This is a genomic window from Williamsia sp. z34 (genome assembly GCF_059553395.1).
Window position 1 is genome coordinate 1 of record NZ_JCANWW010000013.1, and the last position, 57,671, is coordinate 57,671.

A 57,671-nucleotide genomic window follows, 5' to 3' on the forward strand; every position below is an offset into this window, starting at 1 on the left:
ACCGTCTTGGGCTCAAGGAGTCGTTGCAACACCCTGACGATATGGGGTGATGTCGATGGGTACGCCACCGGTGCCAGTGGTCAAGGTTCGAACGTTTTGGCATTTGAAAGCAGCTGGGTGGTCCACGGCGCGGGCTGCGACACGCGCTGGGTTTTCGGTCCGATACGGCGGGAAGTTGGTGCACAAGCATGGTGGGGTGATCCCCACTGTGGTGCTACCTCAGATTGTCTCCGACTGCGGCTCGGGTCCTGCTGGACGTTATCTGTCATTGGACGAACGAGACTTGATAGCGGGCAAACGCACTGCGGGGTTATCGATTCGGGCGATCTCCCGGGATCTTCGGCGTAGTCCGTCGACGATTTCCCGGGAGATCAACCGCAACACGATGAGCCATAAACGGTATGCCGCCGGCGCAGCTCAACGCCTCGCTGAACAACGATTACCGCGACCGAAACCCCGCAAAGTGGTCACCAACGCTCGGTTGGGGCAGTACGTGTGGGAGAAGTTCAGCTGCCAGCAACGCTGGTCGCCGGAGCAGATCAGTACCCGCCTGGTGCTCGATTTCCCGGATGATGAATCTATGCGGATCAGCCCGGAAACGATCTATCAAAGCCTCTATGTTTTCCCCCGCGGGGAACTTAAAGCTGAGGTCAAACGGTGTTTACGGACCGGCAGGACGATCCGTAAACCCCATCGTCAGGCTGATGGGCGCCGCGACATAGTTCCCAAGGAGCTACTCATTGCCAATCGCCCGCCCGATGTTGAAGACCGGGCACTGCCTGGCGATTGGGAAGGCGACTGCATCGTCGGCAAAGACAATCAGTCCCAGATCGGAACGTTGGTCGACCGGATGACCCGATATGTGATTTTGCTGCACCTTCCTCACACGCGCACCGGCGAGGAGATGCGTGATGCGATGCGCGTTGCGATCGGCGAGTTGCCGACGACGTTGAAGCGGTCGATCACGTGGGATCAGGGTTCGGAAATGCGTGGGGCACATCGTGATATCGCTATTGATCATGATCTGTCGGTCTGGTTCTGCAATCCGCACTCGCCGTGGGAGCGTGGCACCAACGAAAACACCAATGGGTTGCTACGCCAATATTTTCCGAAGGGTACGGATCTGTCTGTTCATTCTGCCGCGTACCTCGATGAGGTTGCTGAGGCTCTCAATAATCGGCCGCGGAAGGCGCTCGATTTCAGGACACCAAACGAGGCGATGGCTGCGCTGCTAGATTCAGCGGATTGATGGTGTTGCGACGATCACTGGAATTTACCCGTTGACCGTGCCAAAGTTGCCGAGCTGTCCGCAGTTTCGGCCCACTCGGTGGTGATTTCGGCACGCTCGGCGGTTGTTTCGGCACGCTCGGCGGTGGGGTCAGGAGGTGAGGGCTCGCCAAACCCGGGGAGGGTTCATCGGCAGCTCGTGGATCCGGACGCCGATCGCATTGCGGATGGCGCTCTCCATCGCCGGCGCCACCGGGTTGTAGGGCGCCTCGCTCATCGACTTCGCACCCAGTGGGCCGATGGAGTCGTAGGTGTCGGCGAAGTACACCTCGGTGCGGGGTACATCGGCCAGCGCCGGGATGTGATAGTTCCGCAGAACCTGGGTGATCACGTGGCCCTCGTCGATGATGATCTCCTCGTACAGCGCTGTGCCGATGGCCTGGGCCGAACCGCCTTCGATCTGTCCGCGACACTGCCCGGGGTTCATCACCACACCGGCGTCGGCGGCCTGCAGGGACTGCAGGATGCGAACCTCACCGGTGGCGGTGTTGACCGCGACACGGAAGGCGTGCACGTTGTACGCCACCGACCGTGGGCTGCCATTGTGCGTCCCTTCGCACTCGAGCGGTCCACCCGTGGCCGCGGCGATACCGGCGAGGTCGATGAAAGCCGCGCCGGCCTGCACGCCCTGGGGTCCCAGAACACAGTCTGATGGATCTGCCCCGAGCTGGATTGCCGCGACCTCGAGGATCTTTCGGCGGAGCTCGTCCGCGGCCACGCTCAGTGCCTTCCCGGCGACGACGATCCCGGCTGAGCCGAATGCGCCGGTGTCATAACCGATGACATCCGTGTCGGACTGACGGACGACGATCTGGGTGGGCGGGCAACCCAGTGCCGACGCGGCGATCTGGGTGAGAACCGTGGTGGTTCCGTTACCGAACTCGGCGGTGCCCACGGCCGCCACGTACAGACCGTCGGTGGTCAGTGACATCCGGGCATCGGCATAGTGGCCACGAGGGGGATTCGTCGAGATCATCGTCGAGGCCATACCCTCGCCGACACGCCAATCCGGTTGGTCGGCAAAAACTTCGCCGTTGCGGAGGGGATCGGTGCGAGCCGACTGCAATGCCTCCTGGGCCAGATCCAGACACTGATCGAGGCCGTAGCTGCCGAACTCGAGGTCGTCGTCTTCGACTTCCCATGTCACGAATGGATCACCCGGGACCGTGGCGTTGATCCGGCGCATCTCGAATGGATCGATGCCGAGTTGCGCGGCCAGTTCGTCGATCGCACCCTCGATGCCGAAGGCGACCTGCCCGAGCCCGTATCCGCGGAACGCGCCCGACGGAATGTTGTTGGTGTACACCGCACGTGCATCGACATGCTTGTTCGGACACCGGTACAGGGCCATCGATTCACTACATGAATGGAACAGCACGGGGATGCTGTGATTGCCGTAGGCGCCCGCGTCGGACAGCACCGAGACCGAGAGTGCGGTGAGCACACCGTCGGCGCCCGCGGCGGCCGTCACGTCGACGCGCATCGGGTGACGGCACGTCGCGATGGTGAACTGATCGGTTCGGGTGAACTCGTACACGGCCGGGCGGCCGGTCTTCATCATCGCCAGCACGACCAGGTCTTCGGTCAACAGTTCCTGCTTGCCGCCGAAGCCGCCACCGACGCGGGAGGTGTGGACCCGGACGTCCTCGGGAGCCAGGCCGAAGATATGGCACAACCCGTCACGGGTCAGGAAGGGTACCTGCGTACTCGAACGTATGACGTAGCGTCCGTTCTCATCCCGCCAGCCGACCGCGCCGTGGGTCTCGAGATGTGTGTGCTGGATCCGGGCGGTTTGCCACCGCCCGGACACCACGGTTCCGCCGGCGGACCGGGCCGCCTCGACACCGGCCTCGACATCCCCGGTGGTGCCACCGAACTCGACAACCAGGTTGCGTTGCGGGTCAGCGATGCGGGCATCGGTGGTTTTGTCGCCGTGGACGAGGGGTGCGCCGGGCTCGGTGGCCAGCGCCGGATCGAAGTTGGCGGGCAGCACCTCGTATTCGACGGCGATCAGCTCGCCGGCCCGGCGGGCGATGGTCATCGAATCGGCGACCACGGCGGCCACGCGCTGTCCGACGAAACGAAGCGTGGTATCGAAAACGTAGGTGTCGTCGGGGTTGTCGAGACGGTTCTCGTGGCGGGCCGTCGAAAACGCGACCCCGGGATCATCCCGATGGGTCAATACCGCACGCACTCCGGGCAATTGCTCCGCCGCCGTGGTGTCGATGGACACGATCCGGGCGTGTGGATGCGGGCTGCCGACAACGGCAATGTGTCCGAGGTCGGAGGGAAGCCGGTCCATCGTGTACGGCTCGGTGCCGGTGACGATGCGCGCGGCAGCCGGTGCCGGAATCGATCGTCCCACCGACGGCCCCGGATCACCGGCGGAGACCTTCTCCACTCCGACAACTCCGTTGATGGCGTCGCAGATGGAGCGATAACCGGTGCAGCGGCACAAGTTTCCCTTCAGGCTCTGTGGGAGATCGTCCCGCTGTGCCTTGTCGAGCGCGCTGACGGTGACCACCATCCCGGCGGTACAGAAACCGCACTGGAACCCGGCCGCGTCAACGAATCGCTGTTGCAGGGGATGCATGTTGTCGGGGGTGCCGAGCCCGGCCGCGGTGGTGATCTCGGCGTCGGACACCCGGAATGCGGGGATCAGGCAGGAGTGATGTGGTTCGCCGTCGATCAGCACCGAGCAGGCGCCACAATCGCCGGCGTCGCAACCCTTTTTGACACTGTCCTCGCCCTGGTCCCGGATGAACGTGCGAAGGCACTGCCCGGGTGCGGGCTGGGCGTCGACAACTTTTCCGTTGATCTTCATATGTCTTGCGCCCTTCAGGAACCGGCGAGCTCGGCAACGACGTCCCGGACGAGAACACCGGTGACGTGACGGCGCCAATCGGCGGCGCCGTGTGGATCGGAATAGTATGCCTGCAGGGGTATCGCCGAATCAACATGGGCCGCAACCTCATCGGGCTCCATGGTTTCCGCGGCGACCACATAGGGGACGCGGGTCGCGGCCGTCACCGAGATCAGCGCGCCGGCCGGCCGGTTGCGTCCGACGACCACCACGCCGGAGCGGCCCAGCGGTGACATGGACATCTTTCGCAGCGCGGTGGGCTGGGTGAGCGCGGCAGCCGGGATCGTGATGGAGCGCAGCACATCTCCCGGTTCGAGAACGGTCTCGTTCTGTGCGGTGACGAACTGGGGCACCGAGTAGAGACGATCACTGCCATCGGCTTTCCACACCAGGAGTCGGGCGTCGAGCGCAGAGGCCATCGAAATCATCGCGCCGGCCGGGAATCCGAGGCAGATGTTGCCGCCGACGCTGGCGTTCTTCCAGATTTTGAACGACGCCAACAGCGCTCGCGCTGCGGCGGGAAACAGTCCGGTGGCAACCCACTGGGCCGGATACTGCGCGGAGATGAGCGTCTCGATGGTGCAGGTGGCGGCGATCTCGAGTCCGTCATCGGTGATGGTGAGATCGGGCCAGCGAAGCCCGCGCAGGTCGATCAGGCGGCGCAGGTGCATCTGCGGTTCACTCATCAACCAGGTGCCACCGGACATCAGGCCGTCGGTGGCGCCCAACCCCGCCAGATCGGCGCGGGTACGGGGTGTTTCGATGCTTTCGATCGTGTGGAGATCCATCATCCTGCCTTGGCGATCAGTGCGGTGTGTGCCGCTGCGACTCTGCGTGCGGTGTCTTCGGCGTCGATGGTGGTCAACTCGCCCCCGCTGACAACGGTCTTTCCGTTGACCCACAGCCGCTCGATGGGCGGCACGTCACCGAGCACCAGGGCTGCCACGGGGTCTTCGATGCCGCTGTGGGCCAGGCCGTCGAGTCGCCACAGCACGAGGTCGGCGAGTTTGCCGGGCTCGATGGATCCCAGCGTGCCCTGGCATCCGAGGACGCGGGCCCCTCCCAGGGTTGCCAATTCGAGGGCATCGCGGGTGGTCAGCGCGGTGGGACCGCCGATCGCGCGGGCCATCAACACTGCCTGGTGGGCTTCTTCGAGCAGGTTGCTCGATTCGTTGGATGCCGCCCCGTCGACGCCCAGACCGACGGGGACGCCGGCCGCGATCAGGTCGCGGGTGCGGGCGATCCCCGCTCCCAGCCGGCCATTGGAGCTGGGGCAGTGGGCAACCCCGCTTCCGGTTGTGGCGAGCGTGGAGATGGCCTTGTCGTCGAAGTGGACGCCGTGGGCGAACCAGACGTCGTCGCCCAGCCAGCCGACGCTCTCCATGTACTCGAGGGGTGTGCAGCCGAAATGTTCGGCGGTGTAGTCGGATTCATCGACGGTTTCGGCGAGATGGGTGTGCAGTCGCACGTTCTTCTCGCGAGCCAGCTGGGCGGAGGCACGCAACAGGTCAGCGGTCACCGAGAACGGGGAGCAGGGGGCCAGGGCGATCTTGACCATCGCATCGGGCGAGGGGTCATGCCAGCGGTCGATCGCGGCAGAGCTCGCGTTGAGGATCTGATCGATGGTCTCGACCACGCTGTCGGGTGGCAGCCCACCGTCCTTCTCACTCAGATCCATCGAGCCGCGGGTGGGATGAAAGCGCAGGCCCACCGATTGGGCGGCGAGTATCTCGGCGGCGAGCAGGTCACCGCCTTCCTTGGGGAAGACGTAGTGATGATCGGTGCTGGTGGTACAACCGGTCAGTGCGAGCCGGCCCAGGGCACCCAGGGCGGCGACGTGCACACTCTCTTCGTCGATACCCGCCCACACCGGGTACAGGGTGGTGAGCCACTGGAAAAGGGTGTGATCAGCGGCGAGACCGCGCGTGATCCACTGATACAGATGGTGGTGGGTGTTGATCAGGCCCGGTGTCAGGACGCAGCCGGTGCCGTCGATCACCTCGGATGCGGCTGCGACCTGTGGGTCGACGCGTCCGTCGACGACCGCGGTGATCGTGGTGCCGTCGAAGACCACTGAACCGGTGCGTAACTCCCGACGCCCGGCATCCATGGTGACAATGTAGGCATTCTCGATCACAGTGCTCATGCCGTCACCGTACGACGGGCTGGTTACAAAGAAATGACAACGACCTGTCTGGGCCCAGGTGAGGAATATCATCATTTCCGTCGGATACAACGGTTGCGGCCGGTTGGCGGCGCCTCTATCGGAGGGTCTGAAATGACGGAAACCACTATTGATCCCGCTTCCAAATCCGAACCGGAACTGAAGCGGGTGATGGGTCCGGGCCTGTTGCTGCTGTTCATCGTCGGTGACATCCTCGGGGCGGGGGTCTACGCGGTCACCGGCCAGATGATCGACAACGTCGGCGGGATGGCGTGGCTACCTTTCATCCTGGCGTTCGCGGTTGCCACGTTGACCGCATTTTCGTATCTGGAATTGGTGACCAAATACCCGCGATGTGCGGGCGCGGCGTTGTATACGCAGAAAGCATTCGGCATTCATTTTCTCACCTTTCTGGTGGCCTTCGCAGTGGTGTGCTCAGGCATCACGAGTGCATCCACGTCGTCCAACGTGGTCGCAGGCAACCTGCTCGAGGGACTGCACGAGTCATTCAGCAGCGCCGACGGATTGGGCTGGTTCGACGTCCCCACCGGGGAGGGCGCGCAGTTGGCGGTCGCTCTGGGTTTCATGCTCCTGCTGGCCGTGATCAACCTGCGTGGCGTCGGTGAATCCGTGCGGTTCAACGTGATCCTGACCGCGGTGGAGATCCTCGCCCTCGCGATCGTGATCATCATCGGTTTCGTGGCGGCCGGACGGGGGACCGGTGAGGGCGACATCGGAAATCTCGTGGTGTTCGAGGACGCCAACGACAAGGGCTGGTTCTTGGCGGTGACCATCGCGACGACGATCGCGTTCTTCGCGATGGTGGGCTTCGAGGACTCGGTGAACATGGTCGAGGAGACCAAGGAACCCCAGAAGATCTTCCCCAAGATGATGTTGTCGGGGTTGGGGCTCGCCTGCCTGATCTATGTCCTGGTGGTGGTCGCGGTGATCGCGGTCCTGCCACTCGACTACGACTCGGGAGACGAGGGCATCCTGCTGCACGTGGTCGAGATCGGGGCACCGTCCATCCCGATCGACGAGATCTTCCCGTATCTGACGGTGTTCGCCGTGGCCAACACCGCGCTGATCAACATGCTCATGGCCAGCCGGCTGATCTACGGCATGTCGAAGCAGCGGGTACTCCCGCGCAGCCTGAGCGGGGTCTTGCGGAACCGGCGGTCGCCGTGGAGCGCGATCATCTTCACCACGCTGCTGGCATTCGTGCTCATCATCGTCGTGAACCAGTTGTCGGGCAATGATGTCGTCGCGGCCCTGTCGGGCACCACGGGACTGTTGTTGCTCTGCGTGTTCGCGGTGGTCAATGTGTGCTGTCTCGTCCTCAAGCGCCGTAACGACAAGACCTTCTTCCGGGCGCCGCTCTGGACGCCGGTGGTCGGGGCGGTCCTGTGCCTCTTCCTGGCCGGACCATGGGCGCGCACCGACGCCCAGATGATCCAGTACAAGATCGCGGGCGTGATGTTGCTGCTCGGAGTGGTGCTCTGGGGCGTGACATACGTGGCGAACCGGATGGAAAACGGTCCCGGAGACGACGATGACATCGAGGCGCTCCTCGACGATCACGACGTGAAGACCTAGTCGCCCGACGACCTGTGACGGCCCGCCTCTCCCGGCCCGGGCCGCGGCATATCACCTGGTGGGATGAGCGCGGACATCTATCGTGTCCTTTCATATTTTGTGTCGAGTCCGACATTGGACGGCCGCACATGGCATTGAGCAGGGCAGATCTGAGGGGTTACTCGGCCCGCGCCCCGAACACACCGGTTACAAAGACCGCACAGTCACCGCCTGATCATTCGTGAGGACGCCGGCGGGTCGTAGGGTTTCTTGTGCAGGGTTCTGTGCGGTTCCCGCGGTGGGTGCAGTGATCGGCGCGAATGAAATTGGAGGCGGGTTGATGTTTCGTAAGGTGCTGGTGGCCAATCGTGGAGAGATCGCGATTCGTGCGTTCCGTGCGGCGTATGAGTTGGGTGCCGGCACGGTGGCGGTGTACCCGTATGAGGATCGCAACTCGATTCATCGATTGAAGGCCGATGAGGCCTACCAGATCGGTGAACCCGGTCATCCGGTGCGCGCATATCTGTCGGTGGACGAGATCATCGCCGCGGCCCGTCGTGCCGGGGCGGACGCCATTTATCCCGGCTACGGATTCTTGTCGGAGAACCCGGACCTGGCAGCGGCGTGTGAGGCTGCCGGGATCACGTTCATCGGGCCCAGTGCCTCGGTGCTGGAACTGACCGGGAACAAGGCTCGGGCAATCGCCGCCGCCCGCGAAGCAGGGTTGCCGGTGCTGGCGTCCTCGGAGGCATCCGATGATGTCGAAGAGTTGATGGTCTCGGCCGAATCGATGACGTTCCCGGTGTTCGTCAAGGCGATCGCCGGTGGTGGCGGACGTGGTATGCGCCGGGTCGAGACGATCGACGAATTGCCTGAGGCGATCGAAGCCGCTGGGCGTGAGGCGAAGTCGGCATTCGGCGATGCGTCGGTGTTCCTGGAGCAGGCGGTGATCGAACCCCGCCATATCGAGGTTCAGATCCTGGCCGACGGTGCCGGAAACGTGATGCACCTGTTCGAACGCGACTGCTCGGTGCAGAGGCGCCATCAGAAGGTCATCGAATTGGCGCCGGCGCCGCATCTGCCGCAGGAGTTGCGCGAAAAGATGTGCGCGGACGCGGTGGCGTTCGCCAAGAAGATCGGTTACTCGTGTGCGGGTACGGTCGAGTTCTTGCTCGACCGCAACGGCAATCATGTGTTCATCGAGATGAATCCGCGGATCCAGGTCGAACACACGGTCACCGAAGAGATCACCGACGTGGATCTGGTGCAGTCGCAGATGCGGATCGCCTCGGGGCAGACGTTGTCTGATCTGGGGTTGTCGCAGGATGCGGTCCAGATTCGAGGCGCGGCGTTGCAGTGCCGGATCACCACCGAGGACCCGACCAACGGCTTCCGTCCGGACACCGGCCGGATCACCGCCTACCGGACACCCGGCGGTGCGGGCATCCGGCTCGATGGTGGCGCGACCCTGGGCGCCGAGGTCAGCGCGCATTTTGATTCGATGCTGGTGAAGCTGACGTGTCGCGGACGCGATTTCGAGACGGCAGTGGCCCGCGCCCGGCGAGCGGTGGCAGAGTTCCGGATCCGTGGCGTGGCCACGAACATCCCGTTCCTGCAGGCAGTTCTGGACGATCCCGATTTCCGGGCCGGGAATGTCACCACCTCGTTCATCGAGCAGCGCCCGCAATTGATGACCTCGCGGGTCTCGGCCGACCGCGGTACCCGGATCCTGAACTACCTGGCGGACGTCACCGTCAACAAACCTCATGGTGAGCGGCCGGCCACGGTCTATCCCCGCGACAAGCTTCCCGACATCGACATCAGCTCGCCGGCCGATGGTTCGCGGCAACGGTTGCTCAAACTCGGACCGGAGGGTTTTGCCGCCGATCTGCGGGCATCAAAAGCGTTGGGGGTCACCGACACGACCTTCCGCGATGCCCATCAGTCGTTGCTCGCGACCCGGGTGCGCACGTCCGGCCTGCTGATGGTTGCCCCCTATGTGGCGGCGGCGACACCGCAGTTGCTGTCGGTCGAGTGCTGGGGTGGCGCGACGTACGATGTGGCGCTGCGGTTCCTGAAGGAAGATCCGTGGGATCGCCTGGCCCAGTTGCGCGAAGCGATTCCGAACATCAACCTCCAGATGCTGCTGCGTGGCCGCAACACCGTCGGCTACACGCCGTATCCCGAGACGGTCACCAAAGCGTTTGTGGCCGAGGCCGCCTCGACCGGTATCGACATCTTCCGGATCTTCGACGCGCTGAACAACATCGACCAGATGCGGCCGGCGATCGACGCGGTCCGCGAGACCGGCAGCACGATCGCCGAGGTCGCGATGTCGTACACCGGAGACCTGTCCGATCCGAACGAGAAGCTGTACACGCTCGACTACTACCTGAAGCTGGCCGAGCAGATCGTCGAGGCGGGTGCGCACATCCTGGCGATCAAGGACATGGCCGGGTTGTTGCGCCCGCAAGCGGCCACCGCGCTGGTCACCGCGCTGCGCAGCAACTTCGACCTGCCGGTCCATGTGCACACCCATGACACCCCGGGTGGCCAGTTGGCGACGTTGTACGCGGCCTGGCAGGCCGGTGCGGACGCGGTCGACGGTGCCTCGGCATCGATGGCCGGGACCACCAGTCAGCCGGCGCTGTCGGCGATCGTGGCCGCCACAGCCAACACCGAGTACGACACCGGTCTGGATCTGGCTGCCGTCTGCGACATCGAGCCGTACTGGGAGGCTCTTCGAAAGGTGTACGCGCCCTTCGAATCCGGGCTGCCGTCACCGACCGGCCGCGTCTACACCCACGAGATCCCGGGCGGGCAGCTGTCCAATCTGCGCCAGCAGGCCGTCGCACTGGGCCTCGGCGATCAGTTCGAGCAGATCGAAGGCGCCTACGCGGACGCCGACCGGATGCTGGGACGCCTGATCAAGGTCACCCCGTCATCGAAGGTGGTCGGGGACCTGGCGTTGACCCTGGTCGGTCAGGGAATCAGCGCCAAGGAATTCGCCGACGACCCCACCTCCTACGACATCCCGGACTCGGTGATCGGATTTTTGCGCGGTGAGCTGGGGGAGCCGGCCGGCGGTTGGCCCGAACCCCTGCGCACCCGGGCGCTGGCCGGGCGGGCCGAGCCCAAACCCGAAGTCGCGCTGTCGGACCAGGACACGGCAGACCTGCACGCCGCTGAGGCCTCGGTGCGTCGAAGGACGCTGAACCGCCTGCTGTTCCCGGGCCCGACCAGGGACTACGAAGAGCACCAGGTGGCCTACGGCGACACCTCGACGTTGTCGGCGAACCAGTTCTTCTACGGCCTGCGCTATGGCGACGAGCACCGCGTGGAACTCGAGCCCGGTGTCGAACTGCTCATCGGTCTGGAAGCGATCAGCGAACCGGACAAGCGGGGGATGCGCACGGTCATGTGCATCCTCAACGGGCAGTTGCGCCCGGTACAGGTCCGCGACCGCAGCCTCGATGTCACCGAGTCGGTGGCCGAAAAGGCGCAGGTCGGGAATCCGAAACACATCGCCGCACCGTTCGGTGGTGTGGTCACGATCGTGGTGAACCCGGGTGACAAGCTCTCTGCCGGTGGTGCGATCGGTTCGATCGAGGCGATGAAGATGGAGGCGGCGATCACCGCACCGGCCGGCGGCATCGTCAAACGTGTTGCCATCACATCGGTCTCGCAGGTCGAGGGAAGTGACTTGCTGGTCGAGCTGGAATAGCAATTGTGCAGTGACAAGTCCGCCGGCACCCTGATGGGCGCCGGCGGACTTGTTTGTCTATCGCCGTGCGGGCTCTGTCACGTACTCCGTCAGATCGGCGCGGCGGGTCATCGTCCAGTAGTCGATGATTCGCCAGGGCAGTACCGCCACCACCCGGCCGTCGGCGTTGCGGTACCAGTTGCTCATGCCGGGGTGGGTCCACACCATCGACGCATGTGCGTCGTCGACGGCCTTGTTGTAGGTGTCGTGGACGTCCTGGCGGGGTTCGATGGCACCGAGATCGTCATCGACCATCTGGGTCAGCGCATCCATGATGTACCGGATCTGGCATTCGAGCATGGTGATGAAACTGCCGCCGTGGCCCAGGGCCGTGTTCGGTCCGGTCATGATGAACAGGTTGGGGAAGTCGGGAACGGTGACGCCGAGGTATGCGCGGGCGTCGTGCTCGCCCCACACCTCGCGGGTGGTGGCACCGGACCGGCCCACCACATCCATCGGGTAGAGCAGGCGGTCGGTGTGGAATCCGGTGGCCATGATGATCACGTCGAACTCATGGTGCGTGCCCGAGGCGTCCTCGAGCCCGGTCTCGGTGATCTCCGCGACGCCCTCGGTGATGAGTTGTACCCCTGGGCGTTTGAGCATCCGATACCAGCCGTTGTCGAGCAGCATCCGCTTCCCGAAGGGCGGGTAGTCCGGCAGGCACTTCTCGACGAGGTCGGGGCGACCTTCGAGTTCGTCGGTGAGATAACGCGTGTAGAACGCGCGGTGTCCGTGGTTGGTCTTGTTGATCGAGAGCTTGGACTCTGTCCACTCCGGGTCGACGGTCAGGGTCGGATGGACCTTGTCGTTGAAGATCCACGACAACCTCACGCGGTACCACTCGTGGTAGTACGGCACATGATCCATCAGCCAATGAACGTCGTCGCCGACCTGCGAGAAATAGACGTCATTGGGTGCGATCCACTGCGGTGAACGCTGGAAGATCGTCAGTGAGGCAACCGAACCGGCGATGGCGGGCCCGATCTGCATGGCACTGGCACCGGCCCCGACAATGGCAACGCGCTTGTCCCGCAAGTCGATTCCCGACGGCCACTGTGCTGAGTGGAAGAGTTCCCCGGCAAAGGAGTCGAGTCCGGGCAGCGGTGGGATCTTCGGGCGGTTGAGCAGGCCGACCGCGCTGACGACGGCGTTGGACGAGAACGTCACCACGTTCTGGTGATCGTCCCGGGCGGTGATGTCCCACCGCTGCGCGACCTCGTCGTAGACCACGCTGCTGACCTCGGTGCCGAACCGGATGTTGGTCCGCAGGTCATAGGTATCGGCGAAGTCTTCGAGGTACTGCTGGACCTCATCGCGCTTACCGAAGTGCGTCGACCACGGGTGACGGAAGAACGAGTACGAGTACAGGTAACTGGGTGTGTCCACCCCGGCGCCGGGATAGGTGTTCTCCCACCATGACCCGCCGACGTTGTCGTTCTTCTCGAGCACCACGTGGTTGATACCGGCCTTGCTCAGCCGGACCGAGGCAAGCATTCCGGCGATACCGGAGCCGATCACGACAACGGAGAAGTCTGTGGGAACCGCGCGGGTCGGATGCGGTTCGGGTGTGTCGTCGAATCCCAGCACCTCGGCCATCATCGGGCCGAACTCGTGGGGTACCGGCTCACCCATGGTGAACTCCATGACCTCCATGAGTTCACGGGTGTCGAGGACGGGCAGTGCCGGCTCTCGGCCACCTGCCCACGCGGTCACCGCCTCGACTGCCGCGTCCCGGATCTCGGCTTGGACGCTGTCGGGCAATCCGCCGGTGGCGTTGTCGTCCATGCCGCGGCTTCGGGTCGGCCGGTAGGGCGCGGAAAGCCGGCGCCGGTCGCCGGTCAGTTGGTAGAGGACCGCGAGGAGGGTGGGGATGTTCGCCGACTGGACTGCTTGACCCAGCCGGGCGAGGTCGATCCCGCTCGCGGGTGCGGTTGGCTGAAGGTTCACGACACAAGACTAACCATGGGTAGTCCAGGAAATGCAAGAGCGCCGGTCATATCTGCGACTTTGGGGTCGAACGGGTAACAAGACTTGACAGAAGGGCGGTTCGCTGGCGATGCTGTGACTGCAATCACGCTAACAGCGGTAAGTAGTAGCTGGTCAGCAATCCGGGTGGCCGCCAGGCCGCATGCCGGGGCTGATCCCGTAACAAGGAGATCTTGATGGAACTTTCCGAGGCGATGCGCACCACCGGAACCTGTCGGCATTACTCGGACGCGCCGGTTCCGGACAAGGTCCTCTACGACGCATTCGAGGTTGCCCGCTTTGGTCCCCAGGGTGGCAATCGGCAGCCGGTCCGTTGGATCGTGGTGCGCGATGACGCGAAGAAGAAGGCACTGGCCGACCTGTACCTCCCGTACTGGGAGGCCTATTACAGCGCGATCAGCGACGGTTCCCGGGACGTCGGTGCGGTACCCAAGACGATCCGCAGTGCCAACGAGTTCGCGCACAACCTCGCGACGGTGCCTGCGCTCATCGTGGTCTGCGCCGAGATCGACGGACTCCATCCCACCGACGCCGAGTTGGATCGCATCAGCGTGGTCGGCGGAGCGTCCATCTATCCGACAGTGCAGAACCTGTGCCTGGCGTTGCGCGACCAGGGCGTCGGCAGTGCGGTGACCACCTTGCTGTGTCACGAGGAACCCGCAGTCCGTGAACTGCTGTCGATCCCGGACGGCTTCATCACCGCTGCCCACATCGCCGTCGGCTATCCCAGCGGCAAGTTCCCGACCAAGCTCACCCGCAGCCGCGTCGAGGACATCGTCTCGATCGACTCCTTCGACACGCCGCTGTTCGTGTAGTCGACCCGGTTTACTTCCCCCGCACTGCTGTGCCCATCGCGCTGCTGTGGCGCATCGGCTTCGCCAGATCATGGAGTACTGAAAAGCAATGTCTTTGAACACGATTGCCTCGAGTCCGCTCGGTCGGGCCACCCTTGGTGACCAGCTACGCCGCCATGCCCGGACCCAGGGCGGCAAGCCGGCATTCATCAGCTACGACGTCGCCGGTGATCGTCAGGTCTGCACCTATGCCGAACTCAACGAACGAGCGAACCGCTGTGCCGACATGTTGCGCGGCATGGGCGTCGGCCGGGGCGATCGCATTGCCGTGATCGCACGCAACCACGTCGACACCGTGGTCGCGTATTACGGCGCACTCAAGATCGGGGCCTCGTATTCCGGTATCAACGTGATGTTCGGTACGGCTGAAGTCTCGCAGCAGCTTTCACACCTCGAGCCGTCGGTGGTCCTGGCCGGTGCCGAGTTCACACCCGTTGTCGATGAGGTGAGGGGCACTGCACCGGTCGGTCACCGCGTCGTGTTCGGCGAAACCGCGGTGGCGGGATGGAAGTCGTTCGACGAGTTGCTGATGGCGGCCTCGTCGGATGAACCCGACTGCGAGGTCGATGAACACGACCTGGCGATGATCGTCTACACCAGTGGCACCGAGGCCGCGCCCAAGGGCGTCATGATCACGCACCGCAACTACCTGATCTCGACCGGTCCGGCCTGGAGCTGGGGGCTGCGGACCCAACCGGACGACATCTGGCTGTATGTCATGCCATTTCACACGATCGCCGGCATCGGATCGATGACCACATTGACGATGATGGGCGCCACCCTGGTTCTGCCCGCGACCACCGAGGCGGGCGCATCGCTGTCGATGATCCGGGACGAGAAGATCACTGTTCTGGCACAGACACCCACGTTCTACATCGGCCTGTCCGGGCATGCCGATTTCGGGCCGGACTCCGTGCGTACGGTACAGCGCTGCATGACTTATGGAGGTCAGGTGTCGCCGCATGCCATCGCGTCGTGGGCGGATGCCGCGCCGGGCATCACCTGGGGCACGTATTGGGGGCAGTCCGAGCTCTCCCAACTGGGCAGCGTGGGGTGGTTCCACACACTCGATGACATCCCGGACGGCGACCCCACGTGGATCGGAAAGCCGGTTGCGCATCTGGAGGTCGAAGTCATCGACGCCGAGGGGAACCCGGCGGAATCCGGTGAACTGATCTGTCGTTCGCCGTCGGTGATGTCGGGATACTTCAAGGACCCCGAAAGGACCGCGCAGGTCATCCGGGACGGATGGGTACACACCGGTGACATCGTTCGACGCGATGGCGACGGCAACCTGTTCTTTCTCGATCGCAGCAAGGACATGATAAAAACCGGTGGCATGAACGTTTCTTCCCAAGAAGTCGAGCGAGCCCTGCAGAGCCACCCCGACATCGTTCGCGCCGCGGTGGTCGGCCTGCCCGACGACTACTGGTCGGAGGTCGTCACCGGCTTCGTGATCCTGCGCGAATCGGCCACATTCGACGCGGATTCGCTCATGACGCACTGCAAGCAATCGATCGCAAGCTACAAGACGCCCAAGAAGATTCATGCTCTGACCGAGCTGCCGGTGGACCCGCAGGGCAAGGTGCTCAAGCGTGAGCTCCGCCGTCTCTACGCCGAGGCGAGCTCACGATGACGGCAGAGCAGGCTCCCTCCACGAACCAGCGAGGTGCGGCGCGCCGCACCGAGATTGTCTCGGCCGCAGCAGATTTCTTTGCCAGGCAGGGCTATCACACCGTCGGTATGCGGGAAATCGCCGAAGCGGTGGGTATCCGGGGTGCGAGCCTGTACAACCACTTCTCGAGCAAAGAGGAGATCATGTACGCGATCGCGCTCCGCATGACCCGTGATCTCCAGGAGCTGCACATGCCACTTCTGGACGCCGCCGGAACTCCGAAGGAGCGGCTGTCGAACCTGATGCACGCGCACATCCGGAGTCTGGCCGAGCATCAGACCGAGCATCTGGTGAGTCTGCGTGAGCAGACAGCATTGACACCCGAACACCTCGCGGAGATCACCGATATCCGGAAGTACTACCAGCGGCGGGTACGCGACGTGATCGCCGCCGGTGTCGCTGCCGGCGAGTTCCATACTGCCAATCCCCATCAGGCGGCGGTGGCGATCCTGGACATGATGAACGGCATCAGCTGGTGGTTGCACGAGGGTCAGGACGTCGCCGCACTGGCCGATACGTACACCTCGTATGCGGTCGACGGAGTGCTGCAGACCGGCGCCGCCGGACGGAGTGACCGATGACGGGCCCGTTGACGGGTATCCGCGTGGTCGAGATGGCCGGCATCGGTCCGGTGCCTCACGCGGCGATGATCCTGGCCGACCTGGGCGCCGACGTGGTTCGCGTCGATCGGCAAACCAAGGCAGCGGCGGCAGACGGTGTTGCCGATGCGGATCGCGCAATGTGGCGCGGCCGTGCGCTGGTCACCGCCGACCTCAAGGATGAGACCGATCGGGAACACGTACTGGATCTGATCACGTCTGCGGACGTGTTGCTCGAGGGATTCCGGCCCGGGGTCATGGAACGGCTGGGCCTGGGCCCCGACATCTGTCACCAGCGCAATCCGCAGCTGGTGTACGGCCGGATGACGGGTTGGGGCCAGAGCGGGCCGCTGTCCCAGCGGGCGGGCCACGACATCAACTATCTGGCGCTGACGGGCGTCCTGGGTGCGATGGGGCCTGCCGACGGACCGCCGGTGCCGCCGTTGAGCATGGTCGCCGACTTCGGCGGTGGATCGATGCTGCTGGTTCTCGGAGTCCTCAGTGCGCTGTGGAGTCGCGACAGTGACCGGGCAGCGGTGGGTGGACGAGGGCAGGTCGTCGACGCATCGATGGCAGACGGCGCGAACCTGTTGTCGCAGTTGCTCTGGTCATGGCGGGCCGCCGGCCGGTGGTCCGACGATCGTGGCACCAACCTGCTGGACGGGTCGGCGCCGTTCTATCGGACCTACGAGTGCGCGGACGGTCGGCACGTGGCGGTCGGATCGATTGAGCCGCCGTTCTATTCGCAGCTGGTCAACGGACTCGGACTCGTCGAATCCGATCTGCCGGATCGATGGGACAAGGAACAGTGGCCGACGCTGACCAAGGTGTTCGCCGACGTGTTCGCCACGCGTCCCCGCGATGGCTGGGCAGCGGTCTTTGTCGACACAGATGCTTGCGTGACACCTGTTCTCGCGTTCGGTGAGGTCGCTTCGCACCCGCAGATGGCTGATCGGGGGGCCATCGTCGAGATCGACGGTGTGGCCCAACCTGCCCCGGCGCCACGCTTTTCGCACACTCCCGTTCCGGTTCCGGTGGCTCCCACCGAACTGTCACTGGAGGAGTCGGTCCGGAACTGGGCTCCACGCTGAGGTGGCGAGTCTTGACGAACACTCAAGCCGGCGGGAAGTCACCCGCCCGGCTGAGCTGTCCGGGTACGTCCTTCGAGAGCTGTTCGCCGAGCCATACGGCTGTCTCGGCCAGTGATTCGAGCTTGACGCCGGTCGCGACACCCGATCGGTCGAGGGCATAGATGAGGTCTTCCGATGCGATGTTGCCCGTCGCGGCCGGTGCGAACGGGCAACCACCGAAGCCGCCGATGCTGGCGTCGAGCGCTACCGCACCGAGATCGAGTGCGGTCAATGCGTTTGCGTAGCCGGTGTTTCGGGTGTTGTGAAAGTGCCAGCGCAGCGGCACATCCGGTGCGGTGCGGGCAGCTCCGGCGGCCAGTGCGCGGACCTGAGCGGGCACCCCGACACCGATCGTGTCGGCCAGGGCGATCTCATCCGGTCCGGCCTCTGCGACTCGGGCGATCAGCTCGGTGATCCAGGCAGGGTCCACGTTGCCGGAGAAGGGGCAACCGAACGCGGTCGCGATGGTCACAGTCGTACGCACGCCCGCCGCCTTTGCCTCCGCCGCAATCTCACTCCAGGCCGAAATGCCCTCTGCAACAGTGCAACCCTGATTCCTGGTGCTGAATTCGTCGGTCGCGACCACCACCACGTTGACCTCGTCGACGCCGGTGGTGAGCGCGCGATCGAGACCCCGGCGGTTGAGCACCAATCCGATGTACGACACCCCGTCGACACGTGGGACCTGGGCCATCACTTCTTCGGCGCCGGCCATCTGCGGGACCCGTGCGGGGTTGACGAAGCTGACGGCCTCGACGCGTTTGACTCCGGCCGCGATGCTCCGTGTGATCAGTTCGACTTTTGTGTCAACCGACAACACAGTCTTCTCGTTTTGGAGACCATCGCGGGGACTGACCTCGACCAACTGCACCGTTTCCATCCACCCATAGTGCACGGAACTGCCTTTGTATGCACCCGGCTGATGCGCAACAGCGTCGCCGGGGGCAGGAGGGGAGACAAACGGTCGTAGTCCGCCTAGATTGTGAACAACAATTGAGGGAGGGCTCACGTGACCCGAGCGGTCGACAAGGTGTACGCGCATATCCGGGAAGGCATCTTCGACGGAAGGTATCGTCCTGGTGCGCGGTTGGGCGAGGTCGAGATCGCGGATGTGACCGGGGCCAGCCGGACGCCGGTCAGGGAGGCGCTGCGGCAACTCGAGATGGAGGGCCTGGTCGAGGTTCTGCCGCATCGCGGCGCCCGGGTCTATGACTGGACTGTCGACGATGTCGAGGAGATCTACGACCTGCGGATGGTGCTGGAGGCAATGGCCGCATCCCGGGCCGCCGAGAGAATCGGGACCGAGGACTTGGCGCGGCTGGCCGAGTTGTGCAATCTGATGGACACCGCGCTGGCCGACAAACACGTCGAGTTGGTCGCTCAATACAACGACGAGTTCCATGAGATCGTCCGGATTGCCGCCGCGAGCTCCCGGTTGACCACGATGTTGGGCAACGTCATCCAGGTCGCGCTGGTGATGCGCACGTTCCAGCGTTACGATCCGGACGAATTGAGCCGCAGCTTTGCTCATCACCGCGACCTCGTCGCCGCCCTGCGCGCTCACGATTCGCTGTGGGCCGAATCGGTGATGCGAGCCCACGTTCGAGCAGCCAAAGCTGTTCTGGTGCGAGAACTGTCGGCCGAAGACGGGTAGCTGCGTCACGCGCCAGAATCGCCTGTCGTACCTGTTAAGTCTCAGGACATCGGTGACAGTTCTGTCTCAGGACATCGGTAACACTTCTGGTGGTGTTGGTGGTGACACTTGCCCCCCGAGTAACCGAGGTCTGGTGCCGACGGATCGACTGGGTTGGTGCCGAGGAATGAACCAATAGATCCCCGATTCGTCTTGTAATCACGCAACGGCCCCCTGATGCACCACGTGGGCGGTGGCCCCATTCTGCCCTGAGCGCGGCCTGAGTCGGAAAACGTTCTACGCCATACGTGCTCGCACCATCACTGAAGGACAGGCGGCAGCGTTGGAACCGCGCTCCCGTCGCCCAAGGACCCGCCCGCACCAGATCGTCGACGCGGCTAAGGAACAGGCACTGGGGGGTGCGGGCGGCGTTGGAGTCCTCAGGCCTAGATCGCGGACCGATCAGTGTGCGACAAGATCCGCGCGATGGGATTGGACCAGGTTCCGGCCACGGCATCGCTGGCGCGGATCTTCCGCGAGGCCGGCGTTGCTCGCCTCGAGTCCAAGAAAAGCGCAGGGCTGCGTGGCGGCGGTTTGTCTATCCAGCGCCGAACGCATGCTTGCAACTCGATGCCACCGAATACGTCCTCACGGCGGCCGTTCATGCGTGATCTTTCAATTCATCGGTGGCCAATCCGGCTTCGCATTAGCCTCCCATGTGGCGTGAAGCGAAACCGAGAAGGCCGCCATCGCCACGGAATTGCCCTCAATCCATCACGAGGCGGAAATCTCGGCTCCTCGTTGGCGATGTTCTCATCGAACACACCCAACCCGACCCAGGCGTGAGATACGTCGGCAACGGAAAATCCAGCGGCTTGCAACTCGAAACCCGGTGAACTGTGACCGATGTCCCGACACAATAACTGTCACCAATGTCCCGGCGCGGAACTGTCTCTGATGTCCCTGTGACTTCACAAATTGTCTGTCGTACCCCCCGTCTAGAATCAAATGTATGTTCGAGGGGGAGATCGAAGATGCAGGTGGGGACGATGAAATCGGTCCTGTCGAATCGGCGGGTGTCAATGAGTTGTTGCGTAACACCGAACTCGCGATGGCCCAGCAGTCGCGGATGGAGTGGGAACGCTATGCCGCTGCGGCAATGCTGCACCGACATCTCGTTGAGCCGACCGCCGGGTCTGAGGCGGAGATGCGGGCGCTTGATCCGTTCGCGCAGTGTGCGGCGAGATTATCTGCCGCACAGGGGTTGACGCAGCGGACTGCGGAGTTGCAGATCAACCGTGGGGTGGCACTGCGCGATCGGCTGCCTGCGGTCAATGAACTGTTGAAGGCCGGACTAATCGCCGCGCACCATATTCCGGACATCATCGCCCGGACCGAGCTGATCGAGGGCTCAGTCCATATGGCTGATATCGATCGTGGGATCGCCGAAGCGCTGGAGCGGCGGGGTTCGTGGTCCAAGGGTCGGATGCGGGACATGGTCGATGCCATCATTTTTCGTCGTGATCCGGATCTGGTGCGTAAGAACCGGGAGGATGCGAAAAACAATCGTGGGGTGTGGGCGAACAATAGCGACCACGGCATGGCAGTCCTGGACGCGCATTCCACCGCCGAGGAATTGACGTTGATCATGGCCCGGCTCGAGAAACTGGCGATGGCCACGTGTAAGGCTGATCCGCGGCGCAAGGCTGATCGGATGGCTGATGCGTTGTTTGCCACGGTGATGGGCCGGGAGTTCATGTGTGAATGCCCGAACGACCCCAAGTATCCCTGCACCGCCGAGATCGTCACTGTTCCTGCGGGGCAGGTGATCTCGGGTGTGGACGTGAAGATCGTCATGCATGTGATCGCCGATCAGGCCACCCTCGAGGGCGCCGCCGACAATCCAGGGTACTTGGATGGGCACGGCGTGATCTCTGCCGACCATGTTCGGGATATCGCCGACCGCCCAGAAGCGGTGCAACGGCCGATGGGTAACAAGACCGAACCCGCACAGCCGGAACGACCTGCATCTGCATCTGCACCCGCACCTTCGAAGGCCGCAGAGCCCGAGCCGGCGCAGCCGCAGTCGGACACAGACCCAGCCGAACCAGCACCCGAGCGGCCGGAACCGGCGCCAGGGCATGGGACACCGAAGCCGAAGCGGCCCAACGCTTACATGCGCGCTCCGCAGAACCCGCCAGCCGAGAACCTCCCCGGTGACGACGACGGCGAGGACACCTGTCATAGCGACGACACTGCCGTTGTCGCAGCACCGTTCCCGCAAGTGGTTCCGCTCTCGGCCACCCAACCTGGTGACCAGTACCGGCCATCAGCTGTGCTCGACAGCTATCTCCGGATCCGCGATGTGTACTGCATGTGGCCCGGGTGTGAGCACAAGGCCTGGGGTGCTGATCTGGACCACACCTGCGAGTACAACCACAACGATCCCGAGGCCGGTGGCTGCACCCATCCCTCAGAGATGAAGACACTGTGCCGGTTTCACCACCTGCTCAAGACGTACAGCGACTGGCTCGACGATCAGTACCCCGACCCCGAGACCGGCCGGACCCGGCTTGTCTTCACCACCCCTGAACGCCGGCACTATCACGGCCCGGGCTGGACCGGCGACGACCTGTTCCCGACGTTGAGGTTGATCGTCTTCGACAACCAACGCGGCTCACCGAGAACATCGCCGCCAACATCACCGCCAAGATCTCAGCCGCGGACCGCTGCCAAACACGCACGCCGGCAGCACGAACGACTCGCCAACCGACGGCAGCGCGAACTAGCAGAGCAACTCAACCGGGAACGCCGCGAAGAACGAGGAAGGAACGAACCGCCACCGACCTACTGATTTCGATCCCGGGAAACCGGGTTGTGATCGACGTGACTAGGCGAGCCAGGTGCGCTGGGGTGTCCAGGACGGGCCGGCGTCCGGTGCGTCGTCGCGGGTGACCGTCGCCTGGATCAGGCCGTAGGGCCGGTCGTCGGCGTTGAACACCTCGTTGTTGTTCTCGAGGCCGAACCTGGAGAGGTCGTAGACAAAATGGTGGATGTTCGGCGCCGACAACTTCACCTCGGCGATGTAGTCGAAGGCCTCCAGAATCCCTTTGCCGATCTGGAACAGTGTCTGTTGCAGCGCCAATGAATGCACCGTGGCGAACTTCTCGATGATGATCTGCCTGATCGCCGGATACACCGCCTCCCAGTCGACGTCGGTGGTGGTGAAGCGCCACTTGGCGACAAGGGAGGTCGACATCACCCGGTCGTTGGTCGGCTCCAGCACGGTGTACTCGTCCTCGAGGAAGTCGTGGAACTCCGAGCCGGTCGACTTGAGGACCACGAGATCCTTCAAACCTCCGATGACCCAGGTCTTTTGATCATCGCCCTTGCCTTCGACGGTGATGTCCGCGGTGCGGACCTCCTGTCCGTTACGGACCCAGGTGTGATCGTGTTCGACACCGTTGACAACTGCCCGCTCCCAGCTGTATTCCTCGACCTCGATCCGCGCGCCGATCACCGGTTCGGTGTTGTCGACGAATCGGTGGGCGAGTGCGAGAGCGTACTTCTCGATGCTCTCGATGCCTTTTTCCTTCGCGTACGCGTAAGCGGTCTGCTTCTGGGTATCGGTGGGCAACACCGTGCGCTGGTCACCGTCGGTGTGGGCGGCCGCGAAATCACCGCGCAGCGAGGTCCCTACGTTGATGTCCTTGATCTCGTGGCGGGGTGAATCCCGATAGATCCGAACAACCCGGTTCTCGGCTTTTCCGTATTGGTTTTCGCCAAGGATGATGCCCATGGGTCTGTGTCACTCACTTTCGGATCAGCTACCCCGATAGGTGGAGTAGGCAAAAGGGCTGAGCAGCAACGGCACATGGTAGTGCCGCGAGGTGTCGGTCACCGCGAAAGCGATCGACACCTCCGGGTAGAAATGCTCAATGTGCCGGGCGGCAAACCATGTTCCGGTGTCGAAGGTCAGTCGGTACGTGCCTGCGACGAGGTCATCGTCGCCGATCGACTGTATCCGGCCATCGGAATCGGTTGTTCCAGACGCTATCTTGACTCCGTCGGATGTGCTGAGTGTGACTTCCACGTCGGCTGCCGGCAGTCCCGTGACCGCGTCGAGCACGTGGGTACTCAAGCTGCTCACCTTGTCACTTCGATCGTCCGCATACTCCAGATCACTCCCAGCTCATCGGTGTCGTGATTCTGATCACGAGGTGTACGCATCTTCCTCGGAGGCATATCGCACCGCCGGTTCCAGCATCGCAGTCAGGCGCCGCCGATTGATCTTCGACAGCTCGGTTCGCATCACGCGCCGCTCGGTCTCCGGGCTGTTGCTCATCCGTTCTTTGAGGATTGCCAACAGTTCTCCGGCCGGCCGGCCGTTGGCGAAAACCAGATAGACGTGTCCGAACTTGGCCTCGTACTCGGCATTGCACTGCTTGAGTTCATCGAGGATCTCCGTGTCCGCGCCCACGACACCGGACTGCTCACTGGCCGAGGAGGCATTGTCAGGTTTGTCGCCGATCCGGGGATGCCCTTCGAGCGCCTCATCGAGGTCGGCTTCGGTGAGTTCGGCCGTGATCATGTCGGCGCGGGCGAACAGCGCCTCTTCATCGGCATAGGGACGCCCGGCAGCCACCCGGAGCGCCCAGATCGTGGACGTACAACATTGGTACAGGGCGTGAATCGCCTGACTCTGCCGCAATCCGTTGAAGCTCTCCAGGCCCCGCCAGTCAACTCGTAGCAAGTTCTGATCCCCTCGTCTCGAAGCCCGTGCGAAGTACCATTCTGCCGCAGACCGACGGCACGAGCGCGGTGATGAGTTCGGTATGCGCGGGACGGTGGTGGTGCGAGGGCGTCATCGTGTGTGATGGGTCGGCGACAGTTCTTGTCGCATCGGCGGACTGATGAGGGGTTGGCGGTGAGTCGCGTGGGAGTCGGTGACGACGAGCGAACCGAGGTGCCGGTAGTGGTCGGTGTGCTGCTGGCGGCCGGTGCGGGAACTCGATACGGGGGACCGAAAATACTTGCCGCAGAAGGGGAGTGGCTTCGCTGCGGCGTTCGCGCGCTGGCTGATGGCGGGTGCTCGGAAGTGCTGGTGACCGTGGGTGCTGCCGAGCCAGACCTGCCGGTACCGGCCCGGGAGGTACGGGTGCCGCGATGGCAGGCCGGGCTGAGCGAATCGGTGCGCGCAGGCCTGATTCGGGCCGGTGACCGCAGAGGTTTGACCGGCGTGGTTTTACATGTTGTTGACATCCCGGATGTCACTGCGGGGCAGGTCGCCAGACTGTTGGCGGCGGCAGGTCCGACTCCGGCCTCGCTCGCGCGGGCAACTCACGCCGGGAAGGCCGGACACCCGGTGTACATCGGTGCCGACCACCTCGAGGCCGTGCTCGATTCCCTCTCCGGCGACCGTGGCGCCGGGCGGTACCTCGCCACCCGGGACGACGTGATCGACGTCGACTGCGGCGACCTCGGCACCGGCCTGGACCACGACTACCCGGACCACGACCACCCGGACCTCTGATTCCAGAAAAACAAAAACCACATGTTCCGGTCCCTCCCGGTTGCGCTGCAACCCGGGGAGATGACCGGAACATGTGGTTTCAGAGAGCCTCAGCCCCGGATGGTGAACCCGAGGGCGCCTTCACCGAAGCGGCGGACCACGACCTTGGCGGCTTCGAGCGGTACCTCGAAGCCGTCTCGGGCGAATCCGGTCAGCGTCGCGAAGTACGTGTCGCCGGTGGGTTCGAGCGCGACCTCGGCGAGCATCTCGCCGGTGGTCGGCTCGCAGACCGCCCAGGTGAACCGCGTTTCGTCGGCCCAGCCCTTTTCACACGATCGGACGTAGTCGGGGTCGGTGATACCGGCCAGCGCCAACGCCGGCCGGTCCGACACCCGCTCGTCATCGCGGTACGCGCGTAGATACCACGCGCCCGCGTTGATCTCGACCGCTTCGATGGCTGCGGTCCTACTTGAGCTCGAACAGGACGGTGCCCTGCGTGACGGCTGCGCCGGCTTCGATGCTCAGGCCGGTGACGACGCCGTCCTTGTGGGCGGTGACGGGGTTTTCCATCTTCATGGCCTCGAGCACGACGACCAATTCACCGGCCGCGACTTCCTGACCTTCGACGACGGCCACCTTGACCACGGTGCCCTGCATCGGAGCGGTGACGGAATCACCTGAGGCGGCAGAAGCGCCACCCTTGGCACGGGTACGCGACTTCGGCTTCTTCTTGACCGCGCCGTTGCCACCACCGTTGCCGATGGCCAGATCGCCGGGCAGGGAGACCTCGAGGCGGCGTCCACCGACCTCGACGACAACCGTCTTGCGGGGCTCGGTCTCGTCCTCTTCGATCGGCTGTGCGCCGGCGTAGGGTTCGATCTGGTTGTCCCAGTCGGTTTCGATCCACTTGGTGTAGATGTCGAAGCCCTGGCCGTCGCCGATGAACGCGGGGTTGGACACGATGTGGCGATGGAACGGCAGCACGGTGGCCAGACCCTCGACCTGGAACTCGGCCAGTGCGCGACGTGACCGCTCCAGTGCCTGCTCGCGGTTCTCGCCGGTGACGATCAGCTTGGCCAGCATGGAGTCGAACTGTCCGCCGATGACGTCGCCTTCGACCACACCGGAGTCGACGCGCACGCCGGGGCCGGTCGGCTCCTTGTAGACGCTGATCGGTCCGGGGGCGGGCAGGAAGCCGCGACCGGCGTCCTCACCGTTGATGCGGAACTCGAACGAATGCCCACGCGGAGTGGGATCCTCGGTGAACTCGAGCTTCTCGCCGGCGGCGATCCGGAACTGCTGGCGCACGAGGTCGATGCCCGCGGTCTCCTCGGTGACCGGATGCTCGACCTGCAGGCGGGTGTTGACCTCGAGGAACGAGACCAGTCCGTCGTTGCTGACCAGGAACTCCACGGTGCCGGCGCCGTAGTAGCCGGCCTCCTTGCAGATGGCCTTGGCGGAGGAATGGATGCGTTCGCGCTGCTCGGCGGTCAGGAACGGGGCCGGTGCTTCTTCGACCAACTTCTGGAAGCGGCGCTGCAGCGAGCAGTCGCGGGTGCCGGCGACGATGACGTTGCCGTGCTGGTCGGCGATGACCTGGGCCTCGACGTGGCGGGCCTTGTCGAGGTAGCGCTCGACGAAGCACTCGCCGCGACCGAAGGCCGAGATGGCCTCACGGGTGGCCGAGTCGAACAGTTCGGGGATCTCTTCGATCGTGTAGGCGACCTTCATGCCACGGCCGCCGCCGCCGAATGCGGCCTTGATGGCCACGGGCACGCCGTGTTCCTCGGCGAAGGCGACGATCTCATCGGCATTCTTGACCGGATCCTTGGTGCCCGGTGCCATCGGCGCGTCGGCCTTCAACGCGATGTGGCGCGCGGTGACCTTGTCGCCGAGGTCGCGGATGGACTGCGGCGAGGGGCCGATCCAGGTGAGCCCGGCGTCGATGACGGCCTGGGCGAACTCGGCGTTTTCGGAAAGGAATCCGTACCCGGGGTGGATCGCGTCGGCGCCGGACTTGGCAGCGGCGTCGAGGATCTTGTCGAACACGAGGTAGGACTCGGCCGATGTCTGTCCACCGAGGGCGAACGCCTCGTCGGCAAGCTTCACGAAGAGAGCATCCGCATCGGGTTCTGCGTACACCGCGACGCTGGTCAGTCCGGCGTCTTTCGCGGCGCGGATGACGCGGACCGCAATTTCACCGCGGTTGGCGATGAGGACTTTCGTGAGTGCTGTGCTGGCGTGACTTGGCACTGGATCTCCTGTCGGGCGCTGATGTCTGCGCGTTGGTGACACTGTGTTGGATATCGATGTCGGATATCGACGTCTTGTGGTGTGGCGCACTGGTCCATCTGTGGATGGACGACAGCACTCCAGAGGAGTCTAAGCACCTCTTGGATCTGTCTCGACTCCAACCCACGGATCGCTCGTTCGGTCCGCTTTAGCTACTCGTGAGTAACCGAGAAGGCGGTTGTTCGGTCACGTTTCCCTACTCGCGGGTAAGGATCCGAATGTGCTCTGATCACCGATCTGCTTGAGAAAGTCACCGAACCGGGACAGATAACGACCGACCTGGTTGTGGGTCCGGCCCTGCGACGGGAACCGGGCCGAGATACGCAGACCAGAGGCCGTCCGGTTGATCCAGATGTACACCTCGTCGCTCGAATAGTTGTGGCTCCGCAGAACTCGTGCCCGACCGGCATCGGCCTCGGCGTGGCCGGGCGCGAAACGCAGATCGATGAACGACACCACGAACTTCGGCTCGGGGAAGTCCGCACCGGCCGCCGGCGACACCTGGCTTTCAGACGGGATCGCGCTCCGCTGCGCTTCGTCTCCTGTACGGGTCGAGCTCCGCTGCGCTTCGTCTCGCTTCACCTCCATGAGGATCTCGCCGACCCGGAGGAACGGGAGATTGGCCGCTTTGCGGACGCGCCGCATCTCCTCGGAGGCCCGCCCGATCAGCTGCCCGAAGTCGGAGACCCCGGACGTGTCGAGTCGGAAGGGGACGGTTGCCACGAACCAGCCCAGCGCGCCGAACCACTGTTGATCGCCGCGGGTATGGCGGGGGATCACACAGCGCAGGACCGGGCCGCCTCCGAGTTCTGCATAGACCGCGGCCAGTGCCGCGAGCACACCGGACATCAACGAGCCACCGGCCGCCGAACACACCGCGGTGAACCGGTTCGTCTGCTCGTCATCGAGCAGGGCGCCGGTCAGTGAGCCCTGCGGCACCAGGTCCGAGAGCGGATGCGTCGCACCGGTCTCATCTGAGCCGTCGGAGTACTCGGGTTCGTCGGCCAATTCGAAGGAAGGTAGCTTGCCGCCGGTGTCACGGAGGAAGTCGGCCCAGACCGCGACGGCTTCGTGATCGACGCCGGCGGCGTCGGCCTCACGCCGCTGATAGGCGCTGAAGTCGACGTAGGAACCCACCACCGGCAACGCATGATCGGTCCGGCGCCGCGCGGCCGAGTAGAGCGCGATCAGTTCGTGCTGCGCCATGATCAGCGAATAGCCGTCGACCAGTGAATGGTCCGCGGCGAACAACAGCGTGAACGACTTCTCCCGGGCAACGGTGGCGAAAATGTAGGCGGGCCACTGCAGCGGTGCGGTGGCCCGGTCGAATGTGCCGGCGAGCTGGTCGAGCAAGGGGGCTGCTTCGGAGTACCAGCCCACCCGGCCCATCTTGAGCTTGACCGTGCCCGGTCCGGTGGTCAGCCGGGACAGGTGGTCGCTCCAGATCACCACATGGCTGCGCAGGACCTCGTGCCGGTCGATCCACATCGTCAGGGCGGCGCGGATGGCCGGAATCGAGAGCGGTTCGTCGAACTCGATCGCCAGTCCCAGCCAGGACTCGCGGCCACCTTCCCGGTGGGTCCGGAGCCGATGCTCGAACGCGCCGCGCAGATGGAGTTCATGATTGTGCGAGGTAGGACGCGAATCCTCAGTCCAGTGCACCATTCCGCCCTCGGTGTAAGGGCTCCATTCGACCAGCCCGCCCGGTTCGACGGGCTGGTCCATCATCTGGATGAACTTCATGACCCCATGGAGCGGGCGGGAGGTCTCAGATGTGCCTTGATCCGGGTGAGCATGGCGGACATCCCGCGCAATCGCAGCGGACTGATGGCCGAGTCGAGCCCGAGCCGCGTGTAGAAGTCGACCGGGATCGCGAGGATCTCCTCGGCGCTGGCGCCGTTGAGCCCCTGATACAGGATCGACGCGAAACCGCGGGTGGTCGGTGCCTGCGGCGGCGCGCTGAAGAACAGCCTCACCGAATCCGGGTCGCTGTTGTCGACCGAGAGGAACAGCGGGGACTGGCATTCGGGAACCGGTTCCATCGCCGCCTCGGCGAGGTGCTCGGGCAGTTCGGGAAGCTCGTCAGAGAACTCGAGAAGGAGCTGGATCTTCTCGGAATCCGACAGGGCGGCGAAATCCTCGACGATTTCGTCGAGCGCCGCGGTCATCTCTGGCCGCTTTGGGTGCCCGGTTCGTCGCCGGTCACGATGGGAGCGCGAACGGCGTTGCCCCATTCGGTCCACGATCCGTCGTAATTCCGGACCTTGGTGAATCCGAGCAGATGGGTGAGCACGAACCAGGTGTGCGACGACCGCTCACCGATGCGGCAGTAGACGACCGTGGGGTCGTCGGCGTCGAGGTCTGCGTAGATCTTGTCGAGTTCGGCACGGGACCTGAACCGGCCGTCGGGAGCGGCGGCCTTGGCCCACGGGATCGACACCGCGGTGGGGATGTGACCTCCGCGAAGTGCACCTTCCTGCGGGTACTCGGGCATATGGGTGCGCTCGCCGGTGTACTCCTGCGGCGACCGGACATCGATCAGGGGTTCGGTGCCGATGACTCCGTGGACCTGCGCGGCGAATGCTCGGATGACCGAGTCGTCGCGGGTCACGACCGGGTAATCGGATTCGGGGTAGGCGGGCACATCGAAGGTGATGTCGCGGTCCTCGGCGAACCAGGCGTCGCGGCCGCCGTCGAGCAGTCGGACGTCTTCGTGACCGAAGAGGGTGAACACCCAGAGTGCGTAGGCAGCCCACCAGTTGCTCTTGTCGCCGTAGATGACGACGGTGTCGTCGCGACGAATACCCTTGCTGCGCATCAGTTCTGCGAACTGCTCACCAGAAATGTAGTCGCGGATCACGGGGTCGTTGAGATGAAGGTGCCAATCGACCTTCTGTGCGGTCGGGATGTGCCCGATGTCGAACAGCAACACATCTTCGTCTGACTCGATGATCTTCAGGCCATCGGTCCCCAGGTGAGCGCTGAGCCATTCGGTGCTCACCAGGCGCTCCGGGTGTACGTACTCGGCGAAGCCGGGGTTGTTGTCGGTCTCGACGGTCACGGGATTACTCCAAATCGACTCAAGCATGGGTGGCTGGTTTACCCCATGAGACTAGTGCCCGCAGCGCGCGCTGGTTGCAGGGAGTTTGATGTCGGTCAGGAATCGGCCGAGTTCGTCGAGGAATTCGCCGATCACCGCCTGCGCGGCCGGTGTTCCGGGATAGCGCGTGCGCAACGAGAGCCCCCGGTCGGTGCGGGAGATCCAGAACTGTGCGTCGTCGGCCGTGGTGACGTTGGAGATGTGCTGCGCACTGATCTCCTCGTGCGCGGCCGAACCGGGCAGCGGGCGGTAGTCGACAAACGACACCATGAAGATGTCGTTGCGTTGCGGATTCAGACCGCCCATCGCGGCGAGGACGTGGGGCACCGGGACCTCACCGAGGCTGACCGCGGTACGCAGAGCCGGACCCGTCCGCTGAACCGATTCGACGAAGTCGTCGGTGGCGACCACCGTCAGTGGGGCGTTGGTGGTGAACCATCCGACGGCACCACGCCACTGTTCGGAGCGGCGGGTGTGCAGTGGGAAGAGTAGCGACATCTGCGGGCCGCCCCCGAGTCCGCGGATGCACCGCGCCATCGCCGCCAGGACGCCGGCGAACACCGTTGCGCCGTTGCGACGGCAGAACGCCTCGAACTCGGCGGTCGCCTCGGCGTCGAGCAGTTCGCGGAGGTCCACTGCCTGCGGCGCCACCTGCCCCTTCGGCAGGCCGAGGTCGAGGGGGAAGCCAGGCGGGGTGTTGTCGTGTTCGTCGAAGAACTTCAGCCAGGCGCGCATTCGCGGATCGCGGGGGCCGATGATGGCCGCTTCCGACTCGGCGGCGCAAAAATCGACGTAACTGCCGGCCATCGGCAAGGAGTCCGCTGCCGACCCATCGGGGTCGTCGAGGCAACCCTGATAGAGCTGATGGAGGTCGTCGATGATGATCGACATCGAATAGGCGTCGACGTGGACGTGGTCGAATCCGCAGATGATCGTGGACCGTTCGGTCCGGTCGATCGCCCCGAGCAAGAACGCCGGGTACTCGAAGGGATGGCAGGCGGTGTCGAGTGCATCGCGTAGTAATGCCTGCAATTCCTCGGATGTCGAGGTCGTCACCGTCGGAGTCGGCCGCAGGATCAGTCGCGCCGGGTCGTGGACCTCACGATCGATGTGATCATCACGACGGACGAAGGCGCTGTGCAACGTGCCGTGTCTGCTGATCAGCAGTCGGTAGGCGTGCTCGAGTGCGGCCGGGTCGATCGGTCCTTCCACATCGAAAGCCGCTGCCAGCCATACGCTTCCGTCTTCGACGGTGCTCAGATGGAACTGCTGGTTGAACGAGAGGGGTACCGGGGATCTGATCGCCGCGCTGTGTGTGGAGACCACCGTCCACCGCATCAACCCGCCGGGTGCGGGGGAGTAGTGGTCAATCGTGGTGACGTGCAAGCGTGGACTCCTCTGGGCAGCGTTCGGGTACAGCGTAGTCCCCGTCGCGGGCCACGCTGTTGATCACGTTCCGCAGGTGCTCGTGATATCGCTTGACCTGGAGTTGGGCGACCGTGGTGTCGGGTGTCTGGCTGCCGAGGTAGAGACGCGAGTCGTCGCGGTTGAACCACATCGACGCATTGGCCGTCCGACCTTCACCGGTGAAGAGGACGCCGCGGTCGTAGGCGGGTCGTCCGGCCCCGGGGAACCAGCGAAAGTCGATGTAGGACAGAAGATTCGGGCTCTTCACGACGTCTTCGGGTGAGGCGCCGGCCGCCAGGAGTGCGCCCAGGACCACGGGGGTCGGCACTGCGGCAAGGCGTTTCGCACGGGCGTAACCTGCCTGAGCGGTCGGCAGGAGGTCGGTGAACGAGCCGGACTCCGAGACGTTGAACGCCACCGGCGCGAAGGCGCAGAACCAGCCCTGGGACAGCGCGAAATCGTCGAGCATGCGGGTGTTCAGGACCGTGATGCCGAAGTAGTCCGCCCGAGAGGCCAATTCGTATTCGGTGATGGCCACCGCGGCGTAGATCCCACTGACCAGCGTGGTGCCGACGCCCTTGCAGACGTTGTCGAACCGCGCGATACCTTCCGAATCGAGCAGGTCGAGTTCGATGGGCCGAACCTGGGCCGTCTCGCCCGGATCGAGTCCGAGATCGAGGGGGAACCCCGGCATCCTCCGGTCATGCGCGGCGAAGATCTCGAGCCACTCCACCACCTCCGGCGAATCGGCGGTGAACGACTGTGCTGCTTCGGCTTCCATCCGCGTATAGTCGAGAAAACTCCCGGTCGGCGCAGATACGAATCCGGCTGGTTCGGCCGAACGGATCTCGGCGTCGTACAGCTCGGCGATCTCGGCGAGTGCGAGCGCCATCGATGCGCCGTCGGTCAGGGCGTGGTCGCAGCCGTAGTAGATGGTGAAGCTGCCCGGCCTGCTGATCGCGCCGAACGCGAACCCCGGCCAGTTGGTCGTGGTGGCCTCGGCTCCGAAGCGTCCGTGCAGGTACTCGCGGAACTGCGACTCCTCGCCGAACGAGCCTGCCACACTGACGTCGAAGTCGATCGCGGCCGGGTCGACAATGTAGCGGGTCACCTCGATCCCGTTGGTACCGAAGTAGGTTCGCAGCCCGTCGTGCCGGCGGACGAAGGCGCACAGTGCCCTGGTCATCGCGGCCTGATCGAGATCACCGTCGATCTCGGTGCCCGAGCCCAGGTATGCCTTGTGATCATCACCGGCACGGGCAACAGCGTGAGCGGCGCGGACGTGGTTCTCCTGCAGAAATGACACCGGACCCGCATCCGCCGGTGCCTGACCGGCGAGCCTGGCTGCGTCCCCGGTCGGATGCCATTCGAGCAGGGTGCCCCCGGCGGGTGTCCACCAGTCCATCGCAGTGATGATCACAGCTTCTAGCTCCTGTCCATGCCGGGAACTTGTCTCGCGTTCCGAGTGTCCGCGCAATCGGTCGGGTACCCCGCAACGCTTCGCGCCACACCGGACAGGAGGGAGGAACCGGCGAACCCGTTGCGGGCGGTGACCCGGTTCGAGCCGTCGAAAGTGCAAGGCGGCGTTCACTGCATCGACGGAGATCAAACGGCAGGCGGGCCACTGGGGGATACGGGGCTGCTGCACGAGCCGATCGGCAGAGGATCGACCACCTGGGGGACTGCACCACCGGTTTCTGGTGAACGGGGGCAGGTGGTTATATGTTCGGCCCGGACCACAGGTCGGTGACACTGACGCCCACCCGATCGAGCAGGGTGCGCACCAGTGGCAGGCTGATCCCGATCACCGAGGACGGGTCGCCGTCGATGCCGTCGATGAACCAGCCACCGAGACCGTCGAGGGTGAATGCCCCGGCGACCTGCAGTGGCTCACCGGTGGCGACGTACGCGTCGATCTGGGCATCGGTGGGGGAACCGAAGCGAATGGTGGTTGTGACGCTGCCGGTTTCGGTGGAGGCGATCTCACCGTCGACCAGCCGCAGCAGACAATGTCCGGTGATCAACTGGGCCACGGTGCCGCGCATGTCGGCCCACTGGGCGCGAGCGACCTGCGCGGAATGTGGTTTGCCGCTGAGCGCCCCATCGCGGAGCAACATGGAATCGCAACCGATGAGAACAGAATCCGCAGTCAGATCGGTGTCGAGGCGGCCGACCACGTCGAGCGCCTTGGCGCGGGCCAGCATCGTCACGATCGCCGAGGGCGAGGACGCGTTGCCCGCTTTTGCGAGCAGCGCGTCCTCATCGACCTCGGAGACCGACACCACCGGGCTGATCCCGGCGGCGTCGAGAATCTTACGACGCGCGGGTGACGCCGATGCCAGGACGAACCGGGTCATCGGCGGTCACCGCGCGTCATGGGAGATCAGTAGTCCCAGCGCAGGTTCGGGAAAGCGCTGGGCGCCAACCCACCGGCCGGCCGAAGCCGGTCGGTGTGGGATCCCCAGAGATTGCGGGGGCCGGGGTCGGCAGGCTCGCCCGATCCGCTTGCCGCGGCGAGCACGCCGACCAGGGCGGCGACCTCGACGTCGGTCGGGTTGCCCTTGACCACGGTGAGGAATGGTGCTGCGGGAGCGGCGGTCTCGTCGCCCGCTGGTGTGGTGTGTTCGCTCATAGGGGGATGTTTCCGTGCTTCTTCGGCGGCATGTTCACCATCTTGCGCTCGAGGAGCTTGAGCGCGGTGGCGATCTGGCCGCGGGTGTGCGACGGCGGGATCACCGCGTCGACGTATCCGCGCTCGGCGGCGACGTACGGATTGACGAGGGTGTCCTCGTACTCCTGCTGGAGCTGCAGGCGCAGCGCATCGACGTCCTCGCCGTTGGCGGCGGCATCCTTGAGCTTGCCGCGGTAGACGAAGCCCACCGCGCCCGAAGCGCCCATGACAGCGATCTGCGCGGTCGGCCACGCCAGGTTCACGTCGGCACCCATGTGCTTGGAGCCCATGACGTCGTACGCGCCGCCGTAAGCCTTACGGGTGATGACGGTGATCTTGCCGACCGTGGCCTCGCCGTAGGCGTAGAGGAGCTTGGCGCCGCGACGGATGATGCCGTTGTATTCCTGTTCGGTTCCGGGCAGGAAGCCCGGGACGTCGACCAGGGTGATGATCGGAACGTTGAACGCGTCGCAGGTGCGCACGAACCGAGCGGCCTTCTCGGAGGCGTCGATGTCGAGGCAACCGGCGAACTGGGTCGGCTGGTTGGCGACGATGCCGACGCTGCGTCCGTCGACGCGACCGAACCCGACGATGATGTTCATCGCGCGCTCGGCCTGCACCTCGAGGAATTCGTCGTCGTCGAGGATGCGGCGGATGACCTCGTGCATGTCGTACGGCTGGTTCGGGGAGTCCGGGATGAGGGTGTCGAGCTCGAGATCCTCATCGGTCAGGGTGTCCTCGATCGAACCGGCGGCAGGCGCGGCGACCGGCAGGCGGGGGGCTTCGCCGCGGTTGTTGCTGGGCAGGTAGCCCAACAGTTCCTTGACGTAATCCAGGGCGTCCTCTTCGTCGGTGCCGACGTAGTGCGCCACACCGGATTTCGCCATGTGGGTGTGGGCGCCACCGAGGTCTTCCATCGTGACGTCCTCACCGGTGACGGTCTTGATCACGTCGGGACCGGTGACGAACATCTGGCTGGTCTTGTCGACCATCACGACGAAGTCGGTGAGTGCGGGGGAGTACACGTGTCCGCCGGCCGCGGCACCCATGATCAGCGAGATCTGGGGGATGACGCCGGAGGCGCGCACGTTGCGGTGGAAGATCTCGCCGTACAGACCCAGGGAGACAACGCCTTCCTGGATGCGCGCGCCGGCGCCTTCGTTGATGCCGACCAGCGGGCGGCCGGTCTTGATCGCCAGGTCCATCACCTTGACGATCTTCTCGCCGTAGACCTCGCCGAGGCTGCCGCCGAAGACGGTGACGTCCTGGCTGAAGATGCAGACCTCGCGGCCGTCGATGGTGCCGTAGCCGGTGACCACGCCGTCGCCGACCGGACGGCGATCACCCAGTCCGAAGTTGGTGCTGCGGTGGCGTGCCAGGGCATCGAGTTCGACAAACGAACCGTCATCGAGAAGGTGCGTGATGCGCTCACGTGCAGTGAGCTTGCCCTTCTCGTGGGTTTTCTCAACTGCTGCCTCGCCGACCGGGTGCTTTGCCTCGGCCAGGCGATTGTGCAGGTCAGTGAGCTTTCCGGCAGTTGTGTGGATGTCCGGCGCCGCTTGCGCGTCCTGGGGGGAACTCGTCATGGCCTTGATGCTATCCACACTGTGTGAAGGGGGTGCGCGCCGGGCTAACCTGAGGGTTGACTCACATTTGAGGTGGTACCGCAGAACACAGATGTTTCGGCGTGGTCGAAACGCCGGGTGAGCGCCGGGTATCGCCTGGCGGAGCACCCTTACGCTGATGGCATGAACCAGGCAGTCCGACGTGACCCGATCGATGAACCAGCTCTCCGAGAGGCGGTGGCCGGGACCCGATGGAGTTCTGTGAGCGTGGTCGAGGAGACCGGTTCGACCAATGCGGATCTGGTGGCACTGGCCGCAACGTCGGACTGTGCCGGGTCGGTGATTGTCGCCGAACACCAGAGTGCGGGTCGCGGTCGCCACACCCGGCAGTGGGTGAGCCCGCCACGCTCACAGGTGGCGATGTCGGTGGCGGTGGCCGCCGATGGCCGCAACGCTCCGGCCGCGCTCGGCTGGTTGCCGCTGCTGGCCGGTCTCGCCGTGGTCGAGGGCATCGGGGCGGTCACCGACCTCGAACCGGTGCTCAAATGGCCCAACGACGTCCTGCTGCCCGCACCCGGCGGCACCACCGAGGGCATCGGCGGACGGAAGGTGTGCGGCATCCTCGCCGAACTGACCCGCGGGCCGTCCGGCGCGGTGGCGATCGTCGGGATGGGGATCAACGTCAGCCTCACCGAGGCCGAACTCCCGGTCCCCACGGCGATCTCGCTCGATCTCGCGGGCGCCGATGTGAACAGAGCGGATCTTGCCGCGGCCGTGCTCATCGCCCTGGATCGCCGGTTGCGCCAGTGGCCGGACGACATCGACGGACTCCGGCAGGACTATCGCGAGCGCTGTGCCACGCTCGGTCACCACGTGCGGGTGGAATTGCCGCTGGACAGACAACTCGAGGGGGTGGCGGTCGAGATCGACACCACCGGGCGGGTCGTCGTGCAGGATGCGGACGGAGACCGGGTCGCGGTCTCGGCCGGCGACGTGACCCACCTGCGCATCACCGACTGACCCCCCGGTCCCGCGAGCTCGTGGCGAGCTCGCGGGAGGGGCGATCAGATCAGGGGCGTTCCATGCTCTTGGTGCCCATCGCGGGGATCAGGAACATGATCGGCAGCCCGATCACGGCGTGGACGATCGCGGTCGAGATGCCGGTGGTCCATTCGCGCGAGAGCAGCAGCGGGATCAGGATCGCCGCGACGACGAGCAGGCCAACGATCCACTTGAAGAAGTCGTTGGGCGCCGGCGTCGCGAGCTGCAGGACGTACCAGAGCGCGCCCGCGAAGAGCGCGCAGAGGAATGCCACGACGGCGAACCAGTATTCGTCGTTGGCCATCGGATTCCAGACACCGAGCGCGCCGGTTTCGTTCACCCGCGTGATGATGAGCCGGATGATCCAGGCGACGAGCCAGGCCGCGAGGCCGGTGACCACGGCGGTGGCCAGGACGCCACCGACGAACATCGTCGGATTGACCTGTGGCCGATTGGGTTTCGGACGCCGCTTCGGCGCTGCCGGCCGCGCCACCGGCGCCTGATCGTCCCGGTATTGCTCGGCGGGATACTGCTCGTAGGGTTGCTGGTAGCCCTGTTCGGGGTACGCCTGGCTGTATGCCTGCGGATCGGGGTCCTGTCCGTGGTCGTAACGCCGGGTGCGTGGGTTGTTGGGGTCATTCGGGTACATCGGGCACCTCCCTGCAGGTGAGTCTACTGATCACCGACACCTGCGGTGTTCAATGATGAGGCGACAACCGTAACCCCTTCCAGAGCTCGCACCTCGCGTCAGGTGTGGCCGGCGGGTGGTTTGATTGCGGCACGTCCAGATGTGGCGCACCGGCGCGTCGGCTTACATGCGTATCGAGAGGGAAGGCCTGTTGATGGGGTATCCGGAGAGCATCCTGGCGCAGGGTGAGCGCGTCGTCCTGCACCATCACCCGCATTGGAAATGCCTGCTGATGCCGACCGTGGTGTTCGTTCTGGGCACGGCCCTGGCGGGTGTGGCGGGCGGATACCTGTCGACCTCGGATGTCAGCTCGTCCACGAAGACGGTCCTGGGCATCATCCTCGCGGTGGCGTGGCTCGCGGTGGTGCTCTGGTTCTTCGTCCGTCCGTTCATCAGCTGGCGGACCACACACTTCGTGCTCACCGACCGTCGCGTGACCTACCGCAACGGCATCCTGACCCGATCCGGGATCGACATCCCGGTTCAGCGCATCAACTCCGTCGAGTTCCGGCACGGCATCATCGACCGGATCTTGCGGACCGGGACGCTGATCATCGAGTCGGCCTCCGAGGATCCGCTCGAGTTCACCGACATCCCGCAGGTCGAGCGCGTCCATTCCCTGCTCTATCACGAGGTCTTCGACACCGCCGACGGCGACGACTTCCGTGGGCGCCGGTGAGTGTCGTCGCCGACTTTTCGGGCACGGACATGAGCGTTGACGGCCCATCCGGGCGCGGTGGGCCTAAGTTGATCAGGTGACCGACGTTCTGCTCGCCGAAGACGATGAAGCGATATCCGCGCCGCTGGCGCGTGCGCTGACCCGCGAGGGTTACGGCTGCGAGGTTGTCACCACCGGGACCGACGCACTCGAACGCGCCGCCAGTGGGCGGTTCGAGCTGCTGGTGCTCGACCTCGGCCTACCCGAGATGGATGGTCTCGAGGTGTGCCGCCGCATCCGGCAGACCCGGCCACAACTGGCCGTGCTGATGCTCACCGCCCGCACCGATGAGGTCGACTTCGTCGTCGGTCTCGATGCAGGGGCAGACGACTACGTCGGGAAGCCGTTCCGGCTCGCCGAACTGCTCGCCCGGGTCCGGGCGTTGTTGCGCCGCAAGCACACCGCCGATGTCGTGCTCGAGGCCGGTGACATCCACCTCGACGCCCGCGGACGACGCGTCCAGGTCTCCGGCGTGGACACGACACTGGCCAACCGGGAATTCGACCTGCTGCGCTATCTGATGGAGCGGGCCGGCGAGGTGGTCAGCCGGGAGGAGATCCTGACCGAGGTCTGGGGCACCCCGGATCTGTTGTCGTCCAAGACGCTCGACATGCACATCTCCTGGTTACGGCGAAAGATCGGCGACGACCAGCCCAACCGGCGCAAGCGGATCGTCACCGTCCGCGGTGTCGGCTTCCGCTTCGATCCCGACTAGACCGTGCGCGGTCGCATACTCCGATCGATGATCGGCATGGTCGTGGGCATCGGGTTGCTCCTCGGCGTGCCACTGATGGTCACTGCGTGGTGGTGGGTGGGTGACACCGCGCAACAGGACCTCGACGATCGGCTCAAACGCATCTCCACAGAACTGCTCCTCCAGGAGGGCTCGGACGGCACGATCACCGGGGGTCTGGACCGGGAGAAGTTCCGTCTGCTGATCCCGCCCGAGGGTCGGTTGGTGATCACGTATCCGGTGAGGACGCCGACCGGGACCGAACAACGCGAGGTCGGCATCGGCACCGAGTTCGATGAAGAGCCCGCCACCGAATCGCTCGCCCTGGGCGAGGCCGGGTCATTGACCCTGTCGATCCCGCAGAACCAGGTGCGCAGCAGGCAGTGGGCTGCCGTGGGCGTCGTGTCGCTGGTCGTGACGATGTCGGTGATCGCCGGGATGGTGGTCGCGGCGGTCACCGCCGGGCGCCTGGCCGATCCACTCGAAGACGTCGCGAAGCGGGCGGCGCGGATGGCACAGGGCGACTACGGGACCGAGGGCCGGCACTACGACATCGAGGAGCTCGACCGGATGTCGTCTGCACTCGACGCCGCGAACCGGGAGATCATCACCCGGCTCGAACGCGAGGGCCGGATCGTCGGTGAGGTGTCCCATCAGCTCCGTAGTCGGCTCACCGCGATCCGGTTACGGCTCGAGGAGTTGTCGATCCATCCCGACACCGATGTCGTACATGAAGCGGAAGCGGCTTTGGCACAGGTGGAACGACTGACCAGTGAGCTCGACGAGTTGATCACCGCGGCCCGCGGCGAACAGGTCGCGATGCTCGAACCGGTCGACATCTCGAAGCAGGTCGCTCTGGTGGTATCCGACTTCCAGCAGGCGTTCGCGGTCGAGGGCCGTGAGTTGATCGCGCAGACGAGCGGGCACGCCGAAGCCCGGGCGACCCCCACCCGGTTGCGGGAGGCGCTGGCGGTGCTCGTCGACAACGCACTGCAGCACGGTCAGGGCAGGACCGTCGTCGACACCCAGGAGTTGCCGGGCAGCGGAATGATCCGGATCTCGGTGTCGGATGAGGGGCCGGGCGTGACCGACGAGAGTGCACCGCACGTATTCCAGCGGGGCTATTCGGAGGGAGGCTCGAGTGGCGTCGGACTGTCGCTGGCGAGGTCGCTCATCGAGGCCGACGGCGGCCGGCTCGATCTGCTGTATCGCCGTCCACCGACGTTCGCGATCGTCGTGCCCCGATATGACATCGGGGAGCACGGTACGGATGCATCGCGCAGCCGGGCCGAACCCAGGTGAAACCGGGGAACGTTCAGCTGTGGCCGAGTTCGCGGGGTGTCGGTTCGAGGCCGGGGGTCACCGATTCGGCCGCATCCAGGTCGGATTCGGGGAAGGCGAAGCGGCGCAGTGCCCAGAAGCGGAAGGCCATCTGGATCAGGTTGCCGATGATGTAGCCCAGGACGAAGTCCATGATGACCAGTTTGGTGACGTCCACCGAGCTACGGATGTCGAAGAGGTTGTTGGCGACGAACAGGGGGGCCGCCTGTAACACGACACCGACGCCACTGATCGCGAAGAACAGCATGGCCTCGTGGTGTGTTTCGCGTCCGCCACGATTCTTGAACGCCCACTCGCGGTTCAGGACGTAGCTGACGATCGTGGCCAGTACGCCGGAGATGATCTTGGCGATGACCGGCTTGGTGTCCAGGACGGTCAGGCTCAGCGAATAGAAGATCGCCATGTCGAGGATCATCATCGATCCGCCGATGATCGCGAACTTGATCAGCTCGTGGTGACGCATCGCCAGCGCTCGGATCGGCGCTGGAGTACGGGACAGCAGCCCGTCGATGAATGACACAAGGATGCAGTCTACGAAATAACCACCCGTCGAAACGAATCTCCGAGCGTATGGGCTGCCCGTGTCATCCATCGAGGTCCGAACATGACACGATTGGTAGCCGTGACGAGTGATCGAAACCCAGCCCCCGAATCGATCGTGGCAACGGTTCCGCCGGCGCCCGCCCCGGCATCGGCAGGACGCGGGACCGCGGCGAGCGGAAGCCGGACCGCGGCGGCCTCGGGCATGCCGGTGGTGACCATGATCGGTGGCGGTCAGCTCGCCCGGATGACCCATCAGGCAGCGATCGCGCTCGGACAGCGGCTGCGGGTTCTGGCCGCCTCCGCCGACGAACCCGCCGGTCAGGTGACCCCCGACCTGGTTGTGGGTTCACACACCGACCTCGACGATCTCCGGGCCGCCGCTGCGGGCTCCCATGCGCTGACCTTCGACCACGAAGGTGTACCCGTAGAACTTCTCGAGGTTCTGGTCTCCGAAGGCGTCAAGGTCCTGCCGCCGCCGACGGCGTTGATCTACGCCCAGGACAAACTGAAGATGCGCCGCAAACTGGCCTCGCTCGGCGCGCCGATTCCCGATTACGTCGAATTGGCCGGCCCCGATCTGCAGGCTGCGCTCATCGAATTCGGTGACCGACATCACTGGGAGATCGTCCTCAAGGCGATCCGCGGCGGCTACGACGGCCGGGGTGTCTGGCTGATCGAGAATCGGGAACAGGCGCTCGAGGTCCTGGCGAAGGCACCCGAGGGAACCGCACTGATGGCCGAGCAGAAGGTGGCGCTACGTCGGGAACTGTCCGCGATGGTCGGGCGCTCGCCCTTCGGGCAGGGTGCGGTCTGGCCGGTCGTCGAAACCGTGCAGCGCAAGGGTCAGTGTGCCGTCGTGATCGCGCCGGCACCCTCCTTGGACGCCGACGTCGCGGCACAGGCGCAGCGCCTGGCGTTGTCGCTCGCCGCCGAATTGGGTGTCGTCGGTGTGATGGCGGTGGAGCTGTTCGAGACGCGCGATGGCGACCTGCTGGTGAACGAGCTGGCGATGCGTCCGCACAACAGTGGTCACTGGAGCATGGACGGCGCGGTGACCGGGCAGTTCGAACAGCATCTGCGAGCCGTGCTCGATTACCCGCTCGGTGACACCGGCACCCTCGCGCCGATCACCGTGATGGCGAACATCCTCGGGGCCGAGGAGGCGCCGGAGATGTCCATGGACGAACGGCTGCATCACCTGTTCGCCCGGATTCCGCAGGCCAAGGTGCACCTCTACGGCAAGGGCGAGCGGCCGGACCGCAAGATCGGGCACATCAATGTGCTCGGCGCGGCGTCGGACGACATCGACGACCCGGCCGATGTGGCACGCGTGCGGGAGATCGCCGAACGGGCGGCACACTGGATGTCGACCGGGATCTGGACAGATGGATGGGATGTGCACGGTGAGTGAAACTGCAGGGGCGGCCTCGGGGCCGCGTGTCGGCCTGATCATGGGCAGTGATTCCGACTGGCCGACGATGGAGGCCGCCGCCGAGGCGCTCGCTGAGTTCGGGGTCCGATTCGAGGTCGGCGTCATCTCGGCGCACCGCACACCGCAACGCATGCTCGACTACGCCAGAGATGCTGCCGGTCGCGGCCTTTCGGTGATCATCGCCGGCGCCGGTGGCGCCGCCCACCTGCCCGGCATGGTGGCGTCGGCAACCCCGCTGCCGGTCATCGGTGTGCCGGTGCCGCTCAAGTATCTCGACGGCATGGATTCTCTGCTGTCGATCGTGCAGATGCCCGCCGGGGTACCGGTGGCCACCGTGTCGATCGGTGGGGCGCGCAATGCCGGCCTGCTGGCTGTGCGCATCCTGGCCGCGTCCGATCCGGCTCTGCGGGTCAGGATGGAACGGTTCCAGGCCGATCTGCACGACATGGTCCTGGCGAAAGATCAAGCGTTGCAGGAGAATCTGCTCGGCGGATAGCGCCGAACGACACTCGCCCAAATCAACTCGACCCGGTGATCAAACGTCGACGGAACAGGTCGAGTACGTCGTCGAGCGCCTGCCGCGTGGGTTGGCCGGGCTCGTCGATGAGGTGCTCGGTCAAGGGCGAGTGCGGTGGCATCGGCGACGGCCCGGCCGCACTGTCGTCGAGTTCGATCGCCACGAACGCATCGCCGAGTTCTCTGCGCAGGTATTCGAAGCGTCGTGGGGGACAGATGCGGTCGCCTTTGAATCGGACGCCGAGCACCTGAAGTCCGTTCGCGCATCGCCGCTTGACGGTCTCGAGTTCTTCGGGCGAGATGTCGATGTTGCCGGCCAGTGCGTTGACCGGCCGAAAAGGCAGCGACGGCTGGGCCAGCACGGGTGCCAGCAGCCGGTCGTCGGTGGCCATCGCCAATGCGAATCCGCCGGTGAAACACATGCCGATCGCGCCGACGCCGGGCCCACCGCAACGAGTGTGTTCGTGGGCGGCGAGGGCGCGTAGCCAGGTGACGACAGGTGAGGACTTCCCGGTTGCCAGAGTGGTGAACTCGCTGCTGATGCAGGTCGGGACGAGCGTTGCGGCCATTTTCGCCAGGTCTGCGGGTCCGGAGTTGTTCGGATCCAGCCCATCGATTCCGAAAAGGCTGGGAAGTACTGCGGTGCAGCCGATCTCGGATACCTTGCGAGCGAAGTCGAGCACCTTCGGCGTGATGCCCGGCATTTCGGCGACGATGATGACCGCGGGCCCGCGCCCGCGCCGGTAGAGGGTCCTGGTCTCGCCGAAGTGCGTGAAATCGGTCATCTCGAAATCGGAGAGTGCAGCTGCCGGTGAGGTCTGTTCGCTCATCTGATGATCGCCTTTCGACAGCCGGTCCTCGGGTGCGCCCAAGGCTAGCTTTCGGCGCTGCCCGGTGGGGCTCGAACAGACTTCAGTTACCCGGCAGTAACTGAATCTATCGCCGGTATTAGAATTGCGGCGAAGGAAAATCGCACTGGCGCCTACTAGGAGTGTTCTGATGGCCGGCAATCCCGACTTCGATCTGTTCAAGCTCGCTGAAGAGCACGATGAGCTGCGTTCCGCGATCCGGGCGCTTTCGGAAAAGGAGATCGAACCGCACGCGGCGGACGTCGATGAGAAGTCGCGCTTCCCGGAAGAGGCCCTCACCGCGCTGACCGCCTCGGGATTCAACGCCATCCACGTGCCCGAGGAATACGACGGCCAGGGCGGTGACTCGGTCGCGGCATGCATCGTGATCGAAGAGGTTGCCCGGGTGTGCGCATCGTCCTCGCTGATCCCGGCCGTGAACAAGCTCGGCACGATGGGGTTGATCCTCAAGGGCTCCGAGGAGCTCAAGCGGCAGGTCCTGCCGACCCTTGCCAGCGGCGAGGCGATGGCTTCCTACGCGCTCTCCGAGCGTGAAGCGGGTTCCGACGCCGCCTCGATGAAGACCCGCGCCAAGGCGGTCGGCGACGACTGGGTGCTCAACGGATCCAAATGCTGGATCACCAACGGTGGTAAGTCCACCTGGTACACCGTCATGGCCGTCACCGATCCCGACAAGGGCGCCAACGGCATCTCCTCGTTCATCGTCCACAAGGACGACCCCGGTTTCACCGTCGGGCCGCTGGAGAAGAAGCTCGGCATCAAGGGTTCGCCGACCGCCGAGCTGTACTTCGAGAACTGCACCATCCCGGGTGACCGCATCATCGGCGAGCCGGGCACCGGTTTCAAGACCGCGCTCGAGACCCTCGACCACACCCGCCCGACCATCGGTGCACAGGCCGTCGGTATCGCACAGGGCGCGTTGGATCAGGCGATCGCCTACACCAAGGACCGTAAGCAGTTCGGCAAGTCGATCAGCACCTTCCAGGGTGTGGAGTTCATGCTCGCCGACATGGCGATGAAGGTGGAGGCCGCCCGTCTGATGGTCTACACCTCGGCAGCACGCGCCGAGCGTGGCGAGAAGAACCTCGGGTTCATCTCGGCCGCTGCCAAGTGCTTCGCCTCGGATGTGGCCATGGAGGTCACCACCGACGCGGTGCAACTCTTCGGCGGCGCCGGTTACACCCGCGACTTCCCGGTCGAGCGGATGATGCGCGATGCAAAGATCACCCAGATCTACGAAGGCACCAACCAGATCCAGCGCGTCGTGATGTCGCGCGCGCTGCTGCGCTGACGCCCGCGGTTTCGGTGTTCTCTGGTCCACCCGTGGTCTGATGCGACAGACCGCGGGTGGGCACTAGATTGGGCCAGATGAGCACCCAGCGGATACTCGAGCGCTGGCACAGATTTGCCGAGCCGCGGCGTCTCCTGCTCGATACCCTGTTGGCCGGTTCCATCGCACTGTTGACCGTCGTTCCCGAGTTGTGGGAAGAGATGGGCGACCGGGTTCTCTGGCGGATCCTGCTGGGAGCCATCGCCTGTGCGGCGCTGGCGTTCCGCCGAACCAGTCCCGACATCGCCGGTCTGGCGATCGCCGGTGTCTCGTTCGTGCATGTCGCGGTTGACCAGAACCTGAGTCCGGCGGTCGGTACGGCCGCGCTGATCGGTCTGTATTCGATGGCCGCCTACGGCTCGGTCCGGGGCACCGGCGCCGCGTTGGTTCTCGGGATATGCGGCGGCGTCGCGGCTTCGGGCCGGTTCTTCTCCGCTGCCAGGGAAACACCGGAATTCGACTACAGCCTGGTCGACGCCGCATTCTTGGCCGCGTTCGCCGCCGGTGTGTGGGCGGTCGGGATGCTGCGCCGGACGCGGCTGCGTGAGGTCGCGACATTGCGGGAGCGGGCGCGGCTGCTGGAACTGGAGCGGGCCCAGGAGGCCGAACTCGCCGCGGTCGGTGAACGCACCCGCATCGCGCGCGAGATGCACGACATCATCGCCCACACCCTGACCGTTGTTATCGCCCAGGCAGATGGCGGACGCTATGCGGCCCAGCAGGATCCGGACGTGGCGGTCAAGGTGCTCGCGACGATCGCCGACAACGGCAGGCAGGCGTTGGCGGACATGCGAGCGCTGCTCGGGGTCTTGCGAGATGACGGTCCGCGCGACATCCGTGCGATTCCGGGCATCGCCGATCTCGAGGACCTGGTGGCGACGGTGCGGTCGGGCGGATTGCCGGTCCGGTTCCAGACGATCGGTGAACCCCGCGACGTGTCGGCGGGGTGTGGGCTGACCGCCTACCGGGTCGTCCAGGAATCCCTGACCAACATTCTCAAACACGCCGGCGATGGAGCCCGCGCCGACATCGAATTGCACTGGGGAGATGAGGAATTGACGATCACGGTCACAGACGATGGCCGCGGGCGCGGGGACGCCGTCGTCGACGGTGGGGGCAAAGGCGTGCTGGGGATGCGGGAACGCGCTGAATTGCACGGTGGCTCACTGCAGGTCGGCAACCGCGCCGACGGAGCCGGCCATGAGGTACGCGCGATCCTTCCGTTGGGCGATTCCCGATGACCGAATCGATCCGGGTCGGCCTCGTCGACGATCAGGCGCTGGTACGGGCGGGCTTCGGCATGGTCATCAACTCACAACCCGACATGGCCGTGGTGATGGAGGCCGCAGACGGCGCCCAAACTCTGGCCCGTCTGACCGAATGCGACGCCGATGTCCTGCTCATGGATGTCCAGATGCCCGGGGTCGATGGGATCTCGGCGACCCGGCAGATCCTGGAGTCCGGTGGCCCGGCACCGAAGGTCCTGATCCTGACCACCTTCGACACCGACGAGTATCTCTTTGCGGCGATCGCCGCCGGAGCCAGCGGCTTCCTGCTCAAGGATGCCCAGCCCGAAGAACTACTCGCGGCGATCCGCACCGTACACGCCGGTGACGCCGTGATCGCGCCCCGATCGACGCGGCGTCTGCTCGAACATGTGGCCGGAACCGTATCCGGGCGATCGGAACCGGCGGCGCAGTGGTCATCACCGCCGGTACCGGCAGACCTGATCGATGCCCTCACCCCGCGCGAAACCGAAGTCCTGCAGGCGATCGCGATCGGCAAGACGAACGGCGAGATCGCGGCCGACTTCCACCTGTCCCTGGCGACGGTGAAAACGCACGTCGGTCGGATCCTCGCGAAGACCGGATCCCGCGACCGGGTTCAGGTGGTGCTGTTCGCGTTCCGCACCGGCATGGTGGGGATCGACGACATTCTCCGGCTGCACGCGTAGTCGCATCAGCCGACATCAGACCCCGGTCTGATGGTCGGTTGACGCACAAATCCGCCTTCGCGCCGATGTCTGCGCACAACTCTCGGCAATACGTTTGCCCGACAGGTCATTTGACCATGCAGCGGACAATGGGAGGTTGGGCAATGTCAGAAGCAGTCGCCGCGCGGGCGATAGGTGTACGCAAGTCGTACGGCCAGGGCGGTGCGGTGGTCCACGCACTGCGTGATGTGAGTATCGAGGTGCCGGCCGGCCGGTTCACGGCGATCATGGGGCCATCGGGTTCGGGAAAATCGACTCTCATGCATTGCCTGGCCGGACTCGACACCCCGACCTCGGGAACGGTGCGGATCGGCGAGGTGGATCTGGGGCACAGCGGCGACTCCGAGCGAACGCGGCTGCGGCGCAGGGAGCTCGGCTTCGTCTTCCAGGCGTTCAATCTGCTGCCGGCACTGACCGCCCGAGCCAACATCGTCCTGCCACTGACCCTTGATCGGCGCACACCCGATCAGGCCTGGTTCGACGAACTCGTCGACGTGCTCGGCATCGAAGATCGCCTCGACCACAAGCCGAGTGAACTCTCCGGCGGCCAACAGCAACGCGTCGCGATCGCGCGGGCGCTGCTGGGCCGGCCCCGGCTCGTCCTGGCCGATGAGCCCACCGGCAACCTCGACAGCACGTCCGGGGCGCAGGTTCTGTCCCTGCTGCGTGACAGCAGCCGCCACGGCGGACAGACCATCGTCATGGTGACGCACGATCCGGTCGCGGCGAGCTACTGCGATCAGGTCTTGGTGATGGCAGATGGGCGACTGGTCGATCACATCGATTCACCCACTGCGGATTCCGTTCTCGACTCGATGGTTCGGCTTGGTCCGGCAGCAGCGCGGACGGCCGGTGGGTTGTGATGAGGGCGTTTGTTCTGGCGCAGATGCGGATGCACCGGGGCCGGTATGTGGCCTCGGCTCTGGCAGTGGTGTCTTCCGTCGCGTTCGTGGCAGCGACGTTGACGCTGACGGCGAGCGCCACCGCGTCGATGCGGGATTCGGTTGCCGGGCAGTTCTCCGGCGTCGACGCCGCGGTCGTGGTCCCGGGCGAGTTCGCCGAACGCACCACCTCGCAGGTCGCCGCCGTGCCCGGTGTCGCTGCGGTGGCGCTCGACCGGGAGCGTCTGGTCAGTGTGACCAGCGGCGACAAGTCGTACAACCAGGTGAACCTCGGCACGATGGCGCGCGATGAGGGGCTCCGCCGGCAACAACTCTCGGTCGGACTGATGCCCGAGGGGCCGTCGCAGGTGGTGGCCTACGCGGGATCGAATTTCGCGCTCGGACAACGGCTCTATGTCCGGCCCGATGTCGGCGCGGGCGCCGACCGGGTCGCCACCGAGATGACTGTGGTGGGGTTGCTGAGATCCGATGGCGCGGCGGCCGGCCCCACGCAACTCTTCGGGTCCCCGGAAGCGGTGTCGGCGGTCGCTCCCGGACGGGCGGACGAGCGGGCCCAGGATGTGGTCATCCGGATCGCCTTCGACGGATCCGCTGATCCCGTTGTCGTTCTCGGCACCCTCCGGGCACAGGTCGCGCCGGTACCCGGCGCCGAGGTGGTCACCGGAACCGAGGCCGCCGACAGGGTTCTGGCCCGATATACCGGCGAGAACGATCTGTTGGCCACCGTCCTGTTGGGCTTCGCCGCCATCACCGCCCTGGTGGCCTGCCTGGTCATCTCCAATACCTTTGCGGTGCTGGTCTCTTCGCGTACCCGTGAGCTGGCGCTGTTGCGTTGCATCGGTGCCGAGGTGTCGCAGGTGCGTGCTGTGGTGCGGCTGGAGGCCCTGGTCCTGGGCGTGGTCGCCGCGGCAGGCGGTGTGGTGCTCGGCATCGGAGGGGTGGCCGCGGCCACGGCGATCGTCCGGATGGCGGGTGCTGCGATACCGCTGACCGACCTGTCGATCCCGCTCGCGGCGACGGTGGTGCCGCTCCTGCTCGGAGTGGTGATGACGCTGGTGGCCGCCTCGGTACCGGTCCGTTCGGCCACCAGGATTCCGCCACTGGCCGCATTCGCCACCGGTGACGAGAGCGCGGCGGGCGGCGGGAGGCCGGTTGTTCGCCTGTGGTGCGCCGGGGTACTCGGGATCGCGGGTGGTTCGACCCTGGTACTCGGACTCGTCCTCGGATCAGGTGTGGTGGCCGGTGTCGGAGGTGCGATGACATTTCTGGCGGTGATGCAGGCCGGCGTCGTCGTGTTCCCGCCGCTGATCCGCAGCGTCGGTCTTGTCGGCGCGCGGGCCCTTCGGCGGACCGCGGCCGGCCCGGTTGCCGAACTCGCGGCCGCGAATGCCGGCAGGTCACCGCGCCGGACAGCGGCCACGGCATCGGCGTTGATCATCGGGATCACGTTGACCACCATGATGGTGACCGGTGCACAGACGGTCCGGTCGAGCGCCACCGCACTCATCTCCGATATGCACCCGGTCGACCTGATCGTCTCCTCGGGTTCGCCTCTGTCCGGTGAACTCGTCGACGCGATCAGGAAGACGCCGGGCGTGGCCGGCGCGGTCACGGTGACCCGCACGGACATCATGGTGAACGGCGTCCCGCTGGCGGTGGGCGCCGTGGACCCGGTGCACTTGCAAAAGGTCATGCGCAGTGACCGCGCCCCGTCCCCGGATGAGATCGCGGTGGAGCCCGAAGACCGGTCGCTTGTGGGTGTCGCGGTGGGTCAGCAGGTTTCGGTGATGGCCGGTGGCCTGAACCGGATGATGACGGTGGTCGACGGCGAGAGCGGTTCCTTCGCGGACCGGGACGTCGTGCGCGCGGCGCCCGTGCCCACCGGACTTGCGATCCGGCTCGACTCGGTCGGCGCCGAGGGGGAACGGGTTGTCACCGCGCTGCGTGATCTGGTCGCGGGCAGCGCGCCGGACGCGACATTTTCCGGTGGTGCCGAGATCGCGCAGCAACTGGACGAGGTCGTCACACTCGTCCTGCGAATCGTGTTGGCACTGTTGGCCGTCGCGGTGGTGGTGGCTCTGATCGGGGTGGGGAACACGATGGCGCTGTCGGTGATCGAGCGTCGACGGGAGAACGCGCTGCTGCGGGTGGTCGGGCTCAGCCGCCGCGGGGTCGCGGCCATGTTGCTGGGGGAGGCCGCGACGATCGCCGCGGTGGCCTCGGCCGTGGGTGTGGCCCTGGGAACCGGATACGGTCTGGCCGGCGCGGCCGCGGTGCTCGGACCCGACCGCTTCGCCGCGCCGGATATGCCCTGGGGCGTACTGGTGGGGATCGTGGTGATCGGTGGGATGGCCGGTCTCCTCGCCGCGGCGCTGCCGGCCCGGCAGGCGCTGCGGGCGGATCCGGCTGCCGCACTGTGACATCTGGGCTGTTCAGGACTTGACATCGAATAGAACGGATGTTCGACTGGTCACATGCGATGGGACGGGCAACTCCTCGACGCCGAACCCGAAGCGGGTGAGGACTCGGCCGCTCCGGCCCTACCGGGGCTGGAGCGGGCCGGTCTGGTCCGATCGGTACAGACGCCTGACTTCGACGGTGTGACATTCCACGAAGTCCTCTGCAAGAGCGCACTCAACAAGGTGCCCGAGGCGTCGCAGGCTCCGTTTCGGTGGACCATCAATCCGATGCGAGGATGCCTGCACCAATGCGTGTACTGCTTCGCGCGGGGGACACACGAGTACCTCGATCTCGACGCCGGACGCGACTTCGACACCCAGATCGTGGTGAAGATGAATGTGGCCGCGGTCTTGCGTAAAGAGCTCTCGCGCAGGGGCTGGAAGCGGGAACCGGTGGCACTCGGCACCAACTCCGACCCGTACCACCGGGCTGAAGGACGCTATCGGCTGATGCCGGGGATCATCGGCGCGTTGGCCGATTCCGGGACGCCGATGTCGATCCTCACCAAGGGGACACTGCTGCGGCGCGACCTGCCGCTGTTGTCGCTTGCGGCGCAGAAGGTTCCGGTGTCGATCGGGATCTCGTTGGCGTTGCTCGACGAAGACCTGCGCAAGCAGGTCGAGCCCGGCGCCCCGTCGGCCCGGGCCCGACTGGACCTGATCACCGCAGTCCGTGACGCCGGATTGGATTGCCACGTGATGGCTGCGCCGATCCTGCCGCAGCTGACCGATTCGCGCGGGGCACTCGATGAATTGTTCGGAGCGCTGGCCTCCGCCGGCGCCACCTCGGTGACCGCATTCCCGATGCATCTGCGTGGCCCCACGCGGAACTGGTATCTGACGTGGCTCGGCGAGAACCATCCGGCACTGATGAAGAGCTACCGCCAGATCTACGGGCGCGGGGCCTATCCGGCGCCGGAATACCAGCGGTGGCTGCGCGACCGCACGGCTCCGCTGATCGAGAAGCATGGACTCTCCGCGACTCCGGACGATGTTTCCGGGGACGTCGCGCACAACCCCCTTCGGGGCGCGGCGTCGGCACCCGCGCCGGCGAACGAGCCAGAGCCCACGCTGTTCTGAACGCGCTCGGTTCAGCCGGACCCGGGTCAGACCAGCGTGATGGTGACCTTCTCCGTGGTGGCCCGCGCGGCCAGCTTGTCGTCGTCGGGATGGGCCACCTGCACCAGCGAACCGCCGGCGACCAGTGGCATCAGCAGATTGGTGATCAGGTGGTCGGTGGTGTCCCAGGTTCCCGTGGTCATGACCCGTGAGCCCGCCCCGATGCCGAGATCGGCCGCAGAAGCGGTGGCCGCAGAGACGATCTGCGCCACGGTTCGATCGTCGAGAGCCGGATCGGCCGGTCCACCCGGACGGAACTGGTCGCCGTGTACCCGCACCGATGCCGCATAGTCGGTCAGGCCGATCGGCAGATCACGCATCGGCATCCCGAACGGGTCGAGCGAGACCACTGCGATCTCGGGCGCCTGCTCCATCGTGTCGAGGGTGTCCATCGAGCAGAACGCCAGTGCCGCATCGTCGCTGTATCCCAGGCGTACGTGCATTCCGGCCCACCACGCGCCGAGCAGAACCCCGGCGGTCTGCCAGTGTGCGGGCAGATCGACGGCCACGACATCTCCTGGTATCAATCCGAACTCGTCGCGAATCATGTTCGCGGTCTTGGCCGCCCAGTTGGCAGCGGTCAGACCGGACAGTTCGGTCCGTTCACCGGTGGCGTCGTTGTAGTAGGTCAGGAGCGGCTGGGTGCCGTCTCTGGTCAGCGCCGGACTCAGGGCGGCGTCTGCAAGGGTCATCAATTGACACACTCCGGGCCGGTTCCACCGGCGGTGATTCGAGGGGCGGCTGGGGCAGGGGGTGCGGTGTCGCCGGTGGATTCCTGGCGCTCCGGTGAGCCGGAGTCATTGATCGAACCCGGTCCGGTGTAGCTGTCGGTCAGCAGGACCCGCACCGTGTTCGGCGGCAGCGACGGATCGGCGACGATCTGCAGTCCACCGAGGTCCTTGGCCACGGCCTTCGCGCCCGAGTCGTCGGCGTCCGCAGCGAGTACCCGGCTCTCGACGGTGTCGTCGAGGTCGTTACCCGTCTCGCCGGGGAGGTATCCCTTACCGGCGACGATCCGCGAGACGTTGGTGGCCAGTCCGTCGACCGTGCCGGTGTTGATGACGTCGACGGTGTAGTCGGCGGCCACAAACGTGGTCTTGCCGGAGGCGTCCTTGTCGCCGAGCAAACCGGCGGTGAAGGTCTTGACCGCGGCCGGGTCGACCTCGACCACACTCTGCAGTCCGTCGTCGCTCCAGCCCTGTTCCGTGACCACCGGGATGGTGGCGAACTGGACGCGGCCCCCGGACAGATCCTTGAGCTGCTCGACGAACTTGATGACGTCCCAGTTCTGGTCGATCACCACCGACCGCGACACCGCGTCCTGCAGGTCGGACAGTTTGCCGGGGCTCGACAGGGTGCCGGCGGAGAGGACCTTCTGTGCCAGCGACGCCATGAAGACCTGTTGGCGCACGATGCGGTCGAGGTCGCCGCGTGGCAGGTCGTGGCGCTGACGGACAAAACTCAGGGCCTGCGATCCGTCCAGGGTCTGCTCTCCGGCGGGGAAGTCGGCACCCGAGAAAGGTTCGGAGACGGGCGCTTTGAGACAGACGTCGACTCCACCGACCGCGTTGGTGAGCAGGACGAATCCGAGCAGGCCGATTTCGGCGTAGTGGTCGACCTCGACGCCGGTGAGATCGGTGACGGTGTCGATCAGGGCGTCGCGTCCGGCCTCCACCGACTTCTTGTCGGCTTCCTCGAGATCCATACCGTCGTTGACCAGCTCGCCCCGTCGTTCCTCCTTGGCTGAGCCGTACGCGGAGTTGATCTTGGTCATCCCGACACCGGGGACGTCGACGTAGGAGTCCCGGGGAATCGAGATCGCCGTGGCCGAGGATCCGTCGTTGGGGATCCGGATGAGCAGGATCGTGTCGGTGTTGGTGCCGACATCGGCGGCGGAGTGCAGCTGCGCCAGTTCCTTCTCCGAGAGAGGGTTGCCGCGGGCGTCGGTGCGGGAGTCGGTGCCGACCATCAAGATGTCGACGGCGCCGTCCTTGCCGCTGCCCAGGCTCAAACCGTCGAGCTTGGTGATGCTGTTCTCCAGGTTGGTCATCTGGTTCCAGGCGAATCCGGTCGCCACCAGGACGACGACCGAGACCGCGGCCACCGCGATCCGGGTGATCGAACGGGCCGGCTTGTTGTCCTCGACGGTCTCACCCGTGACCGGGGTGTCCGATGCCGGGGGAGCCGCCTTCGGCCGACGACCGTCGGGTGTGGTGGGGCGGCCTCTGCGGGCCTTCTGTGGTGGCTCGCCGGCCCCCTCGCGCAACGGTCGCCGGGGACGATCGACGTCGTCCTGTCGGCGCCGGGGCCGTCGCTGTTCGGAGGGCACTGCGTCCCGGGGATCGGTCGGTGAGGCGCGCCGGCGCCCACCCGGCGGAACGGGCTGGTCCGACGCGGCGCGCTGTGGGCGGCCTTCGCGCGGTGATCCGCTGCGACGCTCACCTGACGGTCGATCCGAAGAGGGACGGTCCACGGCGGGCGGCGCTCCTAGTCTCTGTGCTGGGGTCGAGCAGGTACGGGCAATGCTCTGGCGGCGCGCTGTGAACGCGGACCACCAGTTCGACTTTTGCAATGCTACGTGCGAATGTCACGCCGTCGCCGGAGCTGTACCGGCGCGCCCGTGATGATGTTGTTCACGTTGGTGAATCGGGCCTCGATGCGCGGAGCCCGACCGAACCGGACATGATGGTCCGTATGCAAAGGCAATTGGGATCTGTGGTGGTGACGGGTGGCGGCGGTCAGTTGGGCAGCCGGTTACGTGTTCAGGGGGGCGCTCTCGTACGCCCTCTGACCTCGGCGGATCTGGACATCACGGACCCGGTGGCGGTGGATTCCGTACTGGGCGGTCTCGGACCGGACGACGTGGTCATCAACTGCGCTGCCTATACCGCCGTCGACGCCGCCGAGACGGATCGGGACCGCGCCCACGCGATCAACGTCACCGGGCCCGCCAACCTGGCGGCCCTGACCGCCTATACCGGCGCCCACCTGATCCACATCTCGACCGACTACGTCTTCACCGGTGTCGCCGACCGTCCGATGGAACCGGACGATCCGACCGGACCCAAGTCGGTCTACGGCCAGACCAAGCTCGCCGGAGAGGTCGCGGTCCGCGCCGGCGACCCGTCGGCCACCGTGGTCCGCACGGCGTGGGTGTACACCGGCGCGCCCGGCTGCAATGACTTCGTCGCGACCATGCGCCGCCTCGAGGGCGAACGCGACACGGTGTCGGTGGTGACCGACCAGGTCGGATCACCGACCTACTCGGCGGACCTGGCCGACGGTCTGCTGCAGCTCGCCGCCCAGATCTGCGCCGGCGGGTCACCGGCGACCGGAACGATCCTGCACGCCACGAACGCCGGCAGTTGCAGCTGGTTCGACCTGGCACAGGCCGTTTTCGCGGAGATCGGCGCCGACCCGGCGCGGGTGCTGCCCACCACGTCGGAAGCCTTCCCGCGCCCGGCGCCACGTCCGGCGTACTCGGTGTTGTCCGGTCAGTCCTGGCAGAAGGCCGGATTGACACCCCTGCGGGACTGGCGCTCGGCTCTGGCCGCCGCGGTCCGCGCTTGACCGGCGGGCAGGGCGTGATGGGTGGGACTCACGAGGTGTCCGGCTACCCTGTGGCGGTGACTGATGAGCAGGTTTCCGACCGCGTCGCAGTGGTGACCGTGACGTATTCGTCCGGCGACTACCTGGCGCGATTCATCCAGACGCTCGATGACGCGATGACCGGTACGCCGGCGGTGATCATGGCGGACAACGGTTCTGATGACGGTGCGCCCGAGCTGGCCGCCGAGAGGTACGACCACGTCTCGCTGCTGCACACCGGCGGCAACATTGGCTACGGCGGAGCGGTCAACCGCGCCGTTGCCGAGGTGGATCCGGCCATCGAATACGTGATCGTGGCGAACCCCGATGTCGAGTGGGCGCCGGGTTCGATCGACCGGTTGTTGGACGCGGCGGATCGCTGGCCGCGGGCCGGGGCACTGGGGCCACTGATCCGCGAACCGGACGGCACGATCTATCCGTCGGCGCGGCGGGTTCCGAACCTGGTCTCCGGAACCGGACATGCGATCTTGGGGACGATCTGGAAGTCCAATCCCTGGACCGCGGCGTACCGGCAGGATGCCGTCGACGTGTCCGAGCGCGCCGTGGGGTGGTTGTCCGGGTCGTGCCTGCTGGTGCGGCGTGAGGCCTTCGATTCCATCGGCGGTTTCGATTCCCGCTATTTCATGTACATGGAGGACGTCGATCTCGGTGACCGGCTCGGCCGGGCCGGCTGGCTCAACGTGTTCGTACCCGACGCGGAGGTTCTGCACACGAAAGGCCATGCGGCCGGACGTGATCCGGGAAAGATGTTGCCTGCACACCATCGCAGCGCGTATCGGTTCCAGGCCGATCGGCACCCGCACTGGTGGCAGGCGCCGCTGCGGCTCGCCCTGCGCGCAGGACTCGCGGCGCGCTCGGCGGTGGTTGTTGCGGCGGCCAAACATGCTGCCCGCCATGAAGATTCAGTAAACAGCTCGACGACCGACAGTTCGACGAAAGGTGCAAAGTGACCCCAGATGATGGTGTGACATCCCCGGCGACCGACGCCCTGACAGATGATGTCCAGGCCGTTATCTTGGTCGGCGGCAAGGGAACTCGCCTGCGTCCGCTGACGTTGTCGGCGCCCAAGCCGATGTTGCCGACGGCGGGTGTGCCGTTCCTGACCCACCTGCTCGCCCGTATCAAAGCGGCCGGGATCAAACAGGTCGTGCTGGGAACCTCGTTCAAATCGGAGGTCTTCGAACAGCATTTCGGCGACGGGTCGAAGATGGGCTTGTCGATCACCTACGTGCACGAGGCCGAACCGATGGGTACCGGTGGCGGTATCCGCAACGTGCTCGGGCACTTGACCGCCAAGACCATCCTGGTCTTCAACGGCGACGTCCTGTGTGGCACCGATGTCCGCTCCATCATCGACACCCATCAGACCTCCGGCGCCGAGGTGACGTTGCATCTGGTGCGGGTCGGGGATCCACGGGCATTCGGTTGTGTGCCAACCGACGAGACGGGCCGGGTCACCGCGTTTCTCGAGAAGACCCAGGATCCGCCCACCGATCAGATCAATGCCGGCTGCTACGTCTTCAACCGTTCGGTCATCGAGCAGATCCCCGCCGACCGGCCCGTCTCGGTGGAACGCGAGGTCTTCCCCGGACTGCTTGCCGACGGGGCGCATGTGCAGAGCTACGTCGACTCCGGTTACTGGCGCGACATGGGTACCCCCGAGGACTTCGTCCGCGGCAGTGCCGATCTGGTGCGCGGTATCGCGCCGTCGCCGGCGCTGAGCGGGCCTCGCGGTGAATACCTGGTCCACGAGGGCGCCGGTGTGGCCCCGGGAGCGTTGCTCATCGGCGGCACGGTCGTCGGCCGTGGGGCCGAGATCGGTGCCGGCGCACGACTCGACGGCGCCGTCATCTTCGATGGTGCGGTGGTCGAGGCCGGTGCGGTGATCGAACGCTCGATCATCGGCTTCGGGGTCCGGGTCGGACCGCGTGCCCTGATCCGGGATGGCGTGATCGGCGACGGCGCCGACATCGGGGCCCGCTGCGAACTGCTTCGCGGGGCGCGGGTCTGGCCAGGGGTGAAGATCCCCGATGGTGGAATCAGGTTCTCGACAGATGTCTGACACCGTCGCCTCACCATCGTTCAAACGCTTTGTCGTCCTCGGTGATTCGTTTGGCGAGGGTGTGGGCGACGTCGAGCCCCGCTGCCCGAACGGGGTGCGGGGCTGGGCTGATCGGGTGGCCGAGGTGATGGCCCGTGCCGATCCGGAGTTCCGGTATGCGAACCTGGCGATCCGCGGGCGGCTGTTGTCGGCGGTCGTGTCCGAACAGCTCGGTCCGGCCGTGGAGATGAAGCCGGACCT

General features: G+C 65.4%; 48 protein-coding genes and 2 pseudogenes (1 of these 50 running past the window's edge). 27 read left to right on the top strand and 23 right to left on the bottom strand.

Annotation, left to right across the window (positions count from 1 at the left end; genetic code table 11):
- Nucleotides 1-49 precede the first annotated feature (49 nt).
- Nucleotides 50-1,334: pseudogene (locus AC51GT_RS23770) on the top strand (IS30 family transposase).
- 44 nt (nt 1,335-1,378) lie between these two features.
- Here the strand turns inward: AC51GT_RS23770 and AC51GT_RS23775 are convergent.
- From AC51GT_RS23775 to AC51GT_RS23785, 3 genes are read right to left on the bottom strand one after another with little or no spacing between them, the layout of a single operon-like run.
- A complete protein-coding gene (locus tag AC51GT_RS23775; protein ID WP_496330369.1) occupies nt 1,379-4,111 on the bottom strand; it encodes a molybdopterin-dependent oxidoreductase in 2,733 nt (910 codons plus the stop codon).
- A gap of 14 nt (nt 4,112-4,125) precedes the next feature.
- Nucleotides 4,126-4,938, bottom strand: a complete 813-nt coding sequence (locus AC51GT_RS23780) for an FAD binding domain-containing protein (protein ID WP_496326005.1) — start codon at nt 4,936-4,938, stop codon at nt 4,126-4,128.
- The gene (locus tag AC51GT_RS23785) at nt 4,938-6,296 is read right to left on the bottom strand and encodes an 8-oxoguanine deaminase (RefSeq protein WP_496330370.1); all 1,359 of its coding nucleotides are present in this window, start codon (nt 6,294-6,296) and stop codon (nt 4,938-4,940) included. The genes AC51GT_RS23780 and AC51GT_RS23785 overlap by 1 nt, the downstream gene beginning before the upstream one ends.
- Nucleotides 6,297-6,428: 132 nt before the next feature.
- Between AC51GT_RS23785 and AC51GT_RS23790 the strand changes: the two genes are divergently transcribed.
- Both AC51GT_RS23790 and AC51GT_RS23795 read left to right on the top strand, forming a co-directional pair.
- Nucleotides 6,429-7,910, top strand: a complete 1,482-nt coding sequence (locus AC51GT_RS23790; protein WP_496330371.1) for an APC family permease — start codon at nt 6,429-6,431, stop codon at nt 7,908-7,910.
- Nucleotides 7,911-8,229: 319 nt separating this feature from the next.
- Nucleotides 8,230-11,613, top strand: coding sequence for a pyruvate carboxylase (locus AC51GT_RS23795; RefSeq protein ID WP_496330372.1), 3,384 nt, complete (start codon nt 8,230-8,232; stop codon nt 11,611-11,613).
- A gap of 57 nt (nt 11,614-11,670) precedes the next feature.
- Here the strand turns inward: AC51GT_RS23795 and AC51GT_RS23800 are convergent, their stop codons facing one another.
- A complete protein-coding gene (locus tag AC51GT_RS23800) occupies nt 11,671-13,599 on the bottom strand; it encodes a flavin-containing monooxygenase (RefSeq protein WP_496330373.1) in 1,929 nt (642 codons plus the stop codon).
- 215 nt (nt 13,600-13,814) lie between these two features.
- Here AC51GT_RS23800 and AC51GT_RS23805 point away from each other — a divergent pair, with 215 nt between their 5' ends.
- The 4 genes from AC51GT_RS23805 to AC51GT_RS23820 all read left to right on the top strand — a co-directional run bounded on the left by AC51GT_RS23805 (nt 13,815) and on the right by AC51GT_RS23820 (nt 17,857).
- Nucleotides 13,815-14,453: a nitroreductase family protein gene (locus AC51GT_RS23805; protein WP_496330374.1), complete on the top strand. Its 639-nt coding sequence runs from the start codon at nt 13,815-13,817 to the stop codon at nt 14,451-14,453.
- Between the two features lie 88 nt (nt 14,454-14,541).
- On the top strand, nt 14,542-16,128 hold the full coding sequence (locus tag AC51GT_RS23810) for a class I adenylate-forming enzyme family protein (RefSeq protein ID WP_496330375.1): 1,587 nt from the start codon (nt 14,542-14,544) through the stop codon (nt 16,126-16,128).
- Nucleotides 16,125-16,748, top strand: a complete 624-nt coding sequence (locus AC51GT_RS23815) for a TetR/AcrR family transcriptional regulator (protein ID WP_496330376.1) — start codon at nt 16,125-16,127, stop codon at nt 16,746-16,748. The genes AC51GT_RS23810 and AC51GT_RS23815 overlap by 4 nt, the downstream gene beginning before the upstream one ends.
- Nucleotides 16,745-17,857 (top strand): CaiB/BaiF CoA transferase family protein, encoded by a 1,113-nt coding sequence (locus AC51GT_RS23820; RefSeq protein ID WP_496330377.1) that lies wholly within the window; start codon nt 16,745-16,747, stop codon nt 17,855-17,857. The genes AC51GT_RS23815 and AC51GT_RS23820 overlap by 4 nt, the downstream gene beginning before the upstream one ends.
- A 22-nt stretch (nt 17,858-17,879) precedes the next feature.
- On the opposite strand, the gene AC51GT_RS23825 is transcribed toward AC51GT_RS23820, so the two are convergent.
- Nucleotides 17,880-18,776: a hydroxymethylglutaryl-CoA lyase gene (locus tag AC51GT_RS23825; protein ID WP_496330378.1), complete on the bottom strand. Its 897-nt coding sequence runs from the start codon at nt 18,774-18,776 to the stop codon at nt 17,880-17,882.
- Nucleotides 18,777-18,905: 129 nt separating this feature from the next.
- On the opposite strand from AC51GT_RS23825, the gene AC51GT_RS23830 reads away from it, so the two are divergent.
- From AC51GT_RS23830 to AC51GT_RS23840, 3 genes and pseudogenes are all read left to right on the top strand, one after another.
- Entirely contained in the window at nt 18,906-19,550 is a 645-nt protein-coding gene (locus tag AC51GT_RS23830; RefSeq protein WP_496330379.1) for a GntR family transcriptional regulator, read from the top strand.
- Nucleotides 19,551-19,703: 153 nt separating this feature from the next.
- Nucleotides 19,704-20,336: pseudogene (locus tag AC51GT_RS23835) on the top strand (transposase family protein); the annotation flags it as partial.
- 205 nt (nt 20,337-20,541) lie between these two features.
- Nucleotides 20,542-22,383: an HNH endonuclease signature motif containing protein gene (locus AC51GT_RS23840; protein ID WP_496330380.1), complete on the top strand. Its 1,842-nt coding sequence runs from the start codon at nt 20,542-20,544 to the stop codon at nt 22,381-22,383.
- 36 nt (nt 22,384-22,419) lie between these two features.
- Here the strand turns inward: AC51GT_RS23840 and pucL are convergent, their stop codons facing one another.
- The 3 genes from pucL to uraD all read right to left on the bottom strand — a co-directional run bounded on the left by pucL (nt 22,420) and on the right by uraD (nt 24,282).
- Nucleotides 22,420-23,328 carry a factor-independent urate hydroxylase gene (gene pucL, locus AC51GT_RS23845; protein WP_496330381.1) on the bottom strand — a complete coding sequence of 303 codons (909 nt, stop codon included), beginning with the start codon at nt 23,326-23,328 and terminating at the stop codon, nt 22,420-22,422.
- A gap of 24 nt (nt 23,329-23,352) precedes the next feature.
- Nucleotides 23,353-23,679 (bottom strand): hydroxyisourate hydrolase, encoded by a 327-nt coding sequence (gene uraH, locus AC51GT_RS23850; protein ID WP_496325992.1) that lies wholly within the window; start codon nt 23,677-23,679, stop codon nt 23,353-23,355.
- A 63-nt stretch (nt 23,680-23,742) separates the two neighbouring features.
- Nucleotides 23,743-24,282, bottom strand: coding sequence for a 2-oxo-4-hydroxy-4-carboxy-5-ureidoimidazoline decarboxylase (uraD, locus tag AC51GT_RS23855; protein ID WP_496330382.1), 540 nt, complete (start codon nt 24,280-24,282; stop codon nt 23,743-23,745).
- A 183-nt stretch (nt 24,283-24,465) separates the two neighbouring features.
- Between uraD and AC51GT_RS23860 the strand changes: the two genes are divergently transcribed.
- On the top strand, nt 24,466-25,062 hold the full coding sequence (locus AC51GT_RS23860; protein WP_496330420.1) for a nucleotidyltransferase family protein: 597 nt from the start codon (nt 24,466-24,468) through the stop codon (nt 25,060-25,062).
- A gap of 89 nt (nt 25,063-25,151) precedes the next feature.
- Here AC51GT_RS23860 and AC51GT_RS23865 read toward each other — a convergent pair whose 3' ends face one another.
- The 10 genes from AC51GT_RS23865 to AC51GT_RS23910 all read right to left on the bottom strand — a co-directional run bounded on the left by AC51GT_RS23865 (nt 25,152) and on the right by AC51GT_RS23910 (nt 36,097).
- Nucleotides 25,152-25,496: a hypothetical protein gene (locus AC51GT_RS23865; protein WP_496326234.1), complete on the bottom strand. Its 345-nt coding sequence runs from the start codon at nt 25,494-25,496 to the stop codon at nt 25,152-25,154.
- 10 nt (nt 25,497-25,506) lie between these two features.
- Nucleotides 25,507-27,294, bottom strand: coding sequence for an acetyl/propionyl/methylcrotonyl-CoA carboxylase subunit alpha (locus AC51GT_RS23870; protein WP_496325990.1), 1,788 nt, complete (start codon nt 27,292-27,294; stop codon nt 25,507-25,509).
- A gap of 225 nt (nt 27,295-27,519) precedes the next feature.
- Entirely contained in the window at nt 27,520-29,076 is a 1,557-nt protein-coding gene (locus AC51GT_RS23875) for a condensation domain-containing protein (RefSeq protein WP_496330383.1), read from the bottom strand.
- Nucleotides 29,073-29,501: a SufE family protein gene (locus AC51GT_RS23880; protein ID WP_496330384.1), complete on the bottom strand. Its 429-nt coding sequence runs from the start codon at nt 29,499-29,501 to the stop codon at nt 29,073-29,075. Before AC51GT_RS23880 ends, AC51GT_RS23875 begins: the two co-directional genes overlap by 4 nt.
- Nucleotides 29,498-30,394: a sulfurtransferase gene (locus AC51GT_RS23885; protein WP_496325987.1), complete on the bottom strand. Its 897-nt coding sequence runs from the start codon at nt 30,392-30,394 to the stop codon at nt 29,498-29,500. Before AC51GT_RS23885 ends, AC51GT_RS23880 begins: the two co-directional genes overlap by 4 nt.
- Before the next feature lie 51 nt (nt 30,395-30,445).
- Nucleotides 30,446-31,819, bottom strand: coding sequence for a condensation domain-containing protein (locus AC51GT_RS23890; RefSeq protein ID WP_496325986.1), 1,374 nt, complete (start codon nt 31,817-31,819; stop codon nt 30,446-30,448).
- Nucleotides 31,800-33,260, bottom strand: a complete 1,461-nt coding sequence (locus AC51GT_RS23895; RefSeq protein ID WP_496325985.1) for a condensation domain-containing protein — start codon at nt 33,258-33,260, stop codon at nt 31,800-31,802. The genes AC51GT_RS23890 and AC51GT_RS23895 overlap by 20 nt, the downstream gene beginning before the upstream one ends.
- A gap of 298 nt (nt 33,261-33,558) precedes the next feature.
- The gene (locus AC51GT_RS23900; RefSeq protein WP_496325984.1) at nt 33,559-34,197 is read right to left on the bottom strand and encodes a Maf family protein; all 639 of its coding nucleotides are present in this window, start codon (nt 34,195-34,197) and stop codon (nt 33,559-33,561) included.
- A 26-nt stretch (nt 34,198-34,223) separates the two neighbouring features.
- The gene (locus AC51GT_RS23905; RefSeq protein WP_496325983.1) at nt 34,224-34,472 is read right to left on the bottom strand and encodes an acyl-CoA carboxylase subunit epsilon; all 249 of its coding nucleotides are present in this window, start codon (nt 34,470-34,472) and stop codon (nt 34,224-34,226) included.
- Nucleotides 34,469-36,097 carry an acyl-CoA carboxylase subunit beta gene (locus tag AC51GT_RS23910; RefSeq protein WP_496325982.1) on the bottom strand — a complete coding sequence of 543 codons (1,629 nt, stop codon included), beginning with the start codon at nt 36,095-36,097 and terminating at the stop codon, nt 34,469-34,471. Before AC51GT_RS23910 ends, AC51GT_RS23905 begins: the two co-directional genes overlap by 4 nt.
- Nucleotides 36,098-36,259: 162 nt before the next feature.
- Here AC51GT_RS23910 and AC51GT_RS23915 point away from each other — a divergent pair, with 162 nt between their 5' ends.
- On the top strand, nt 36,260-37,096 hold the full coding sequence (locus tag AC51GT_RS23915) for a biotin--[acetyl-CoA-carboxylase] ligase (protein ID WP_496325981.1): 837 nt from the start codon (nt 36,260-36,262) through the stop codon (nt 37,094-37,096).
- Nucleotides 37,097-37,145: 49 nt separating this feature from the next.
- Here AC51GT_RS23915 and AC51GT_RS23920 read toward each other — a convergent pair whose 3' ends face one another.
- Nucleotides 37,146-37,766 (bottom strand): hypothetical protein, encoded by a 621-nt coding sequence (locus AC51GT_RS23920; protein WP_496325980.1) that lies wholly within the window; start codon nt 37,764-37,766, stop codon nt 37,146-37,148.
- Between the two features lie 166 nt (nt 37,767-37,932).
- Here AC51GT_RS23920 and AC51GT_RS23925 point away from each other — a divergent pair, with 166 nt between their 5' ends.
- From AC51GT_RS23925 to AC51GT_RS23935, 3 genes are all read left to right on the top strand, one after another.
- Nucleotides 37,933-38,484, top strand: coding sequence for a PH domain-containing protein (locus tag AC51GT_RS23925; RefSeq protein ID WP_496325979.1), 552 nt, complete (start codon nt 37,933-37,935; stop codon nt 38,482-38,484).
- A 76-nt stretch (nt 38,485-38,560) separates the two neighbouring features.
- Complete coding sequence (locus tag AC51GT_RS23930) at nt 38,561-39,238, top strand: response regulator transcription factor (RefSeq protein ID WP_496325978.1); 678 nt, start codon at nt 38,561-38,563, stop codon at nt 39,236-39,238.
- Nucleotides 39,239-39,265: 27 nt separating this feature from the next.
- On the top strand, nt 39,266-40,558 hold the full coding sequence (locus tag AC51GT_RS23935; RefSeq protein WP_496325977.1) for a sensor histidine kinase: 1,293 nt from the start codon (nt 39,266-39,268) through the stop codon (nt 40,556-40,558).
- Between the two features lie 13 nt (nt 40,559-40,571).
- Here the strand turns inward: AC51GT_RS23935 and AC51GT_RS23940 are convergent, their stop codons facing one another.
- Nucleotides 40,572-41,117, bottom strand: coding sequence for a GtrA family protein (locus tag AC51GT_RS23940; protein WP_496325976.1), 546 nt, complete (start codon nt 41,115-41,117; stop codon nt 40,572-40,574).
- A gap of 84 nt (nt 41,118-41,201) precedes the next feature.
- Here AC51GT_RS23940 and AC51GT_RS23945 point away from each other — a divergent pair, with 84 nt between their 5' ends.
- Nucleotides 41,202-42,551, top strand: a complete 1,350-nt coding sequence (locus AC51GT_RS23945) for a 5-(carboxyamino)imidazole ribonucleotide synthase (protein WP_496325975.1) — start codon at nt 41,202-41,204, stop codon at nt 42,549-42,551.
- Entirely contained in the window at nt 42,535-43,068 is a 534-nt protein-coding gene (gene purE / locus AC51GT_RS23950) for a 5-(carboxyamino)imidazole ribonucleotide mutase (RefSeq protein ID WP_496325974.1), read from the top strand. Before AC51GT_RS23945 ends, purE begins: the two co-directional genes overlap by 17 nt.
- Before the next feature lie 22 nt (nt 43,069-43,090).
- On the opposite strand, the gene AC51GT_RS23955 is transcribed toward purE, so the two are convergent.
- Entirely contained in the window at nt 43,091-43,918 is an 828-nt protein-coding gene (locus AC51GT_RS23955; protein ID WP_496330385.1) for a dienelactone hydrolase family protein, read from the bottom strand.
- 169 nt (nt 43,919-44,087) lie between these two features.
- Here AC51GT_RS23955 and AC51GT_RS23960 point away from each other — a divergent pair, with 169 nt between their 5' ends.
- The 6 genes from AC51GT_RS23960 (at nt 44,088) to AC51GT_RS23985 (ending at nt 51,721) form a co-directional block, all read left to right on the top strand.
- Nucleotides 44,088-45,248 (top strand): acyl-CoA dehydrogenase, encoded by a 1,161-nt coding sequence (locus AC51GT_RS23960; protein WP_496325972.1) that lies wholly within the window; start codon nt 44,088-44,090, stop codon nt 45,246-45,248.
- A 77-nt stretch (nt 45,249-45,325) separates the two neighbouring features.
- Nucleotides 45,326-46,528, top strand: a complete 1,203-nt coding sequence (locus AC51GT_RS23965; protein WP_496330386.1) for a sensor histidine kinase — start codon at nt 45,326-45,328, stop codon at nt 46,526-46,528.
- On the top strand, nt 46,525-47,241 hold the full coding sequence (locus AC51GT_RS23970) for a response regulator transcription factor (protein ID WP_496325970.1): 717 nt from the start codon (nt 46,525-46,527) through the stop codon (nt 47,239-47,241). The genes AC51GT_RS23965 and AC51GT_RS23970 overlap by 4 nt, the downstream gene beginning before the upstream one ends.
- A 143-nt stretch (nt 47,242-47,384) precedes the next feature.
- Nucleotides 47,385-48,143, top strand: a complete 759-nt coding sequence (locus AC51GT_RS23975; protein ID WP_496330387.1) for an ABC transporter ATP-binding protein — start codon at nt 47,385-47,387, stop codon at nt 48,141-48,143.
- On the top strand, nt 48,143-50,602 hold the full coding sequence (locus AC51GT_RS23980; RefSeq protein ID WP_496330388.1) for an FtsX-like permease family protein: 2,460 nt from the start codon (nt 48,143-48,145) through the stop codon (nt 50,600-50,602). Before AC51GT_RS23975 ends, AC51GT_RS23980 begins: the two co-directional genes overlap by 1 nt.
- Before the next feature lie 54 nt (nt 50,603-50,656).
- A complete protein-coding gene (locus tag AC51GT_RS23985) occupies nt 50,657-51,721 on the top strand; it encodes an Rv2578c family radical SAM protein (RefSeq protein WP_496325967.1) in 1,065 nt (354 codons plus the stop codon).
- 26 nt (nt 51,722-51,747) lie between these two features.
- On the opposite strand, the gene AC51GT_RS23990 is transcribed toward AC51GT_RS23985, so the two are convergent.
- Nucleotides 51,748-52,452: a TIGR03089 family protein gene (locus tag AC51GT_RS23990; protein WP_496330389.1), complete on the bottom strand. Its 705-nt coding sequence runs from the start codon at nt 52,450-52,452 to the stop codon at nt 51,748-51,750.
- Nucleotides 52,452-54,233, bottom strand: coding sequence for an LCP family protein (locus AC51GT_RS23995; protein ID WP_496330390.1), 1,782 nt, complete (start codon nt 54,231-54,233; stop codon nt 52,452-52,454). The genes AC51GT_RS23990 and AC51GT_RS23995 overlap by 1 nt, the downstream gene beginning before the upstream one ends.
- A 212-nt stretch (nt 54,234-54,445) precedes the next feature.
- On the opposite strand from AC51GT_RS23995, the gene rfbD reads away from it, so the two are divergent.
- The 4 genes in view from rfbD to AC51GT_RS24015 are tightly spaced (at most 17 nt apart) and all read left to right on the top strand, a layout consistent with a single transcriptional unit that may run on beyond the window.
- Nucleotides 54,446-55,330, top strand: coding sequence for a dTDP-4-dehydrorhamnose reductase (gene rfbD, locus AC51GT_RS24000; protein ID WP_496326233.1), 885 nt, complete (start codon nt 54,446-54,448; stop codon nt 55,328-55,330).
- Nucleotides 55,331-55,347: 17 nt separating this feature from the next.
- Nucleotides 55,348-56,319: a glycosyltransferase family 2 protein gene (locus AC51GT_RS24005; RefSeq protein WP_496330421.1), complete on the top strand. Its 972-nt coding sequence runs from the start codon at nt 55,348-55,350 to the stop codon at nt 56,317-56,319.
- Nucleotides 56,316-57,431, top strand: coding sequence for a mannose-1-phosphate guanylyltransferase (gene manB, locus AC51GT_RS24010; protein ID WP_496325964.1), 1,116 nt, complete (start codon nt 56,316-56,318; stop codon nt 57,429-57,431). The genes AC51GT_RS24005 and manB overlap by 4 nt, the downstream gene beginning before the upstream one ends.
- Nucleotides 57,424-57,671 carry the 5' end (the start) of an SGNH/GDSL hydrolase family protein gene (locus tag AC51GT_RS24015; protein WP_496330391.1) on the top strand. It continues 544 nt past the right edge of the window, so 248 of the gene's 792 nt are visible here — the first part of the coding sequence; it begins with the start codon at nt 57,424-57,426; its stop codon lies off the right edge, out of view. The genes manB and AC51GT_RS24015 overlap by 8 nt, the downstream gene beginning before the upstream one ends.

Excerpts from the sequence above, each read along its gene's own strand:
- AC51GT_RS23970 (WP_496325970.1), top strand. The coding sequence starts at position 46,525 with ATGACCGAATCGATCCGGGTCGGCCTCGTCGACGATCAGGCGCTGGTA.
- AC51GT_RS23920 (WP_496325980.1), bottom strand. The coding sequence starts at position 37,766 with ATGTACCCGAATGACCCCAACAACCCACGCACCCGGCGTTACGACCAC.
- AC51GT_RS23915 (WP_496325981.1), top strand. The coding sequence starts at position 36,260 with ATGAACCAGGCAGTCCGACGTGACCCGATCGATGAACCAGCTCTCCGA.
- AC51GT_RS23985 (WP_496325967.1), top strand. The coding sequence starts at position 50,657 with ATGCGATGGGACGGGCAACTCCTCGACGCCGAACCCGAAGCGGGTGAG.
- AC51GT_RS23935 (WP_496325977.1), top strand. The coding sequence starts at position 39,266 with ATGATCGGCATGGTCGTGGGCATCGGGTTGCTCCTCGGCGTGCCACTG.
- AC51GT_RS23990 (WP_496330389.1), bottom strand. The coding sequence starts at position 52,452 with ATGACCCTTGCAGACGCCGCCCTGAGTCCGGCGCTGACCAGAGACGGC.
- pucL (WP_496330381.1), bottom strand. The coding sequence starts at position 23,328 with ATGGGCATCATCCTTGGCGAAAACCAATACGGAAAAGCCGAGAACCGG.
- AC51GT_RS23975 (WP_496330387.1), top strand. The coding sequence starts at position 47,385 with ATGTCAGAAGCAGTCGCCGCGCGGGCGATAGGTGTACGCAAGTCGTAC.
- AC51GT_RS23875 (WP_496330383.1), bottom strand. The coding sequence starts at position 29,076 with ATGAAGTTCATCCAGATGATGGACCAGCCCGTCGAACCGGGCGGGCTG.
- AC51GT_RS24005 (WP_496330421.1), top strand. The coding sequence starts at position 55,348 with ATGGGTGGGACTCACGAGGTGTCCGGCTACCCTGTGGCGGTGACTGAT.
- AC51GT_RS23795 (WP_496330372.1), top strand. The coding sequence starts at position 8,230 with ATGTTTCGTAAGGTGCTGGTGGCCAATCGTGGAGAGATCGCGATTCGT.
- AC51GT_RS23785 (WP_496330370.1), bottom strand. The coding sequence starts at position 6,296 with ATGAGCACTGTGATCGAGAATGCCTACATTGTCACCATGGATGCCGGG.
- rfbD (WP_496326233.1), top strand. The coding sequence starts at position 54,446 with ATGGTCCGTATGCAAAGGCAATTGGGATCTGTGGTGGTGACGGGTGGC.
- AC51GT_RS23805 (WP_496330374.1), top strand. The coding sequence starts at position 13,815 with ATGGAACTTTCCGAGGCGATGCGCACCACCGGAACCTGTCGGCATTAC.
- AC51GT_RS23780 (WP_496326005.1), bottom strand. The coding sequence starts at position 4,938 with ATGGATCTCCACACGATCGAAAGCATCGAAACACCCCGTACCCGCGCC.
- AC51GT_RS23815 (WP_496330376.1), top strand. The coding sequence starts at position 16,125 with ATGACGGCAGAGCAGGCTCCCTCCACGAACCAGCGAGGTGCGGCGCGC.
- AC51GT_RS23810 (WP_496330375.1), top strand. The coding sequence starts at position 14,542 with ATGTCTTTGAACACGATTGCCTCGAGTCCGCTCGGTCGGGCCACCCTT.
- AC51GT_RS23840 (WP_496330380.1), top strand. The coding sequence starts at position 20,542 with ATGTTCGAGGGGGAGATCGAAGATGCAGGTGGGGACGATGAAATCGGT.
- AC51GT_RS23775 (WP_496330369.1), bottom strand. The coding sequence starts at position 4,111 with ATGAAGATCAACGGAAAAGTTGTCGACGCCCAGCCCGCACCCGGGCAG.
- AC51GT_RS23820 (WP_496330377.1), top strand. The coding sequence starts at position 16,745 with ATGACGGGCCCGTTGACGGGTATCCGCGTGGTCGAGATGGCCGGCATC.
- AC51GT_RS23965 (WP_496330386.1), top strand. The coding sequence starts at position 45,326 with ATGAGCACCCAGCGGATACTCGAGCGCTGGCACAGATTTGCCGAGCCG.
- AC51GT_RS23905 (WP_496325983.1), bottom strand. The coding sequence starts at position 34,472 with ATGAGCGAACACACCACACCAGCGGGCGACGAGACCGCCGCTCCCGCA.
- AC51GT_RS23825 (WP_496330378.1), bottom strand. The coding sequence starts at position 18,776 with ATGGAAACGGTGCAGTTGGTCGAGGTCAGTCCCCGCGATGGTCTCCAA.
- AC51GT_RS23790 (WP_496330371.1), top strand. The coding sequence starts at position 6,429 with ATGACGGAAACCACTATTGATCCCGCTTCCAAATCCGAACCGGAACTG.
- AC51GT_RS23925 (WP_496325979.1), top strand. The coding sequence starts at position 37,933 with ATGCGTATCGAGAGGGAAGGCCTGTTGATGGGGTATCCGGAGAGCATC.
- AC51GT_RS23910 (WP_496325982.1), bottom strand. The coding sequence starts at position 36,097 with ATGACGAGTTCCCCCCAGGACGCGCAAGCGGCGCCGGACATCCACACA.
- AC51GT_RS23880 (WP_496330384.1), bottom strand. The coding sequence starts at position 29,501 with ATGACCGCGGCGCTCGACGAAATCGTCGAGGATTTCGCCGCCCTGTCG.
- AC51GT_RS23900 (WP_496325984.1), bottom strand. The coding sequence starts at position 34,197 with ATGACCCGGTTCGTCCTGGCATCGGCGTCACCCGCGCGTCGTAAGATT.
- AC51GT_RS23980 (WP_496330388.1), top strand. The coding sequence starts at position 48,143 with ATGAGGGCGTTTGTTCTGGCGCAGATGCGGATGCACCGGGGCCGGTAT.
- AC51GT_RS23955 (WP_496330385.1), bottom strand. The coding sequence starts at position 43,918 with ATGAGCGAACAGACCTCACCGGCAGCTGCACTCTCCGATTTCGAGATG.
- AC51GT_RS23960 (WP_496325972.1), top strand. The coding sequence starts at position 44,088 with ATGGCCGGCAATCCCGACTTCGATCTGTTCAAGCTCGCTGAAGAGCAC.
- AC51GT_RS23945 (WP_496325975.1), top strand. The coding sequence starts at position 41,202 with ATGACACGATTGGTAGCCGTGACGAGTGATCGAAACCCAGCCCCCGAA.
- purE (WP_496325974.1), top strand. The coding sequence starts at position 42,535 with ATGTGCACGGTGAGTGAAACTGCAGGGGCGGCCTCGGGGCCGCGTGTC.